Origin of the sequence: Vreelandella halophila, assembly GCF_019903425.1 — a bacterium.
Lineage (GTDB): Bacteria > Pseudomonadota > Gammaproteobacteria > Pseudomonadales > Oleiphilaceae > Halospina > Halospina halophila.
In genome coordinates this window covers 2,590,807-2,645,834 of record NZ_JACHUZ010000013.1, presented here as the reverse complement: position 1 = coordinate 2,645,834, position 55,028 = coordinate 2,590,807, and the positions used below count along the sequence as shown (strand labels likewise).

The following is a 55,028-nucleotide window of genomic DNA, read 5'->3' as shown; positions in this document are numbered from 1 at the left end:
AGCGGGTGGTTGTGCTTGACGCCGACCTGGGTCTTGCCAACATCGATGTGCTTCTGGGGATCACCGCCACCTACAACATCTCCGATGTGCTCGCCGGTGAGTGTACGCTCAGTGACATTCTCGTCGATGGTCCCGGGGGGATCCGCATTGTACCGGCCTCGTCCGGCACCCAGCGCATGACCAACCTCAGCCACATGGAGCACGCTGGGCTGATTTCCGCGTTCAGTGAACTCGGCGACGATATCGACGTACTCATTGTGGATACAGCGGCGGGCATCTCGGAATCCGTGGTCAGTTTTCTTCGGGCCTCCCAGGAGATGATTCTGGTGGTCAACGACGAGCCCACTTCCATCACCGACACCTACGCGCTGATCAAGCTGATGAACCGGGATTATGACACCCACCGGTTCCGGGTTCTGGCAAACATGGTGCGTACCGAGCAGGATGGTAAGGCGGTCTACGACAAGCTTTACCGGGTTACCGAGAGGTTCCTGGATGTGGCCCTGCAGTACGTGGGCACTATCCCCCTTGATGACTCGGTCAAGAAAGCGGTGCGGCGCCAGAAAGCCGTCATGGACGTATACCCGGGGGCGAAGGCCTCCCAGGCGTTCCGGGAGCTGGCCAGGAAGGTGGACCAGTGGCCGCTGCCATCATCGCCAAGGGGCCATCTTGAATTTTTTGTTGAACGGCTTGTGCAGGACTGACAGGGCGTTCCATCCTTGAGCAGGGGCTTACGGGAGTGGCCAAACCATGACGCAGTCCGGGCCGCTGGATCTCTACACGCAGACCCGCCGGGCGGATGTGGACGAGCTCGTGGAGACCCACATGCCGCTGGTCAAGAAAATCGCGTTGCATCTGATGGTGCGCCTGCCCGAGCATATCCAGCTCGAGGACCTGATGCAGGCCGGCATGATTGGGCTTCTGGAGGCGGCGCGCCGGTACGAGTCCGGCCAGGGGGCGACCTTTGAGACCTATGCGGGGATCCGTATCCGCGGCGCCATCGTGGACGAGATCCGCCGGGGCGATTGGGTGCCGCGCTCAGTGCACCGCAATGCACGCCGCATCTCGGAGGCGATCCAGACCATCGAGGCGCGTGAAGGCCGTGATGCCAAGGACGCGGAAATCGCAGGGGAACTCGGGGTATCGCTGGACGATTACCACAGCCGGGCCAGTGATGCGACCACCGGTCGGCTGTTCAGCCTGGATGAGCTGACCGAGAAGAACGAGCACATCAATGACCAAGCCCCACAGGACGGACCCGAGGGTGAACTTCAGGATGCGGATTTCCGAAGCGCCCTGACCGGAGAGATTGAGCGCCTGCCGGAAAGGGAGCGTCTGGTGCTGTCGCTGTACTATCAGGAGGAACTCAACCTCAAGGAAATCGGAGCGGTTCTTGAGGTCAGTGAATCCCGCGTGAGCCAGATCCACGGCCAGGCCGCGGCCCGGTTGAGGGCGCGCATGCTCGAGCGCACTGGAGGCTGACTGGTGAGATCGCAACAAACGTCTAGACTGTGAAAGTGAGTGTTGGTGCACGGGCCGCTCAGGCAGACGTGACAACAACCGGAGTGTTTGGAGGCTGTTTTGGACAAGAACATGAAGATTCTTGTTGTGGATGATTTCTCCACGATGAGACGGATCGTGAGGAACCTGCTGCGCGACCTCGGCTTCAACAACATCGAGGAGGCGGATGATGGTAATACCGCGCTGCCCATGCTGCGCAACGGCAAGTTCGACTTTCTGGTGACCGATTGGAACATGCCCGGCATGAGCGGCATGGAGCTGCTTCAGGCAGTCCGGGCGGACGAGAATCTCAAACATCTTCCCATTCTGATGGTGACCGCTGAGGCCAAGCGGGACCAGATCGTGGCCGCCGCCCAGGCGGGGGTGAACGGCTATGTGGTCAAGCCGTTCACGGCCGCGGTCCTCAAGGACAAGATCGAGAAGATCTTTGAACGTGTCGAGTGAACCAGGTGTAGACAGCATGAGTGAGCTCAACCGGGAAGACATTACCGAGGAAGTGGCGGATGAGCTCAAAGAGCACGCCACTGGCCTCAAGGAAGCCCTTGACCAGGGCAATATCAGCGAGGCCATGCAACGTATCGCTGAGCTGGGCGAGGTGCGCGATCGCAGCCTTTATCGCGAGGTTGGCCGCCTGACACGCAGCCTCCATGAAGCACTGCGCAATTTTGAGATCAAGGCGGAAAACCGTGAGCAGCAGGAAGAGCTGTCCAAAATGGCGGATGCTTCTGACCGCCTGGATTACGTTGTTCAGCTGACCAGCCGCTCGGCCAACAAGACCATGGACTTGGTCGAGGACACCATGCCGGTGGCCTCCAACCTGCGCGAGGAGGCCAATGCCATCCGGGAGGACTGGGGAAGGCTGCGCCGGCGCGAGATGAAGCCTTCCGAGTTCCGTGAACTGTACCGGCGGATCGATGCTTTTCTGGATCGTATCGTTTCGGACTCGGACCGGCTGCACGGCAATCTTTCCGAAATCCTGCTGGCGCAGGACTTCCAGGACCTTACCGGCCAGGTCATCCAGCGTGTGACCTCGCTGGTGAAGGAGGTGGAGGATCACCTGGTGAAGTTGATGGTCATGGCCAGTGATGTGGATAGGATTACTGGTTTGGTTCATGATCAGGAAGAAGGCAGTCAGGAAGACGCAGTGAGCAGCAGGGGCGAGGGTCCCCAGATCGACGACTCGCAGCAGGATGTGGTTTCCGGACAGGACGAGGTTGACGACCTGCTGTCCAGTCTCGGCTTTTAAGGAGACGTTGCATGGCGTTGGATGCGGACGAAGAGATCCTCCAGGACTTCCTGGTTGAGTCCGGTGAGATACTTGAGCAGCTTTCTGAGCAGCTGGTGGAACTTGAGAACAACCCGGATGATACGGATCTTCTGAATGCCATTTTCCGGGGGTTCCATACCGTCAAGGGCGGTGCTGGTTTCATGCAGCTTGACGCTCTGGTGGACTGCTGCCACAAGGCCGAGAATGTGTTCGATACGCTGCGCAACGGTGGGCGCACGGTCGATTCCAACCTGATGGATGTGGTGCTGAAGGCACTGGACGTAGTCAATACCCAGTTTGACGAGGTCCGCAGCCGCGAGGCGCCAACACCCGCCGACCCGCAGCTTCTGGAACAGCTGGCCCGGCTGGCGAAACCGGAAAGTGAGGACGGCGGAGGTACTGGAACCGCCCGGCCCGCAGGGGGCCAGCAGCAGTCAGCAGCACAGAGCGGGGATCAGGAAGGGGATATCACCGACGATGAATTCGAGCAGCTGCTTGATGCGATCGATCCTAAGGATCAGGGCGGCCAGGGTGAGTCACAGTCCGCTGAACCGGCCCAGTCGGAGAGCTCCTCCGGTGGTGACGATGAGATTAGCGAGGACGAATTCGAAGCGCTTCTGGATCAGCTCCATGGTGAGGGCCAGCACGCCGGTGCGCCCCCCGCGCCGCAAGCGGTGAGCTCTGGCAGTGGTGGCGATCAGGGCAGTGCGGGGAACGAGTCCTCCTCGGGTGATGATGACGAGATCAGTGAGGATGAATTCGAATCCCTGCTGGATGAACTGCATGGCCCTGGCCAGTTCAAGCCGGAGACCACCGGAAGTACCAGCCAGCCTGAGCCGTCACAGCCTGAAGTTTCTGAAGCCCCTGCAGCCGCCGGGGAAGCTCCTGGAACCCCGGCAGCACCTGACGCCTCGGCCCCTGCGGAAAAAACCGCATCCAAAGGACAGACTCCTGCGGCGGGAGGAGGCGCCGGTGGTGGCAGCAGGAGTGGTGGCGAACAGAAACCCGCCGCCGGAGGTGGCGGGGGTGGCGGCAAGGACCAGGCTGCCGCGGCCGCGGAGTCCACGGTCAGGGTCGACACCCGTCGTCTTGATGACATCATGAACATGGTGGGTGAGTTGGTGCTCATCCGTAACCGGCTCAAGCGCCTCAGTGATGAGCTGGAAGACGGGCGCGTGCAGAAGACGGTCTCGAACCTGGATGTGGTCACCGGGGATCTGCAGTCCTCCGTGATGCAGACCCGGATGCAGCCGATCAAGAAGGTGTTCGGGCGCTTCCCCCGGGTTGTCCGGGATCTGGCCCGCAGCCTGGAGAAGGAAGTGAACCTCAGCATGAGCGGTGAGGACACTGACCTCGACAAGAACCTCGTCGAGGCCCTGTCCGACCCGCTGGTGCATCTGGTGCGCAACGCCGTGGACCATGGCGTGGAGATGCCGGATGAGCGCGAGCGTAACGGCAAGCCGCGCGTCGGCCGCGTGGCACTGTCCGCGGAGCAGGAAGGCGACCACATCCAGTTGGTGATCGAGGATGATGGCGGCGGCATGGACCCTGAGGCCCTGCGGCGCAAGGCAGTTGAGAAGGGCGTGTACGAGCAGGAGGCGGCGGATCGCCTGACGGAGAACGAATGCTACCAGCTGATCTTCGCTCCGGGCTTCTCCACCAAGACCGAGATATCCGATGTCTCAGGCCGTGGTGTGGGCATGGATGTGGTCAAGACCAAGATCAACCAGCTCAACGGCTCCATCGATATCGACTCGGAGCTTGGGCGTGGGTCGCGCATCGTAATCAAGGTGCCGCTGACCCTGGCGATCATGCCAACCCTGATGGTGAAGCTCGAGAATCAGCCGTTTGCGCTGCCGCTGGTGAACGTGGTCGAGATCTTCCATCTCGATCTCAGCAAGAAGAACATCGTGGACGGGCGTGAGTGCATCGTGGTCCGGGATCACGTGTACCCGCTGTTCTACATCAAGAAATGGCTGGTTGAGGGTGCCTCCGTCGAGACCGACGATACCGACGCCCATGTAGTGGTGGTCGCGGTCGGTACCAAGCGCGTGGGCTTTGTGGTCGACCAGCTGATCGGTCAGGAAGAGGTGGTCATCAAGCCGCTGGGCAAGATGCTCCAGGGAACGGCGGGCATGGCCGGGGCCACCATCACCGGGGATGGCACCATCGCGCTGATTCTTGATGTGCCCAGCCTCCTCCAGCATTACGCCTGATAATTAGTCCGTCTCACCGGCGCAGCAGCACCGAGGGCCGGACCCAGTGATTGGAGTCTTGGATGACGGTTTCCGTCCTTGTTGTTGATGATTCCGGGTTTTTCCGAAAACGCCTGACAGAGATCCTCTCCGCCACCGGCGAACTGCAGGTCGTGGCCACTGCCACCAATGGGCAGGAGGCCCTGAGCCTGGTGGAGAAACACCGTCCGGATGTGGTCACCATGGACTACGAGATGCCGGTAATGGACGGCATCACGGCAGTCCGGAAGATCATGGAAACCCGCCCCACACCGGTTCTGATGTTCTCCTCGCTCACCTACGAGGGGGCACGCGTGACGCTGGACGCCCTCGAGGCGGGGGCGGTGGATTTCCTGCCCAAGAACTTCGAGGAGATTGCCCGCTCATCCAGCCGCCTTCAGGANAGATCATGGAAACCCGCCCCACACCGGTTCTGATGTTCTCCTCGCTCACCTACGAGGGGGCACGCGTGACGCTGGACGCCCTCGAGGCGGGGGCGGTGGATTTCCTGCCCAAGAACTTCGAGGAGATTGCCCGCTCATCCAGCCGCCTTCAGGAGATTCTGCGCAAGCGCCTGCTTGAGGTGGCGCGGAGCCATCCCGGCCGCGGCGGAGGCACTCGGCCTGGCGCCGGTTCAGCGCCAGCTGGCGCGAGCAGTGCCGCCGCTTCGCCCGCGGCCCGCGAACAGGCGCCCAGCCGGCCAGCAGTGCCGGAACGCCGGCAGCGGCCCGAGTCCCGCCAGGCGGGCACCACCGCTGCCGAGCCCGCCGAAAGCAGTGGTGGTGGCCAGCGCCGGACGCCAGCCCGTCATTACGACGTGGTGGCCATAGGCACCTCCACTGGTGGCCCTATTGCCCTCCAGAAAGTCCTGGCCGAGCTTCCCGCGAATTTTCCGGCTCCCATCATCCTGGTCCAGCACATGCCGGCCAGTTTCACGCTGGCCTTCGCGGACCGGCTGGACAAGCTCTGTCGTATCAAGGTGCGCCAGGCACAGGATGGCGATACGCTTGAACCCGGGGTAGCACTGCTCGCTCCGGGTGGACAGCAGATGCTGGTGGAAAAGAAGGGTGGCGTCGGCCGCATCCGGGTTATACCGGACGATGGCCGCCTCAACTACCGGCCGTGCGTGGACGTCACCTTCGGCTCGATCGCCCGCGGTTATCCCGGCAAGACCCTGGCCGTGATCCTCACGGGTATGGGGGCGGACGGCAAGGAAGGCTGCCGTCTGATGAAACAGTCCGGGTCCGTGGTCTGGTCCCAGGATGAAAAAACTTCGGTGATCTATGGTATGCCCATGGCCGTGGCCAAGGCGGGGCTGACCGATGAGGTACTGCCGCTGGACCGGGTCGCGGGCCGGCTGACCGAGGGCGTCACCTGATGGATCCGCTCAGCCTGCTTGGGGTCATACTGGCGTTTGCCGCACTGCTTGGGGGAACCGTCCTCGAGGGTGGCACCCTGGGCTCGCTGATCAATCTGCCCGCTGTGGTGATCGTCATAGGCGGCACCCTTGCGGCGATCACCCTTCAGACGCCCAGCGGGGTGCTGCGCCGGGCCACAGTTCTGCTGCGCTGGGTGTTCTCGCCCCCGGACGTCAGTATGGGCGACGGCGTTGAGAAAGTGGTCGGCTGGAGCATGAAATCCCGTAAGGATGGCATTCTGGGCCTTGAGTCGGTAGCCGAGCAGGAAACCGAACCCTTCGCCCGCAAGGGGCTTCAGCTGCTGGTGGACGGTCTGGAACCGGAAACCATCCGGTCCATGCTTGAAACCGATCTGGAATCCCGGGAACAGGGTGACCTGGAAGCCGCCCGAGTGTTCGAGTCCATGGGAGGCTATGCGCCCACCATCGGCATCATCGGTGCGGTTATGGGCCTGATCCAGGTCATGACACACCTCGAGGACCCAGCCCAGGTGGGAACGGGCATTGCCACCGCCTTCGTGGCCACCATCTACGGCATCGCGCTGGCGAACCTGCTGTGCTTCCCGGTGGCCAGTAAGCTCCGGAGTCTGGTCCATTACCGCAGCCGCTATCAGGAGATGATGATCGACGGCCTTCTCAGTGTGCTGGAGGGGGAGAACCCGAACACCATCGAACTGCGGCTGCAGGGTTTCATGCACCGCTGAGGAGCTCACCATGAGGCGCCGCCGCAGTGACAGCGAAGGACCAAGCAACGACCGCTGGCTGGTGTCCTATGCCGATTTCGTCACGGTGCTTTTCGGTTTCTTTGTCTTTCTCTATGCCATTTCCACCGCGGAGCAGGATGAGGTACGGAAGCTTTCCGACGCCGTCCAGGGTGTTTTCACGGGAACGCCACGCACCATAACACCCATCCCGGTCGGAGAACCCATTACCGCTCCGGCTGAATCAGGCAGCGTGGCCCAGGGGTTCTCCGATCCGGGGTTGCGTGAAGAGCTGGGTAGCGCGCTGGACGGGCTGGTGGGGGCTGACCAGATCCGGTTCCGCGAAGGCGCCCAGTGGATGGAAGTGACGTTGCCCGGGGACCTGGTTTTCCGTAGTGGCGGGGTGTTGCCGGGCCCCGAAGCGCAGACCGCAATTGTGCGTATCGCCGGGGTGCTGGCATCGCAGGATAATGCCATCGTCGTCGAGGGTCATACTGACAATCTGCCGATCAGAACGGGCCGGTTCCCCTCCAACTGGGAACTCTCCGCAGCGCGTGCGGGGGCCGTGGTGCGCCTGCTTGAAGACAGCGGGATCGACGGCGAACGGCTGGCCGCGCTCGGCTATGGTGACAATCACCCGGTGGCGCGCAATGATACAGAACGCGGGCGGGCGCGTAACCGCCGTGTAACCCTAGTCATTGGTGCGCAGGGGAGCATCCCGGCCGCACCGGGGCAGCGCTGAATCTGGCATGGAATCTGCTTTTTCGTCGTCAGCAGTCAAATGGACGGCGAGTCCCCTTCATAAAGGGGTAGCGTCGGCACAGGGCCGCCGGGCCTGGTTTCCGGCGGCAAGGGTTGGCCGCGGCGGGGACCGTGAACGTCAGGGGAGTAAAGGGTGCGAATCTGGACAGTGGCGAATCAGAAGGGTGGCGTGGGCAAGACCACCACCGTGGTTGCGCTGAGTGGATTGCTTGCGGATGCCGGGCACCGGGTGCTGATGGTGGATCTGGATCCCCATGGCTCTGTGACCTCCTATTTCGGTCATGACCCGGATGCCATTGAGCATTCGGTGTATGATCTGTTCCAGCATGAGGGCAAGGTGGCGCCCGGGTTGCCGGCGCAACTGATCACCGAGACCGCCCATTCCGGTCTGCACCTGCTGCCGGCCTCCAGCGCCCTGGCCACGCTTGAGCGCCGCAGTGTCGGTGTCGCTGGCATGGGGCTGGTGATTTCACGCTCACTGTCCACGCTCTGGGACGATTATGACTATGTTCTGCTCGACAACTCCCCCTCACTCGGGGTACTGATGATCAACGCGCTGGCAGCCGCCCAGCACCTTCTTATGCCGGTGCAGACCGAGTTTCTGGCGCTCAAGGGGCTGGACCGGATGCTGAATACGCTGCAGATGGTCATGAAAAGTCAGAAGAACGAACTGGGCTATACGATTATTCCAACCATGTACGACCGGCGGACCCAAGCCTCGGTTCAGAGCCTGAACCAGTTGCGACGGGATTACGGCGATGAGCTTTGGCGGTTCGCCATTCCGGTGGATACACGCCTGCGGGATGCCAGCCAGAAAGGCGTGGTTCCGACGGCTGTCTCCCGGGATTCCCAGGGGATACGCGCGTATCGCCGCCTGCTTTCCGATCTGCAGGAGAAGCTGGGTGATGACGGGCGCAGTCGCCAGACTGCGGAGGCGCGGTAGATCCGCGGAGGAGGCCGGACAGTGGCAGGGCGTGACCGTAACAGGCAGGATTCGATCATCGGGGATTACCTCGATGAACTCCTGTCGCCCGGTGATGACACCCCGTGGGCGGAGGAACGTGATGGTGGGGTACCGGAACGCCGCCGGGCGCGTGCCCGTCGGGCCCAGCTGGCCGAGGCGGAAAGACCTGTTCTGAATCAGGCACTGGTGAGTCCGGTCATCCGGAGTCTCGAGCAGACACCCGAGGCCGGCCTGGAACCGGACCCTGAAGAAGAAGCACACCCTGTCCCCGAAGCGCTTGAGACTGAGGTAAAAACGGATACGCTGCCTGAGCCTGAGCCTGAGCCTGAGCCTGAGCCTGAGCCTGAGCCTGAGCCTGAGCCTGAGCCTGAGCCTGAGCCTGAGCCTGAGCCTGAGCCTGAGCCGCAACAGGTTATTTCTGAGGCTGTGGCACCATCCCCTGAACCAGTGGCGGAGACGGGAACCTGGCGCAATGGCCGCCCGCCCTGGGCACAGGAAGGCTTTGAATGCCTTATTTTTCGGGTGGCCGGTCTTCAGCTGGCGGTGCCGTTGGTGCTGCTGGGGCAGGTCCACCGGCTTGAGCGGGAACTCACGCCGCTGTTCGGCCGGCCGGACTGGTTCATGGGATTGCTGCGTGTGGGCGGGCATACCATCAGGGTTGCCGATACGGCACGCTGGGTCATGCCGGATCGCTACCGGGATGAGTTCCGGGACGGCTACCGGTTTGTCATCCAGCTCGGAGATAGCGCCTGGGGGCTGGCCTGCGATGACGTGGCCCAGTCCTTCCATGTCCAGCCGGACGAGGTTAAATGGCGCAGTGAGGGTGGCCGTCGGCAGTGGCTGGCAGGCACAATCAAAAAGGAGATGTGCGCCCTGTTGGATGTGTCCCGGATGGCCACACTGCTGCAGAAAGCGGAAACCGAGCGCAATCCGGATCTTGATCGCTGATACGCCAGGGAGTGGCACAGTTTGTGCTCTGTTCTATAGTGCAGGGTGCGCAATGATGAAATATTGACAGTTGCCCGGACAGAGAGGCGGATATGGCGACCCAGAGCATTCAGAACGCGGCCCAGCAGAGCAGTGATGACCCGGTGCTGCAGTATGTGACCTTCCGGCTGGCGGATGAGACCTATGGCCTGAACGTGATGCAGATCCAGGAAGTGCTGCGGTATACGGAAATCGCCCCGGTGCCAGGAGCGCCGGATTACGTTCTCGGCATTATCAACCTGCGGGGCAATGTCGTGACGGTGATCGACACACGGCGCCGTTTCGGTCTGCCGGATGGCGAAGTCACGGACTCCACGCGCATTGTGGTGCTTGAGGCCGAGGAGCAGGTGATTGGCATCATGGTGGATGCAGTGGCCGAGGTCATCTACATCCGCCAGAGCGAAATCGAGAGCGCGCCCAATGTAGGTAACGAGGAAAGTGCCCGCTTCATTCACGGTGTCTGCAACCGTGAGGGTGAACTGGTGATTCTGGTGGCATTCGAGAAAATGCTGACCGACGAGGAGTGGGCCGAGATCGAGGCGCTCTAGACGGTCAGCGACAGGAGTCTGGCATGGACATGATCGACACACTTCTTCCCTGGGCCATTACGGCTCTGGCCATTGCACTGGTTGCGGCGCAGGGCGTCGCCAACCGGATCCGGATGAATCGCATGGAGGCGCATTGGCGCCAGCGTTGCGACGACCTGGGCCGGGAGCTGCACGCGGTCAGCAGCGGCAGCATGGGGGTGGGGCGTCGCCTTGTGGCCTGCGAGCAGTCCCTTCACCGCCTCAGTGGCGCCCTGGAGGAGATGCGCCTTAACGACCCTCTCCGGGTGCCCTATGATGAAGCTTCCAAGCTGGTGGAGCTGGGTGCCGGTACCGAGGACCTGATGAACTCCTGCGGCATTTCCCGGCCGGAAGCGGAGCTGGTATCCGCGTTGCGCAAGGGCCAGACACGGGGTCATGAGCATGCCGGAACGGACGAAGTCGTCTAGCTTTTCTCTCTCCCATCCCGGAAATCCTCCGGGGTGAATCCTTGTAGATAGAAGCTGTAGGCCAGGATCTCAGCAATGACCCGATAGAGTGTTTCGGGAATCGCCTCGCCGAGATCGAGCCGGCTGAGTAACGCTGCCAGATCCGGATCCTCGTAGAGCGGCACACCATTCTCCTGCGCGATACGGATCATCTCCCGGGCCAGATCGTCCTGCCCTGTGGCCGAGACAGTGGGCGCGTTCGTGCCGTCATAGGTCAGGGCAATGGCCGCCTCATGGTCATTATTCTCAGGCATGTTCATCCACCAGTTGCTGGGTGAGCCGGGTGATCCGGGCCGGAGGCTGTCCCTCCATGCACTCCACCGGTGACACATCCAGATCCAGCTTCGAAAGTGCTGTTTCCAGTCGCTCCCGGGTGCTCTCGATCAGCTCCACAGTGGCCGGTTTCTCGGCCCAGACCTGGGTCCTGAGCTGGCGCCCGCGAAGGTTGACCTCAAAGTACAGCGGACCCGTCGTGTCAAAGGACAGGGCCAGGGTCAGTCGCCATTCCCGCTCCAGGGAGCGGTTACCACCGTCATCGTCCGGGTCCGTGTCCCGTGGGCCGTACTCCTCAAGCCGCCCCTGCAGGATCCGCACTTCCTGATTGCCTGAAACCCAGGGCAATTCCAGGATCCAGGTCTGGTTGGGTGCATTCGCGTCGGTGCCGGCGCTGGCGGCCTGTGAATGGAGCTGGTTGACCGTCAGCCGGTTGATCATCCCCGCCAGGAGCCGAAGCATCTCCCCGGCCCCCATGGAACTGTTGCTGGCGCCGGTGCCCGTGCTGGTGGAGGAAGTGCTGGCCGGCGAGGTTGGAAAGCGCAGGGCGCCGGTATCATCCATTGAGGAGGTTGCCATGGGGCCCAGCTGGCCGATCAGGCGGTGAAGGCTGTCACCGCTCTGGTCTGACGAGGTGCCGGTTACCCGGGGCAGCAGCTGCGCGGCCAGCTGGATAAGCTGACTTTTGAGGTCGGCGCGGGGCTGGGCCGTGTTTTCCGCGCCGCCTGCCGGGGGTTGGCGGAGCATGCTGGCTTCCCGGAAGAGCCCGCTCTGGCTGATCCATTCACGGACCTGCGCTCCGCTCATGCTGTCCAGGGCCGGGAGCGCGTTCTGGCCCGTACCACTGCTGGTGGCGGCCGTCGCGGACCCGGTTGCCATCCCCACCCCGGGCATTGCTGGAGACGGAGTGGCCTGCGCGCCGGTTCCCTGTGCCGAGGGGGGCGCCGGGGGCATGAGCCGGGTCAGCTGGGCCAGGCCCTGACGGATCTGCTGGGGCAGGGCAGGGTCATTGGTCTGGGCGGCGAGCCGGCTGAGGCCCTGCCCAAGGTCGTGCTGGAAAGGAATCCGGTTGGCGAGTGACTGGCTCAGGGTGCTGCGTGAGGGCTGCTGGAGACTCTCGATAAGGCGCAGTTCATTCCCTGCACGCATGACCTTGACCATGGTGCCCGTATCCAGCGCCTGGTCGCTGCGCACGGGCAGCCGCTGGCCGCCCACCTCCAGCAGCAGCCGGGTGTTGGGGGCCGCCCGGCTGCCGTCACCGGCGGGGCGGCTGCCACCATCGGCACTGAGCAGCCGGGCCAGGCGCGGCTCGCCCTCACGCAGGCCGGCGCGCTCAAGCTGCGTCGCCAGACGGGCTGGGTCGGCCCCGGTGGGCTGGCTGCTGGCGGTTCGTGTCAGCAGCGAAAGAACAGGCACTTTCACGACGGTATTCCCCGTGGCCGTTGATGGCGGCAAAAGCCGACCGTTTTCTATATAATAGGCGCCCGCCGGGGGCAGACCCAACCCGCAGAACCCACCGGCCGGATGGACCATGACCAGCACCCTGCTCGAAGCCCGGAAGATCCACTGTGAGCGCGATGACCGTCCCCTGTTCAGCGGCCTTGATCTGAGGGTCAGCGGGGGCGAACTGTGGCGGATTGCGGGCCCCAATGGCGCTGGCAAGACGACTCTGCTGCGGATACTGGCAGGTCTGAATCCAGCTTTCGAGGGGGAACTGCTCTGGCAGGGGGAGCCGGTGCACCGGGTCAGGACCCAGTACCAGGCGAACCTGCTGTTTCTGGGGCACAATGCCGGTGTTTCACCCTCCCTGACTGCTTATGAGAATCTGGCCGGGTGGCAGGCCATGCGCACGCCCGCGGTGCCCGAACAGGTGATGGCGGCACTGTCGGACGCGGGGCTTGCCGGGTATGAGGATCTCCTGGCGGCGCAGCTTTCCGCGGGTCAGCAGCGGCGGGTGGCACTGGCCCGCCTGTATCTTTCCAGCGCCCCTCTCTGGATCCTGGACGAGGCCTTCACGGCGGTGGACCGGGAGGCAGTGAGCCAGCTTGAGGCCCTGCTGGCCAACCGGGTGCATGCCGGTGGCGCGGTCATCCTGACGACCCATCACCGTCTGGAGCTGGAGGGCGTACAGGCACTGACTCTGGGGGAGGGGCATGATGCGGTCTGAAGCCAGGGTTCCGGTAAGCCTCCGGGAACAGGAGGGTGGCTGGCTGAGGGCGGCTTTCGAGACCGTGCGCCGGGAATGGCTTATTGCGTTCCGTAACCGCCAGGACCTGATCAATCCCCTGGTGTTCTTCGTGCTCATCGTCTCCCTGTTTCCGCTGGGCGTGAGCCCGGAGCCGGAATTCCTGCGCCAGGCCGGGCCGGGCATCATCTGGGTGGCAGCGCTGCTGTCCATACTCCTGTCGCTGAACTTGTTGTTCCGCAATGACTATGCGGATGGGCATCTGGAACAATGGGTACTGTCACCCCAGCCGCTGGCGCTGCTGGCGCTGGCGCGGGTCGCCGCCGTCTGGGTCACGACGGTGCTGCCCCTAGTGCTGCTGGTGCCCGTGCTGGGTGTCATGCTGCACCTCACGCCCGCGATCGGGCTGGTTCTGGTTCTGACGCTGCTCGCGGGCACGCCCGTTCTGGTACTGGTCGGGGCGATCGGCGCCGCGCTGACGGTGAGCCTGCGCGGCAGTGGCGTGCTGCTTGTGCTGATCATGACCCCGTTCTATGTGCCGGTGCTGATCTTCGGCACCGGCGCGGTGACAGCCGCCGTGGAAGGCGCCTCCATCATCGGGCATCTGGCACTGCTCGGGGCCATGCTGTCGCTGGCGGTGGTGCTGGCACCGCTGGCCATCGCCGGAGCGCTGCGCATCAGCGTTTCCAATGGGTGAAATGAACTGAGGATCGCCGCATGTGGCAATGGTTTCACAAGCTGGGCTCCCCCAAGTGGTTCTTCGGCATCGCCGGTCGGTTGATGCCCTGGCTGGGGTGGTCCGCGCTGATCGTTCTGACGGTGGGTGTGGTCTGGGGGCTGCTGTTCGCGCCCGCCGACTACCAGCAGGGCGACAGCTACCGCATCATCTTTATCCACGTGCCCTCGGCCTATCTCGGGCAGTCACTCTATGTGGCCATGGCCGTCGCCGGTGTGGTGGGGCTTGTGTGGCGGATGAAAATGGCCGATACCTTCATCGCCTCCGCCACCGCCGTGGGGGCAGCCATGACGTTTCTGGCGCTGCTGACCGGCGCGGTCTGGGGCAAGCCCACCTGGGGTACCTGGTGGGTCTGGGATGCGCGCCTGACCTCCATGCTCCTGCTGCTGTTCCTGTACCTGGGCGTGATGGCGCTGCGTGGTGCCATGGAGGATCCGGACGTGCGCGCACGCGCCAGTGCCATACTGGTGATCGTGGGGGTAGTGAACATTCCCATCATCAAGTATTCGGTGGAGTGGTGGAACACGCTGCATCAGCCGGCAACCATCAAGGTGACGGAAGCCCCTTCCATGCCGGCCAGCATGTGGGTGCCGCTTCTGATCTGCCTGCTGGGCTTCCATCTGCTGGTGGCCTGGCTGATTCTCTGGCGCATGCGTAATGACATTCTGTTAAGAGAACGTCGCGCACGCTGGGTTCGGGCCTGGGTTCTGGCACAATAGGGCGCCGCGGAGGCGATATATGCAGTTCGATTCATTCCATGCGCTGATCACGATGGGCGGCCACGGGGCCTACGTCTGGTTCAGTTATGGTGCCTTCATACTGGTGGTCCTGGGGCTGATCCTCGCCACCGTGATCCAGCGTCGTCAGATCATCGCCCATCATCGCTGCCTCATGCGCAGTGAGGCACAACGCCATGGCAGTGGAGGAAAGACACATAATGCACCCGGTGCGTAAACGCCGTCTCACCATCGTTCTGGCATTGTTCGCGGGCTTTGCCGTGGCCGTCTCGCTGGCGGTGGTCGCCCTGCAGGAGAACATGAACCTTTTCTACAGCCCTGCTGAGATCGAAACCGGCAAGGCGCCGGTGCAGCAGCGGATCCGGGCCGGTGGCCTGGTGGCTGAGGGGAGTCTGGAGCGTGATCCGGACTCTCTGAAGGTCCGCTTTGTCATCACGGACAACCAGGGACGGGTGCCGGTTGAATACAAGGGCATCCTGCCGGACCTGTTCCGGGAGGGCCAGGGCGTGGTGGCCCTGGGGGAACTGAACGAGGATGGCATGCTCAGGGCGGACCAGGTGCTGGCAAAGCATGACGAGGACTACATGCCGCCAGAGGTTAAGAAAGCCCTGGAGGAATCCGGGCGCCTGAAGGAAGGCGGCGACTACCCGGCGGAAGGGATGAATCACGGTAACAGCGGTAGCAGCGGCACCTGAGGTGCCGGTGGCAGTGACTCTGACGCAGGAGAGATGATGGTTCCTGAACTCGGCAATTTCGCACTGATCCTGGCGCTGCTTCTGGCAGTGGCACTGGTGGTGGTGCCCATGGTGGGGGCGACGATCCGCCACCCGGGGCTGATGGCCTTCGACCGGCCGCTGGTGGCGGGCATGTTCGTGATGCTCGTGCTCAGCTATGCCTGCCTCACCTGGTCGTTCATGGTGGATGACTTCTCCGTGGGCTATGTGGCCAATAACAGCAACAGCATGCTGCCCTGGTACTACAAGTTCAGCGCCGTCTGGGGTGGACATGAGGGGTCAATGCTGCTTTGGGTACTGATCCTGGGAGCCTGGACGCTGGCGGTTGCCATGTTCAGCCGCAATCTCCCGGATGAGATGCGGGCCCGGGTGCTCTCGATAATGGGGCTTATCGGTGTCGGCTTCATGCTGTTCACGCTGCTTACCTCCAATCCCTTTGAACGCATGCTGCCGAATGTGCCCCAGGACGGGGCTGACCTTAATCCACTGCTGCAGGATTTCGGCCTTATTGTCCACCCACCGATGCTCTACATGGGCTACGTGGGTTTCTCGGTGGTGTTTGCCTTCGCCATCGCCTCGCTGCTCGGGGGGCGTCTGGACGCGGTCTGGGCGCGCTGGTCTCGGCCCTGGACGACCGTGGCATGGGCCTTCCTCACCCTCGGGATCGCCCTGGGCAGCTGGTGGGCCTACTACGAGCTGGGCTGGGGTGGCTGGTGGTTCTGGGATCCGGTCGAGAACGCCTCCTTCATGCCCTGGCTGGTAGGCACGGCCCTGATCCATTCACTGGCGGTGACCGAGAAACGCGGTGTCTTCAAAAGCTGGACGGTGCTGCTGGCCATCATGACCTTCGCCCTGAGCATACTGGGGACCTTCCTGGTGCGTTCCGGGGTGTTGACCTCGGTGCACGCGTTCGCCACCGATCCGGAGCGGGGCTTCTTCATACTGATGATGCTGGCGGTTACCGTGGTCGGCTCTCTGGCCCTCTACGCCATTCGCGCGCCGGCGGTTCAGGGCCGTACCGGCTTTACCCTGTTCTCCCGGGAAGCCCTGCTGCTGCTGAACAACGTGTTCCTGGTGGTGGCAACCTTTGTGGTGCTGCTGGGAACCATTTTCCCGCTGATCCTGGATTACATGGGCGGCGGCACCCTGTCCGTGGGTGAGCCCTACTTCAACCTCACCTTTGTACCCATCGCCCTGATGACCGGGGTCATCCTGGGCTTCGGGGTGGTAACGCGCTGGAAGCGCACACCCGTGGATCTGGTGCTGCGCAAGCTGCTGGTGCCGGCTGTGCTCAGTGTCGTCGTTGCCGTGGCCACGCCGCTGCTGATGGTAGGAGAACTCAGTGCCCTCAGCGTTATTGGCCTGATGGTTGCAGCTTGGGTTGCCTTCGCCACGCTCAGGGATGTGTGGGATAAGACGGCCAGCCGCCAGGGCCGCTGGCATGGGCTGCGCCGGCTTTCGCGCAGCTATAACGGCATGGTTCTGGGTCATGTGGGACTGGCCATGTCGATCGCCGGCGCCACCATGGTTTCCATACACGGGGTAGAGCAGGACCGGCGCATGGCGCCGGGAGATCGGCTCGAGGTGGCCGGCTATGAGTGGCATTTCGTGGATCTGGGGGAACGCCAGGGGCCGAACTTCACGGCTCAGCGGGCAACATTCGACATCTACCGGGAAGGTGAGAAGGTAACTACCGTCTACCCGGAAAAACGCCACTATCCGGTCCGTGGCAGCGTCATGACCAATGCCGGTATCAGTGCTGGAGTCCTCAAGGATCTGTTTGTGGCGCTGGGCGAGAATGTCGAAGGCCAGAGGGCCTGGAGCGTGCGCATCCAGTACAAGCCCATGGTGCGCTGGATCTGGGGGGGTGCCCTGTTCATGGCGCTTGGTGGTGCTTTCGCGGTCAGTGACCGGCGCTACCGGGTCCGCCAGAGGCAGACGGTCACCGCGGCCGAGAAACCCAGGGCCAGTCAGCCTGTGGCTGAAGGAGCCGCATCATGAACCGGATCTGGCTTTTCTTGCCGCTGGTTCTCGCGGTGACGCTGGGTGTGGTGCTCTACTGGGGCCTTGGCGAGGACCCCAGTGAACTGGATTCCGCGCTGGTGGGCCGGCAAGTGCCGTCTTTCGATCTGCCCATGCTGCATGATTCGAAAGTCTCCGCCGGACCGGCGATCTTCAAGGGCAAAGTCCAGCTCCTGAATGTCTGGGGCACCTGGTGTGCCGCCTGCCGGGTAGAGCACCCCCAGCTCAACCGGCTTTCTGAGCAGGGCGTCCCCATTGTTGGACTCAACTACAAGGACGAGCGTGGCGCGGCCCTGGACTGGCTGGAGGAACGCGGCGACCCCTATAGCCGGGTGATCTATGATCCGGAGGGCAGCCTGGGGTTTGACCTCGGCGTCTATGGGGCGCCGGAGACCTACCTGATCGATGCCGAGGGCATCGTCCGCCACCGCCACGTGGGCGTGGTGGATCAAGACGTCTGGGAGTCCGATTTTGAGCCGCTCTATGAACGCTATCGTAAAGACGGCTGAGGCCGTGCTGTTGCTGCTGGCTGTGGTGTTTCTGGCGATGCCGGCCATGGCCCAGGAGCGCTTCGAGGACCCCGAGCTGCGCGAGCGCTTCAGTGAGCTCACTCGCGAGCTCCGGTGCCCGAAGTGCCAGAATGAATCCATTGCCGAATCCGGAGCCCCCATTTCCGAGGACATGCGTGAGCGCGTCCGCCGGATGATGCGGGAAGGGGCCACGGATGAGGAGATCCGCCAGGCCATGGTGGAGCGCTTCGGCAGCTTTGTGAGCTACCGGCCGGCGTTTGCCCCGCGCACCTGGGCACTATGGATCGGTCCCTTTGTGGCGCTGGTGATTGGTGTCGGCGTGGTTCTGGTGCTGGTGGCGCGCAATCGCGCCCGCCGGCAGCTTGATTCGACTCCGCTTTCAGACGAAGAGCGTCGCCGCGCGGAGAAGTGGCTGCGCGATGAATGAATTCCAACCCGAGTGAGCTTTCATGCCCCTGAATTTCTGGCTTGCCGTCATACTTCTGATCATCCTCGCGCTGGTCTTCGTGATCTATCCAATGCTGTTCGCACGCCGCTCCAGGCCCGTGGTGCAGTACCGTGAGCAGAACCTTGCCACCTACCGCACCCGCCTTGCTGAGCTTGAACGCGAACGGGATGAAGGCGCCCTGGATGAGTCCGGCTTCGAGTCCCTCAAGGATGAGCTTGAGATGCGTCTTCTGCGTGATGTTGAGGCGGAGGACAAGGGCGGTGATGGTGGCCCCGGAGGGCGGGCCGGTGTCGTGGTCACGACGCTAGTACTAGCGCTGGCACTGCCGGTGGGCGCCTTCATGCTCTATGATTCGCTGGGGGCCAGTGATCAGGTGGTGCAGTTCCGCGAGCGTCAGCAGATGATGCAGGACGGTATGGATGCCTCGGATGTGGATGCCATGGTCCAGCGTCTGCAGACCCGTCTGGAAGCGGACCCGGATAATCCGGAGGGCTGGGCCATGCTGGGGCGCAGCTACATGCAGCTCGAGCGCTTCCGCGAGGCTGCCGAAGCCTATGGCGAATTGGCCCGCGCCATTGAGCGTGCTGGCAACGGGAATCCAGCGTCGGCCCTGGGGCTGCGGGCCCAGGCCTTGTTCATGGCCAACCGGGGGCAGGTGACCTCTGAGGTTGAGAACGCCATCAGTCGTGCCCGCGAGGGGAACCCGGACGAGGTCAACAGCCTCGGGCTTCTCGGTGTTGAGGCATTCCGCGGTGGTGACTACCGCGAGGCGCTGGATTACTGGGAACGTATTCTGGAGGTTGCACCGGATCACCCGCAGGCCGACAGCATCCGGCGGGGAGTGGCGGCGGCCTATTCCGAGCTCGGAGAGCCGGTGCCGGAAGACCTTCTTCAGGAAGAAGGCCGGAGCGGCGAATCCGGCAGCTAGCAGCCGTTGCGGGGGCGGCCGGCGAGCCGCCTCAGTACACCCACCAGTTCATCCCCTTCCCAGACCTCACGTTCATCCGGATTGGCAAACAGGTGGCGCTCCAGTGCCTGGAGTTCCCGTGTGAGCTGGGGGTCATTCAGGTAGGCGGTAACATCGCCGACGGTGCGCAGAGACGGGCGGTTGAAATGAACCGCCGCCCAGTGCGGCAGCAGGGTCAGGGTATCCGCCTCGCCCCTGCGGGCATGTTCACAGAGGGCGCGGAAGCGCTCCCGGTTGGCTTTCTCCTCGGCGCTCAATCCCGGCGAGTCGTCGCTGGTGTGGCGATTGCGCCACCAGGCAATGCCAGTGATCAGCCACCCGGATGCGAGCACTACCGCCAGCCAGAACCACAGTGGAGGCAGGGTGGCCCCACCGCGGCGGGACAGGTTGATCTTGGAAAGCGCCTCTCTGACGTCCTTCTCGCCGCTATCGCCACCCTCGGCCCCTGCTGCGGGTTCAACTTTCATCTCATGGGTATCCAGAACAGCCTCTCGCTGTTTATCCGCCTCTACGTCCCACCAAGGGATACGGACTTCCGGAAGCGTGATCCGACCGGGCTCAATGGGCACCAGGCTGGAGCGCTTGCGCAGCCGCCCTTCGATGCTGTCTCCGGTCAGCCGTGAATCCGACTTCCAGGGGCTGGGATACTCCCTCAGGCTGTCTGGATAACTGATGGTGAGCCGCGGCAGGGATTCGGGGGCTACGCCCACCGCGCGGATATGGATGTCGCGGCGTATACTGTCGCCGGCGCGCACGGAATCCGGGGAATCCGACCACTCCTGGGTCAGCTCCAGATTGCGCGCGGGCAGCCAGATGTCGCCGCTGAACGATTCCGGTGGCGGGTTCACCTTGATGCGCTGTGCCGGCGCGGTGGCGATCACGGGCACCAGGTCGCCGCCTTCGGTCTGTTTGCGTGCCTCGAAGCGCTGTTCCGGCAGGATCAGGGTACCCGCGGACTGGGGCACGATCACAAAACGCCGTTCCGCCACCTGCCATTCGCGGCCGTCTCTCTCGGCCCGGTATTCGCGCTGCTCGCCCAGTGGCTTGACCATGGCATCCGGAATCGTGGGCGAGGACAGGTTCGCCTGCGCCAGGGGGGGCTCATAGTAGACGCGCTGGGTCAGGATGATCTGCTGCTGTATATAGACCTCCTCCTCGCTCAGGCTGACGTCCAGCTGTGCCTCCGGTTCCGCGCGTTCCGCGGGCGCCACGCCGGGCATCACGGTCACGTCGATGGCGTTGCTCTGCATGTCCTGGAACTGCAGTGCGGGGATGGTCAGCTCGCCCGCTTCCCGGGGTGCCAGTAGAAAGGTCCATGTGACCTGGCCCTGGTTGACGCCGTTCTCGGACTGGATGGCCATGCGCTGGTGGCGGGCCAGTATCCGGAAATCGTCCTCCAGCGGAGCGGTATCCGGATGGGGAATGTCCATCTCCGTGGGATTGAGCAGCGACCCCAGGCTGAAGTCGAGCTCGGTCTCGGTATCGAGGGTGAGGGTGATCAGTTCGTTGGCATAGAGACGCTTGGGATTTGCTGAAGCGGTGAGTTCCGCGAGCGCGGTGCTGCTCCAGCCAGCCAGCATTGCCAGCAGGGCAAGGGTGCACAGGGTAGTCCGACAGATCCGCATGACAGCGCAGTTGCTCCTGATCCGGGTGGCAATCCGTGTGACATCCTCGCGCACCCGGAGCCGCGGCTCAAGCCACGGAACAGGACACAGTTCCGGATCGGCCGGGTTATGTCCAAATCGTAATTGAATGCGGTCAGCCATAAGGAGTTACCGCAAGTCCATGGGCCACAGGGCGTGGTTTTGACTATGCTGAGGGAACGCAGACCCACGGCCACAGGATGCCAGCATGAATGACGAAACCTTCTCCACCATGGCGGAGTTCCAGCAGAAGCTTGACGACACGCTGAGGGAGCGTCTTCCTGCCGACAAGGCGGACCGGATCAGCGATTTCGCCCAGCGCTATTTCGAACACATGCCTTTCGATGAGCTGGTCCAGCAGCGCTTCCTGGATGCCTATGGGGCCGTTCTTTCGGCCTGGGAGTTCATCCAGCAGGGCGCTGGCGAGGAGTCGCGGATATGGGTCTTCAATCCGGATCTTGAGAAGGATGGCTGGGAGTCGAGCCACACGGTGATGTTCGTACTGCACCCGAACATCCCTTTTTTGATCGACTCCATGCGTATGGAGGTCAATGCCCGGGAACTGAACATCCACACCATTCATTACACCATTCTCAATCCCGAGCGGGATGAGAAGGGCGATCTGGTGCGACTCAACGAAGCCGTCAAGAAGCCGCTCGAGCCGGGGGAAGAAGCCCTGATCGTCATGGAAGTGGATCGTCACTCGGACAGTGCGGCGCTTAGCGCTCTGCGGGCGGACGTGGAACAGGTGCTGGGAGAGGTCCGGATCGCGGTGTCGGACTTTCCCCACATGCGTGACAAGGCAAAGGCCATTCTGGAGGAGCTGGCGGATCCGCCGAAAACCCTGTCTGCGGATGAGATCAGTGAGGCCAGGGCCTTCCTGGAATGGCTGGTGGATGACCGTTTCACCTTTCTGGGCTATGACGAATATGACTTCGTGCGCGAGAACCGGCGCACCGAGATCCAGCAGGTGGCCGATTCCGAGCTGGGGATCCTGCGAACCTACAACGAGCGGCCCAGCAGCATCCGCATGAAGGATATGCCACGCCAGACGCGCCAGGCCATGACTGACAGCAGCAGCCTGTTCATCTTTGGCAAGTCCGCCCAGCGCTCGCGGATCCACAGGCCTGCGTATCCGGATTACATCGCCATCAAGAAACTGGATGAAAAGGGGCGTGTCGTGGGGGAGCGGCGCTTTCTCGGCCTCTACACCTCGAGGGTGTATCACGAGCGTCCGGATGAGATTCCGCTTCTACGGCGCAAGATCGAGTACGTACTCAGCCAGTCGGGTTTTCCGCGTGAGGACTACGCTGGCAAGGAGCTGGACCAGATTCTGACGGTCTACCCCAGAGACCAGTTGTTCCAGATCGAGAGCGACGAGCTGCTGAATGTTGCCAAGGCGATTCTCTACATCCAGGAACGGCGCAAGATCCGGCTGTTCATGCGTGAGGATGTGTATGGCCAGTTCGTGACCTGTCTGGTGTTCGTGCCGCGCGAACTGTATTCAACCCAGCTGCGTGTGAGCATGCAGAATGTCATCGTGCGGGCTCTGGATGCCGAGGGTATTGATTTCACCACCTATTTCTCGGAATCCGTACTGGCGCGCACCCAGTTCACGGTACGGGTGCAGCCCCAGGAGAACCGGGTGCTGCCGGTGGAGGAACTGCAGCAGAAACTGGTAGAGCTGGCACGCTCTTGGCAGGACACCCTGCAGGAGGCGTTGGTCGAGCACCACGGCGAAGAGATCGGGACAAGGCTATCCGCCTGTTACGAGAATGCCTTCCCGGCGGGCTACAGGGATATGTTCTCGGCTCGTCGAGCCGCGATCGACGTGGAATATCTGGACCGCATCCATGAAACCGGCCGGATGGCCATGAGCTTTTACCGGGATCCTGAAGAGACGGCCAATACGCTTCACTTCAAACTGTTCCACCCGCACGAGCAGCTGCCGCTGTCGGATGTGATACCGGTGTTCGAGAACATCGGCTTCCGGGTGATCGGCGAGCATCCGTTCGAAATCACGGACCGCCGTGGTAATACCCACTGGATCCACGATTTCGCGCTGCGGTCCCGTTCCGGCAAGTCCATTGACATCGAGCGCATAAGGCCCATCTTTGAATCGCTGTTCACCCGGGTCTGGAATGGCGAGGGGGAGAATGACCATTTCAACCGGCTGGTGCTGGCCAGCTACCTGGACTGGCGCTCCATCGCACTGCTGCGGGCCTATGCCCGTTACATGCAGCAGATCCGCATCAGCAACAGTCAGAACTTCATTGCCGGAACCCTGGCCCGGCACGGCAATCTGGTATCACTGCTGCTGCAGTTCTTCGATGTGCGTTTCAATCCCCAGCGTTACCAGAGCGAGCGCCAGTGCGAAGCGGCCCAGAAGAAGATCGCCATTGAGTTCGGCAGCGGTCTGGATGATGTGCCGAACCTGAGCGAGGATCGGGTTCTGCGGCTGTTCCTTGAGCTGATGCAGGCCACAACCCGGACCAACTTCTACCAGGAGGGCGGCAGCGGTGAAAGCAGCTGCATCAGCCTGAAGTTTGATCCCTCCCAGCTGGCCGACCTGCCACGCCCGCGGCCAGTCTACGAGATCTTTGTCTATTCGCCCCAGGTGGAAGGCGTTCACCTGCGTGGCGGCAAGGTCGCGCGCGGGGGGCTGCGCTGGTCGGACCGGTTCGAGGATTACCGCACCGAGATCCTGGGACTGGTGAAAGCCCAACAGGTCAAGAACGCGGTTATTGTGCCCGTTGGGGCCAAGGGCGGTTTCGTGGCCAAGCAGATTCGACGCGACGCCGACCGTCAGGAGGTGCAGGCCGCCGGGCGTGCCGCCTACAGCTGTTTCATCCGTGGTCTGCTGGATGTGACGGACAACTTCATTGACGGTGAGGTGGTCCCGCCCCCCAATGTGATCCGTCATGATGACGATGACTACTACCTGGTGGTAGCGCCGGACAAGGGCACGGCCACCTTCTCGGACCTGGCCAACGAGATCTCCAATGAATACGGCTTCTGGATGGAGGACGGCTTCGCTTCCGGTGGCAGCTACGGCTATGACCACAAGAAGATGGGAATCACCGCCAAGGGGGCCTGGGTTTCGGTGGAGCGACACTTCCGTGAGTTGGGCGTGAATACCGATACCGATGAGTTCAGCGTTGTCGGGATTGGTGACATGGCCGGCGATGTGTTCGGCAACGGCATGCTGCTGTCGCGGAAGATCCGCCTGGTGGCGGCCTTCAATCACCAGCACATCTTCCTGGACCCGAAGCCGGACACAGAGGCGAGCTTCGGTGAACGCGAGCGTCTGTTCGCGCTGCCGGGCTCCTCCTGGGAAGAGTACGATACGGCGCTGATCTCCGAAGGCGGTGGGGTTTTCAGCCGGGCCTCCAAGTCGATTCCGCTGAGCCAACCGGTCAAGGAGATGCTCGGGACCCGGTCCGATCACATGCCACCGAACATGCTGATTTCCCATCTGCTGCGAATGAAGCATGACCTGCTCTGGCTTGGTGGTATCGGCACCTTTGTGAAGAGCCGTCAGGAGTCCCATGGCGATGTGGGGGACAAGGCCAATGACGGCCTGCGCGTGGACGGCGCCGAACTGGGCTCGCGCGTTGTAGGTGAGGGGGGCAATCTGGGCATGTCCCAGGCCGGGCGCGTGGAGTTTGCGCTGCACGGCGGCCGCTGTAACACGGACTTCATTGACAATTCCGGTGGGGTGGACTGCTCCGACCGGGAGGTCAATATGAAGATCCTGCTCAACCGCCTGGTGGCCCAGGGAGACCTGACCTTTAAGCAGCGCAATGAATTCCTCACCAGCATGACCGATGATGTTTCGCGTCTGGTTCTGGAGAACAACTACCGCCAGACCCAGGCGATTTCCATTGCCAACTCGGAGGGTGCCGACAGGCTTGAGGAATATCGGCGTCTGATGGTGCGGTACGAGAACCGGGGGCTGCTTGACCGGGGGCTTGAGAATCTGCCCGATGAAGAGGCACTGAGCGAGCGCCAGGTGAACGGGCAGGGATTGACCCGTCCGGAACTGTCGGTGCTGATCGCGGTGGTCAAGGCGGACCTCAAGCAGGTGCTGGTGGCCAGCGATCTGCCGGAGGATCCCGGCGTCAAGCCGATGATCCGCGAGATGTTCCCTTCACAGCTTGTGGAACGCTTTGATGACGCACTTGAACGCCATCAGCTGCGGCGCGAGATCATTGCCACACGTGTGGCCAACGACCTGGTCAATCACATGGGCATGACCTTTGTGGAGCGGCTCCAGCAGTCCACTGGCGCGACGCTGCCGTCCATTGCCAGGGCCTATCTGATCGCCAAGAGGATTTACCGTCTGGATTACTGGTGGCAGCAGGTGGAGGCGCTGGATTACCGGATCCCGAGCAGTCTCCAGACCGAGCTCCAGAGCGAGCTGATGCGTCTCGTGCGGCGAGGCGCGCGCTGGCTGCTGCGCAACCGGCGGAGTGAGATCGACATGCAGACCCAGATCGAGCGTTTCCAGGCCCGGCTGGATGCCATGGCGGGTGACCTGCCGTCCTATATCGGCGAGCGGGCGTTGGACGTCTGGCGGAGAGAGCGGGACCGGCTTACGGGTGAGGGCGTACCCGAGCCGCTTGCCGGAGTTGTTGCCGGCTCCGGTCATCTGCTTTCCGGGCTGGGCATCATTGACGCCCGCGAGGAGACCGGTCTGGACCTCCAGGAGGTAGCGCATCTCTACTTCGCCGTGGGAGACGAGCTGGAGCTGGACTGGTTCGCCAGCGCCATATCCGCGCTGGTGCCACGCAGCCATTGGGAGGCATTGGCCCGGGAAAGCTTCCGCGAGGACCTGAACTGGCAGCAGCGGGCACTGACGACCGGGATACTGCGGTCAGGCACGTCGGGAGCGGATCTTGAAGCCACGCTCCAGGCCTGGGCCAGTGAACATGCCGGTCTGATTGAGCGCTGGCACGGTATCATGGGTGAACTGCGTAGCCACAGCACGCCGGAGTACGCCATGTTCTCTGTTGCGTTGCGGGAGCTTCTGGATCTAGCACAGAGCACCGTGCATGTAGGCGTCAGCGGCTGACCGGGCCCTGTGCCAGAGCGACTTGATTGCGGCCATTGTCTTTGGCCGCATAGAGCGCATTGTCGGCCAGTGACAGCCACTGGTGGTGGTCGGCCAGGGTTGCCGTTACCTGGGCAACCCCGATGCTGACTGTGCATTGAAGAATGCCAGCGTCGGTGGTCACTTCCATCGTACCGACCGAATGGCGCAGCCGTTCGCCCAGTATCTTACCGCCTCCGATATCCGTTTCCGGCAGTATCACGGCGAATTCCTCGCCCCCGTAACGACCCGCAATGTCCGTCTGCCTCAGGCGTTCCGAGATCATCCCCGAGACTGCGCGGATCACATCATCACCGGCTTGGTGTCCCCACGTATCATTGACGGGCTTGAAATGATCAATGTCGAGCATTAGCAGCGTTCCAGTGCTGCGGTAGCGGCGGAATCGTTCGAATTCACTGGCCAGGAGTGATTCCCATGCCCGGCGGTTAAGCAGGCCGGTGAGGCCATCGGTCTGACTCTGCTGTTCCAGGCGCGCGTTGGTGCGCTCCATCCGCAGTCGTGCAGTGGCGCTGTCCGTTACGTCATAAACCAGCAGGCAGACATGGTCCACGTCCCCCGAAGCGCTGGTGAGGGGACTGAAGGTGATATTCTGGTACATATAGGGCTCGGTGCCCGTGATCGGCCGTGCGCTGCGGAAAGGGAACGGATGGGGTCGCTGTTCCCAGGTCGTGAAGGTGCGCATGTTCAGGGTCAGAGTCGTTTCCACCTTGCGCCGGAGCCAACCTTGGGGGATATCTGGAAAAACCTCGAACAGTGAGCGGCTCTTGACACGGGTGGCACTGAGCCCGCTGTGGTTTTCCATAAAGCCGTTCCAGAGTTGAATCTCGAATTCGCGATCCAGAACAACCAGCCCGACCTCAATGGTCTGCAGCATGTCCATGATCCAATGGAATTCATGCAGTTCATTCTTTGGTTCTGTCATGCTGGAACCCCGGTTCTGGCGTCGGAAAGCCAGGTGAGAGCCTCGCGCAACGGAGCAACGGACTCCTCGCTGAAAAGCAGGAGCAGATCACATTCGATGTCGTGGGACTCAATGGTGTAGGTGAGTTCGATTGTCAGGATCTGCTGCCAGGCATACTGACTACCGTCGAGAAGGTCGCTGATGTCCAGGTGTGTGCCCAGAACAACCGGGTGGCTGAGTCCGAACCGCCTGTCCATCTGCTGCCCGAAGCCACGCAGGAACGAACCGACCATGATGCTGGAGAGGTCCATGAGGGGTTCGATGTCCTGGTTGGCGCTGTCTTCCTCCGGGGAGCCGAGCAGGTGAGACAGGGTCTCCATGCGGGCATTATTGAGAAGCAAAAGGGCCTCTCCCGCGATGCCGGCGCCATTGAATCCCTGGCACACACCTGACCAGCTGGAGGTGGAACCCGTGATGTTCAGGGCCATCCGCAGCTCGGATGCTGCCAGCATGTTGACGCGCGGTACGGGCAGTTTGATGAAGACATCCAAAAGTCGCGCCAGGAGGTCGCCCGCCTGGCCCATAGCGATATTGGCGGTCTCCTGAAGCGCGTCCTGCCAGGGGACGTCCTGCTCGGCGACGGCGGCTTCGGGCGTGGTGGCCGCTCCTGGGTCGCTCCCGGAGGGGCTGTAAAGCCCGTAATCTTTCAGGGTCCGCGCCAGAACCTGAGGGTCAATGGGTTTGCGAATGAAATTGAGGGCACCCAGTCGACGGACCCGTGCGTAAGCTTCTGGCTGGATGTCCCCGGAAACCACAAGGACAAGAGCGGGCAGCTCTTCCCGATGCACGCACTCAAGCACCACGTAGCCATCGGACCCAGGCATGTTGAGGTCCAGGAAGACCACGGACCCCTTGCCGTTGCGGATGGCCTCAAGGCAGGCATCACCGTCCTCGACAAAGGTCAGCGTGGTGTCCCAGTCCGTCGGCAGGGCCCGGGCCATCTGTTTGCGGGCCATGGAGGAGTCGTCGCAGATGATCACGCCTGTGGACATCGGGGCTCCGGAAAGTTGGGTGAGGATATGCTTTGCCCGTTTCAGGGCAGTATCCCCAAAAGGTAGCAGGCGCCACGGATTTTTCACGGGGTGCCGGCGGGGAAGTCAGCAGGCCCTGTCCATGATAGTATAGGTCTACGTGATTGCGCTGGAGAGCCTCAGATGGCGGATGCCGACAGGTGTTCACTGCTCCGGGAAAAACTGACCCTTGCGGGCCAGCTGGTACGGCTCTCGGAGGAGTCCAGCCACCCGAACACGGTGGTGACGGGAGAGGCGCTGGTTCAAGGAACCGTTGCTCTGCTTGCCGAGGCCAGGAGCATTCTCCTGAAGCTGGTTGCTGAAAGTGCCAGTGATTACACGGGTGAGATCGATTCCCTGGAGACGCTGCGTAGAAGCGTTGGCGAGCAGCCCGGCGAGGTGCAGGTGCTGTCAGCTGCTGCCGCGGACGGCAACAGCTGGTGGTCGAGACTGGAAGTGCTGCTGGCGCGTCAGCAGGAGCCCGGGAGGCGTTCATCGCGGCCGCGTGACGAAACGCTGATCGCTGTTGCAGCGGCAGGACCGGATTGTTCTCCCGACGCCCTTCGATCACTGATCAGTGATTTCAGGGATTATTTTGAGACGTTCGTGGAACGTCATGACCAATGGTAAAAGGCGTTGTCTATGCCCACATCCTTTCTGGAAATCATTCAGCTGCCCACTGGTGAGTACGCCCTGCGCCGGGCTGATGACGAAAGCACGCCCCTGGTGCGGATCCGCTTCTCAGACGAAGCCAAGGAAATGCTCCAGGACAACGACCTGAACGTGGCTAAAGCCATGATCACCGCCGGGCTTGAGGCAGCGGGTTCCACCACCGATGACATCGGTGACATGGACATGGAAGAGGAAGACACCATGCCGCCCGCCTACAACCAGACCGTTCACTGAGAACGGGTCTGCCTCTGCCGCAGTATGACCCCATGGCTATGACCGCGTACGGAGGCGTTTTCCAGGCGGCCATAGCTGTGGCGGCTCAGCCCCGAGGTCCAGAGCACCACAGCATGGCAGGTTCCCGCTGACAGCGCTTTCTCCGCCAGGGTTTCAGCGCTGTGCTGGGTCGAAGAGCGCAGGATCAGCAGCTGGTGCTGGATGATGCCGTGATGCTGCTGCCACTTGCCAACCAGCCCTGCCGGTGGATCGATCCAGGCCAGCCAGCGTTCTTCCTGGTTGAGCTGGGTCAGCATCGGCAACAGCAGCTGGAAGTTCTCGATCTGCTCCTCCGGCAGGATGATCTCCGTTACGTTCGCTTCCGGAGCTGGACTGTCGCCGCTATTCCCTGTATCCGCAGATGCTGCCGGGGTAGGGGTGTCCTGCTGTTCCTGTGGGGTTAGATCCAGTTGTTCCATGATGGGGCTCCTGTCATCTTCTGTGGGGTGGGTCAGTGCAGATCACCGCGGCGGATGACGCCCACGCCCAGCCCTTCGATATCCAGCGGTGTGTTAGTGAGGTCCACCTGGATGGGGTCGAACTCGTCATTCTCGGCAATCAGCCAGACGGTACTGCCCTCCCGGCGGAAGCGTTTGACAGTAACCTCGTCCTCCAGTCGTGCCACCACAATCTGACCGTTGTGGACATCCGTGGTCCGGTGGACCGCCAGCAGGTCGCCGTCGAGGATGCCCACGTTCTCCATGCTGGTCCCGCGAACCCGGAGGAAGTAATCCGCCGCCGGATTGAAAAAGCCCGGCTCCAGGGTGCAGTGATCTTCGATGTTTTCCTCGGCAAGGATGGGGTTGCCGGCGGCAACCTGGCCGATGATCGGGATGCCGGGGCTTTCCTCGACTTCCGGGAGCCGGATGCCGCGACTGGCGCCCTTGACCATTTCGATGGCGCCCTTGCGGGCAAGGGCCCGGAGGTGTTCCTCCGCCGCGTTGGCGGACTTGAACCCCAGCGTGCTGGCGATTTCAGCCCGCGTGGGCGGGTAGCCCGTGGAGTGCACGTGCTCACGGATGAGGTCGAGAATCTGTTGCTGTCTTGGCGTCAGGTTCATAGTCAGGGCCACTGTTTGTCCGTACAGGTACTGTTAATGTATACAGTTTGGGTGGCCCTGTCAAAGGGGGTCAGCCGATGGTGAAAGCGGTTGGGGGAGTGGCGTCACTGGACTGGGTTTCAACGCGGCTCACGGATGCGGCGGGCGGCCCCTGGTGGAGCCAGTCCACGAGCTGGTTGACGGCGTTCTCCTCGCCACAGGCGAGCACTTCCACGCTGCCGTCGGGCTGGTTGCGGGCGTAACCGGTGACGCCCAGCCTCTGTGCCTGGATGCGGGTGTTGTCACGGAAGCTTACGCCCTGAACGCGGCCCTCGACCCGGGCCAGGATGCAGGTCTCTGTCATAGTGTTGTCCTCCTACCAGCGGGCCTTGTCCCACATTTCCGGGTTGGCCCAGTTCTGTGGATTGTTCCATTCCCGCACGTAATTGTAGGTATCCAGGTCATAGGCGAACAGTGTGGCGTTCACGGGATCGGTGTAGTGGTAGAGACGGGTGAATCCCATGCCGATGAAATCCTGGAAGCGCCAGGGGCTGCCGTCGCGCACGTACACGGCGATCCGGGTGGCGCCCATGTTCCGGAGCTGACCAAGCAGCTTCTGGCCCTGCTGTTGTGGCAGCTCCTCCAGTGTGTCGGTGACCAGGGCCAGGTCGAACAGCCCCGGCAGGGGAAAGGCGCTGTTGGGATCGTCAGGGGGTAGACGCAGGCACTGGGCCTCCGCCGGTCGCTCCGGCCATTCCCTCAGGCACTGCTCGGCAAGACCGGGACTGTGTACGACCGAATTGGGCTGGTAGTGCGCCAGGATCATGGTCAGGTCCTGTTCAGGATTGTAACCGTTGGCATCGGTAGCCATGGGTGCCTCGTGGAAGCCGGGAATTACTGGAAGTCTCGGCTTCTGACGCTGAGCCTGTCAATGAGATGGCTGAGGTCATCAAGGCGCCCGGCGAGCACGTGGATGACCCCTTCATGACGCTCGAGCGTGCCGCGTACCTGCAGCAGGCGGGCGTTGAGCAAGGGGCGGCGCTGACAGCGGGCGGTGTCCCGCCAGACGATCACATTGATGTTGCCGGTTTCGTCCTCAAGGGTCACGAAGGTGACGCCGGCGGCGGAACCGGGCCGCTGGCGGCCGGTGACCAGTCCTGAAACGGCCACGGGCCGGCTGCTTTCGGCGCTCTCCAGGTCCACGGCCCGCAGGCAGTGGCGGAGCTGGCCCCTGTCCCGCAGCTGGGCCAGGGGATGGCGTTCCAGTGTGAGCCCTAGGCTGGTGTAGTCCTCGAGCGTCCGCTGGGTTTCATCGGGGGCGGGCATGCGGGAGCGGGAATCCCGCGGCGGTTGTGCGCCTTCACCGGCCAGCGGCAGGGGATGATCCGGCTCCAGCAGGTCCCAGCGGGCCTGGTGGCGGTTGTCGCTGAGCGGTTGCAGCGCGCCGCTGGCGGCCAGGGCCTCCAGGTCGGTACTGCCAAGCCCCGTGCGCCGCCGCAGGTCCTGAAGGCTGGCGTAACCACCCTTGGGGCGGCATTCAACCACGCGCAGTGCGGCTTCCCGGGTGAGGTTGTCGATCAGTCGCAGGCCCAGGCGGACGGCGGGGGCCTTGCTTCCGTCTTCCAGCTGATGTGACTCGAGACTGCGATTAATGTCCACGGGCCGGACCTCGACCCCCTCGCGCCGCGCGTTCTGCACCAGCTGGTAGGGGGAATAGAACCCCATGGGCTGGCTGTTGAGCAGGCCACAGAGAAACGCCGCCGGATGATGGCACTTGAGCCAGGCGCTGACATAGACCAGCAGGGCGAAGCTGGCCGCATGGGATTCCGGGAAGCCATAGCCCCCGAAGCCCTTCATCTGCTGGTAGAGGTTTTCGGCGAATTCAGTGCTGTAGCCGTTACTTTTCATCCCGTCTATAAGCTTGTCCCGAAAGCGGGACAGGTCCCCGTGGTGCTTCCAGGCCGCCATGGCGCGGCGCAGCTGGTCGGCCTCGCCGGCGCTGAAGTTGGCCGCCACCATGGCAACCCGGATGGCCTGTTCCTGGAAAATAGGGACGCCGAACGTGGCTTTGAGGACCTCCTCGATACGTTCGTCCGCGTACTCGAAGCTCTCCGGCGCCTTCCGGCGCTTGAGATAGGGATGCACCATGTTGCCCTGTATGGGGCCAGGGCGCACGATGGCGACCTGCACCACCAGGTCGTAATAGTTGTCTGGCTTAAGGCGCGGCAGCATGCTCATCTGGGCCCGGGACTCCACCTGGAAAACGCCCATGCTGTGGCCTTTCTGGAGCATGCGGTAGACCTCCGGGCACTCCGGCGGTACGTCGGCCAGGCTGGCCGGGCCGCTCCGTTCGCCCACCAGTGCCAGGGTCTTGCGGATGGCGGTGAGCATGCCCAGGGAGAGGACATCCACCTTGAGCAGGCCCAGGGCTTCCAGGTCGTCCTTGTCCCACTGGATGACGGTGCGCCCGGCCATGGCGGCATTTTCCACCGGGACCAGGTCGGCAACCCGTTCCGAGGCAATGACGAAACCACCCACGTGCTGGGACAGATGCCTCGGGAAGCCAATGAGCTCGCGCGCCAGCGGCAGCAGGTGGCGGGCCGGGCCCTGTTCGTCCAGTAGTTCCTTGCGGCGCAATTGCTGTTCCCAGTCATCCCCACTGTCGCGCCAGTCGATACCCTGGATCAGCTGTTCGATGTGCATGGGATCCAGCCCCAGGGCCTTGCCGGCGTCGCGCAGGGCACTGCGCGGGCGGTAGCAGATGACGGTGGCGGCGAGGGCGGCGCGTTCCCGACCGTACTTGCCATAGATGTACTGGATGACCTCCTCGCGGCGCTCATGCTCGAAGTCCACGTCAATATCCGGGGGCTCATCCCGTTCCTTCGAGATGAAGCGTTCCAGCAGCAGGTTAATCCGTCGGGGATCCACCTCGGTGATGCCCAGGCAGTAGCAGACCACGGAGTTGGCGGCGGAGCCCCGTCCCTGGCATAGAATGCCCTGCTCACGGGCAAACCGGACCACGTCATGGATGGTCAGGAAGAAGGGCTCGTAGGCGAGGGTCTCGATCAGCTCGAGTTCATGGTCCAGCTGGCGGTCGATGGTTTCCGGGACACCCTCCGGAAAGCGCCAGTGGCGCCCTTTTTCCACCAGTTCCCGCAGCCAGGAGGTGGGCGTATGGCCTTCGGGGACCAGCTCGCCGGGATATTCGTAGCGCAACTCATCCATGCTGAAATCGCATTGCCGGGCCAGGTTCAGGCTTTCCTTGATCCAGGCTTCCGGGAACAGGCGCTCCAGGCGCTCGCGCGGGCGCAGGTAGGCCTCGGCGTTGCTCTGGAGGTGGTCGGCGGCCTCCGGCAGGGAGCGGCCCAGGCGGATGGCGGTGACCAAATCCTGCAGGGGCTTGCGGCGTCGCCGGTGCATCAGGACATTGCCCGTGGCCACCACCGGACAGCCGAGGCGGGCCGAGAGCTGTTCCAGCCAGTGCCGGCGTTGGTGGTCGCCCTGGGCCAGGGGGCGTTCGGCCATCAGCCGCAGTGCCGGAAACAATGCCATGAGCCGGCGACCGTGCTCGTTGTCCGCCCGGTTGAAGCCAGGGCGCCACAGGGCCAGGCACTGGTCGCGACACAGGCCGAGGTCATCGAACCACAGCTGGTAATGGCCCTTGTCGCTGCGTCGGCGGCCTCGGGTGATGAGCTGGCTGAGCGCGGCGTACCCCTGGCGGTCCGGGGCGATCAGTATCAGGGTGCCGGGCAGGTCCTGCAGCCTGAACTCACTGCCAACCAGCAGGGTCAGTGCCAGTGAACGGGCCCTGGCATGGGCCCGGACGACGCCGGCCAGGGAGCATTCGTCGGTCAGCGCCAGGGCGTGGTAGCCCAGCCGATCGGCTTCCTCGACCAGCTCCTCCGGATGCGAGGCGCCACGCAGGAAGCTGAAGTTGCTGATGCAGTGGAGCTCGGCGTAATCCATCGTCATCCGAACCATCCGTGAATGAACCACTGATCCTGCCGGTTGCGGAACAGCCAGGCACGCTGGCCGTTGTCCAGCAGGGCGATGTAGTAGTCGCGGCGCACGTAGTCGCCATCCCACCAGCCGCCCTGGATGCGCTCGGGGCCGTTGAGCCAGCGGACAGGGGGCCGCTTCAGTGGCTGTGGGGGCTGCTGGAGCCAGAAGGGGCGTGCCGGCCCTGAACGCGGGGGTGTGCTGGTGCCCCGTTGCCGGGCGGGCTGCCAGTGGGCACAGCGCTCCGGACGCGGGTCCGGGGTCCGGCCAGGGGACTGGATGCTGTCCCGCCCCAGCCGGGCCCGCAGCCGGTACAGCAGGGTTTCACGGGCTTGCTGCCGGCTTTCACCGCTGTCGAACAGGTCGTGGCTTTCGGTGGCATCAAGGGCAACCGTGCGTTCTGTTGCCAGTGACAGGGCGTTTACGTCGTCGGGCAGATTGATCGCGGCCAGTCGCAGCAGGGCCAGCTCCAGGAAGGTCTTCGCCCTGGTTTCGCCCCGGCTGGTTTCCAGTTCCAGGGAAGTGGGCGCCCGGTCGGGATGGTGAAGGGTGAGGCTGAGCCGGTCACAGCGGCACTGGCGTTGGCGCAGAAAGGTTTCAAGGTTTCCCAGGAGATGCCCCAGAGGGCTCTGCAGCTGGTCGGTGTTCCGGGTCTCCCGGGTCAGCGTCAGGCTCTGATGGAAGGCCGCCCGGGGATGGAACTCCTGAACGGGGTCACCGGAGCGCCCGAGTATCCGCTGCAGGTCGTCGTACAGTTCCGGTCCCAGGCGGCTGGTCAGCTCCGCCGGGCAGCACGCGAGCAGATCCTCGAGGTGCTGCAGGCCCATGCGGGTCAGCCGCTGACGGACCCTGGCCGGCCAGTCCGTAACCGTGACCGGCAGGCGGTGCAGGGCCTGGAGCATGGTTTCCGGATCCCGTGTGCAGATACAGGCCCCGTGGCGCGCCAGCAGCCGGGCCATGCGCGGGCTGGTGCCGGTGGCCATATGGCCGTTCAGTTCATTCTGTGACAGGTGCTTTGCAAGTACAGCCGCCAGATCTTCCGGCTGCGGGTAGAGGTGGCGCAGCCGGTCGGCGCGGATCAGGATGCCATCCGGTGGCCACAGGGCCAGCGGGGAAGCCAGCTGATAGAGATCCGCTGCCAGCTGTTCCAGCAGCTCCGTCTGGCGGTCTTCGCTGAAGGGGATCAGGGTGAGTTGTGGGCACAGGGCACGGGCTGTGGCCATGGACTGGCCTGCCTGGACCCCCGCCTGCCGGGCCTGTTCGTCCGGCTGCTGGATCACCGGGGGCGTGCCTGTGGTCAGTGCTACCGGTACATCGCTGGTCTGGTGGTGATCCAGCAGCAGCGAGGGGAGATGGAGATACAGCCACAGCATTGGGTCACACCGTCTGGTGGGGGATAACGGGAGGCAGTGTCAGGGTCCGGCTTCCCGCCTGACCGCCGCGCTGGCGCAGCAGCGTCACCCGCAGCTGGTTGGCTCCGGGCACCGCATCAAGGGCCAGTCGCATGGGGGCGGGCGACGCCTGGCTGGTGCCTTCCTGCGGGGTGATGAGAACACCCAGGGTTTGGCTCTCTTCCAGCGCCAGCTGCAGTCGCCGGAGCGCAGCCGGATCACGCCGCCGGCTCCACCCCATCACCATGCCCACGGCGCTGCTGCCCAGAAGCTGCTCCAGGGTCCAGATGTGGTCCGCGCGGCTGCCGGTGCGCACCATGAAGCAGTGCTTGGGGGGTAGTCCCATGCCCTCCAGGGCCGGCGGGTAGGGCGCGTGGGGTGGGTCGACCCAGAACAGGGCTGCTTCGCTGTGGACGCACTGGTGCATGGCATGGGCAAACAGCTGCAGTTCGCCAATGCCGTTGAGGGGGCTGTGGCATTCGATCAGTGCCCCCTGTGGCCAGCCGCTGGTTGCCAGCAGCTGGTCGAGGGCCTCAAAACCGCTGGCAACACCCTGGCAGTGGCCGGCCTTCTGCTGACTCGCCCGCCACAGGCGGGGGTCCTGTTCAAGCTGTGTGCGGGGATGAACGGACATTGCCACCTCGATACTGTTTATATATACAGTATAAAGGCTGTGGCGATGCCCGGCAATGCGTCGAGCGGATCAGCCCGGGACGGGTATCGATGGTTCTCCCGAGGGCTGGACGTAATCCGGGCTTCCCAGGATTCCGGTACCGCGCAGCAGGCTCCAGGCCACCTTGAGGGTGCTGGTATCGCGGCTGGCCAGGTACCACCGGGTCTCCTCACCCCGGTACCGGGTCTTGTGGTAGGCCAGCGACCGGAAGGCATAAAGGCGGTTGCCGTGACGGTACAGGAGCTGGGCCACACGCCGTATCAGCGGATTGTCGCCGGGATGGCCTCAATGTTGTGCAGTGGTGATATCCCCAGGGACAGGTACTCGATGCCTTCCCGGTGGAAGCATTCCATGGCCTCAAGGATGATGAAATCGAGAAGGCCGCTGGGGCTCTGTTCCATGTCCTGACGCAGGATGTTGGCGGTGTATCCCACGACTTCACCGTTCTCGAAGAAGGGGTCGAAGAAAACGTAGCCCAGCAGCCGGTCGCTCCGGTCGTAGGCGTAGAAGCGGCGTACACCCCATTCGTCGCTGAACACCGGCGGCCGCGTGAGCAGCCGGAGCTCGTGGTTGCGTACCCGTTTGTGCTGGCGCCAGCGCCGGGATATATGTTCCATCTGCTCTGTGTCCACCTCGCGGGCCTGCTGTTCCAGCACACGCAGCTGACAGCGTCTGCCCAGGTTGCCGGCGTGACGGAGCTGCTTTTTGTCGCGCCCCACAGTGTCAAATTCCGGAATGCGCACCCGGAATTCCGTGCCCATGGCATTGATGGTAAAGCCCAGCGACCGGAGATCGCCGGTCACATTGTCGTCGATGCCACTGAACAGGAACTGGCCCGGCACCTGCTCCAGGCACTGCCCCAGCAGCAGTGGCTGTATGGAGGGGGCGCAGACGGGGTTGGCAAAGACGATGTTGACGCGCCCGAACAGGGTGCTGACGGGGGCGTAGGCCACAAAGCCGAGTCGCGGGTCTCCGAAACGGCGTACGTCGGACTGGAGGTTGAAGTAGGCACTGGACTGCCGCCCGTAGTGCTGGATCAGCGGGCGACACTGCGCGGCGCTCAGACCTTCACGCCAGTCGCCCAGGTATTGCTGTTTCATGAGAATTGTCATCGCCACTGATCCCTGGTTGCGGTATAAAGAACAGTCTGTCCATACTCATCATGAGCGGCTTTCATGAGGGTTAAGAAGGGGCTGATGATCAAATTGTGATCCAGGCCTTAAGCTGGAATCGGGATCCATGACCGGGCTCACAAAATGCCTATAAATTGCTGAAATTGAAGGACATTTGATTGTTCTACACTGTTCAGGAGAGGCCTCTTTTTTGATTTTTCCGGTCCTCCGGTGAGGATCCCGGATCCGCATCCATTCAGGCGGTATTCGTGGAGCAGTCTATGAAGGAGTGGGTCGCCAACCTGGTTTTCCGGATGATGGCCCTTGTCGGTCTGAGAACCTTTAATGCCCAGTTTCTTGTTTCCTTTATCCTGATTTTTGTACTGCTGGCAGGGCTGGCGGCGAGTCTCTGGCGCAATCTTGTTCCTGAGCCCGGCGCCATTGACACTGCGGTGACTGCCCAGAAGCAGCTCACGGCGGTCAATGAACGGGTTTCCAGTGGTGATGGTGGGGAGGATCAGCTGGCGGAACTGGGGCGCACCCTGGGGCCATTGATCGACGAGCGGGCGGCCTTCAGCGCCCTTGACGACCCCTGGCGGGAATACCAGCGCCTGGTCGGTCAGTCCGGTGGCGGTTCCTCTCCAGAAGTGGCGGCTCTCATGCAGGCCTCGGACAGGATGCGGAATGCACTCGTAGAGGGCGTGGCGGCGGTCAGGCAGGCTGATCAGAGCGCCCGTCGTCAGGCGGCCATGGCGGGCATGGTCCTGCTGCTGATGATGGTTGGCATGCTGGCGATTGGCCGCATCTACGGCAATTTCCATTTCATGGAGCAGGTGGAAAGGCTGCGGCAGAAACTGCGTCAGGTGGCTGACGGGGATTTCTCGGAAACGCTCAGCATCGAGATCCGCGAGAATGAAGTGGGTGAGATGCTGGAGGCCTACAACCTGATGGTCGCCCATGTGGGCGATTTGTTGCGCCAGATCGATGCGGCCACCGCCACGGCGGAAAACAGCGTGCAGCAGGTACTGGATGTCACGGCCAAGACCCATGCGGGTGCGGACCGCCAGAGCCGCGATGTCAGCGAGGCGGCGACCGCGGTCAACCAGATGGCTTCATCCATTCAGGATGTGTCCGGTAATGCCCAGAGCGCAGCCAGCCACGCTCATGAAGCGGCGGACTCAGCCCAGGAAGGAGACAGCGTGGCGCGTGAGGCGCGTCAGCGCATCGATCATCTGGATACCCGGTTCGCGGAGACGGCGCGCACCATGGAGAGCCTGGAGCAGGATGCCCAGGACGTGAGCAAGGTTCTTGGCATGATCCGGGAGATTGCCGACCAGACCAACCTGTTGGCGCTTAATGCGGCCATCGAGGCTGCCCGTGCCGGCGAGTCCGGGCGTGGTTTCGCCGTGGTGGCGGATGAGGTCCGCAATCTGGCCCAGCGGACCCAGGACTCCACCAACCAGGTCCAGGAAACCATCGAGCGGCTTCAGCAGCAGGTCCAGACCCTGGTCAGCGAGAGCGAGGCCAGTGCCAGCGCCAGTCGCGAGAGCGTTGCCTCCGTCAATCAGACGTCCGAGGCCATCCACCGGGTCATGGAAGCCATCGGGCAGATCCAGGGCATGAACGATCAGATCGCGGCAGCCGTGGAACAGCAGAGCCAGGTTTCAGACGACATCAGCCGGCGGATGGAGGCGGTTTCAGAGGTGGCCGAACAGACCGACACCGATGCCGGCCAGACCGTTGAGGCGGCCCGCGCCATACAGGCGCAGATGAATCAGCTGCGTACGACCATGGGGCGTTTCCGCACTCAGTGACCCAGAATCCGCTTGCGCAGGCGCCGCCAGCGGGTGATCAGCCAGTCCATGACCGTGGGCCGGTCATCGATCATTTCCGCTTCTTCCTGATGGGGCCGGGTCGGGTCGCTTTCATCCTCGTCGGATTCCACTTCCACGCCATAGCGCTCGCTGGCGTGTTCCCACTCTTCCCAGTCGTGTGGCGTACCGGCATTCGGCTGATGGAGACGCACCGCCCGCTCCCAGGAATTCTCGCGGAGTGAGTGCTCCCTTTCCTGGTCTGAGGAGTCGATGCCGTATTTTCTGCGGAACTCATCGGGTTTCATGGGCGCCTCCTGCTGCCGCTCACCGTCAGTACCAGTGTAACGACAACCATCGGCGCTGCCATCCTTACCGTCTCACTGTTCCACGAAAGCGCGTTCAATCACGAAGTGGCCCTGATGGCCCTGCTTGGCCTCCTGGAAGCCGCGCTCTGTGAGGATGCTCACCATGTCCTTGAGCAGACCCGGGCTGCCGCAGACCATGAAGCGGTCCTCCTCCAGGCTCAGGTCGGGCATCCCCAGGTTCTTCGTCAGCTCGCCGCTTTCGATCAGGTCCGTGACACGGCCCTGGTTATGGAAGTCCTCGCGGGTGACCGTGGGGTAGTAGGTCAACTGGTCCCGGATCATGTCGCCGAGGTATTCGTGCTGCGGCAGTTCGCTGGTGATGGCTTCGCGGTAGGCCAGCTCATCCACGTAACGCACCCCGTGGACCAGGATGACGTTCTGGAACTGCTCGTAGATCTCCGGGTCCTTGATGATGCTGAGGAAGGGCGCCAGGCCAGTACCGGTGCCGATCAGGAAGAGGTTGCGCCCGGGCAGAAGGTTGCCGCCGATGAGGGTGCCCGTTGGCTTCTGGCCAACCAGAATCTCGTCACCCACTTCCAGGTGCTGCAGGCGTGAGGTCAGGGGGCCGTCCTGGACCTTGATGCTGAAGAACTCAAGGGTGTCTTCATGGTTGGCGCTGGCCATGCTGTAGGCCCGCATCAGTGGTTTGCCGTCCCCCAGCTGCAGGCCGATCATGGTGAACTGGCCGTTCTTGAACCGGAACGCCGGATCACGGGTTGTGCGGAAGCTGAAGAGTTCGTCCGTCCAGTGGTGAACGTCCAGTACTTTCTCCACATTGTATTTGCCCATGAATGCTACCTCGCTGATGGCTCACCGGGTGAGTGGGCGCAGGCAGTTGCCTGGACGATACCCAGTGTTTAACGTATGTATTGGTTGAATGGATTATCAGGCTATGTTCTATCGGAACAATCGATTATGAAGTACACGCTGCGCCAGCTTGAGGTGTTCCTGGCCACGGCCCGAAATGAAAACATAACCCGCGCGGCCGATGAGCTGGCCATGTCCCAGTCGGCTGCAAGCGGTGCGCTGCGTGATCTCGAGAACCAGTTCAGCGTTCAGCTTTTCGACCGCATGGGCAAGCGCCTGCAGCTCAATGAGCTGGGCCGGCTGGTACGCCCGAGAGTCGCCGCGCTGCTCGATGAAGCCCAGGAGCTGGAACATGCGCTGGCGCGTCATGCCGAGGTGGGGCACGTCAAGGTGGGTGCCACGCTGACCATCGGCAACTATATGGCGGTGCCGATTATGGCACGATTCATGAGTGAAAACGAGGGCGCGAATGTCTCGCTGGAGATCGCCAACACCCGCACCATCGGGCGCAAGGTGGCCGATTTTGAACTGGATGTGGGCCTTATTGAGGGAGAAATCCATTCCCCGGAGCTGGAGGTAATCCCCTGGCGTGGCGATCGGCTGACGGTGTTCTGCGCCCCGGACCACCCGATGGCCGGGCGTGAGGCGCTGACCGACGAAGACCTTTTGGCAGCCACCTGGATCCTGCGCGAGGGCGGCTCCGGAACGCGCCAGACCTTTGATCGGGCCATGCACGGGCTGCTGCCGGATCTCAACGTGCTGCTGGAACTGCAGCACACCGAGGCCATCAAGCGCGCCGTGGGTACCGGTATGGGCGTGGGCTGCCTGTCCGAGGTGGCCCTGAGGGATGCCTTCGAGCGTGGAGACCTGATCCCGCTTCCCGTGCCTCACCGGGATCTGGCCCGCTCGTTCTATTTCATCCTGCATCGCCAGAAGTACCGCAGCGCCGGCGTGGATCAGTGGCTGAAACTGTGCCGTGAGACCACCGGCCTCACTGGAACCATGGAGGCGCCCGATGACGCATGAACTGCAGAGTCGGGAGATTCGGCTTGCCTGGCTGGGATTCATCACCGCACTGCTGCCGATACTGACGTTCCACACCACCTACCTGCTTTCCGCATGGCATGGCCATGTGCCCTGGTGCATTCCGTACTGGGATGCCTGTACCTCCATCAGCGCCACCGGGCGCAACGGCCTCGCCTATTTCATCTTCAAGGGGGCAATGATCCCGGCGATCACGCTCCAGGTTCTGTTCTGGGCCATCAATCACCACTGGCTGAAGGCGCTGGGCTACCCGCGTGGCAAGGCCGTGGGCTGGCTCGGGGCGCTGGCGGCCGCCTTCCTGCTGCCCTATGTGCTGAGCCTGGGTCATTCCGGGGGCGCTTTTGAGCTGGCTCGGCGCATCGGCACGGCCGGCTACGTGGGGGTAACAGGCATTGTCCAGATCCTTCTGGGCAGTGTCCTGTGGCGTTCGCGCTATCCGCTGCTGCAGCGGGGTGGGGCGCGGTTGCTGACGCTGAGCGCCGTCACGCTTGGGATCGCGATCCTGTCGCTGGTGCTTCAGTCCATTCCAGGATTCAACTATGACCCCATTAAGTATGCCTTCGACTGGATCCTGATCGTGCTGCTCAACGTACACGGGATTGGAGTGGCCATACTCTGGTGGCGGGCCGGACTGGCGGTTACACTGCCGCGCACCCTCAATCTGGAGTAGCGGCGGATGCATGTGGCGGTCCTGGGCGCCGGCGTGATCGGCACCACCACGGCCTGGTACCTGCGCGAGGCTGGGCATGATGTGACCGTGGTCGAGCGCCGGGGCGGCCCGGCCGAGGAGACAAGCTTTGCCAATGGGGGCCAGATCTCGGTTTCCCACGCCGAGCCCTGGGCCAGCCCCGGCGCCCCCGCCCAGCTCCTGCGCTGGCTCTTCCGCCCGGATGCGCCCCTGCGCTTCCGGCCGCGCCTGGACCCTCACCAGTGGGCCTGGGGGCTGCGTTTCCTCAATGAATGCCGCAGCCGCCGTTACGTGCGCAACCTTGAGACGGTAGTGCGTCTTGGCCTGCACAGCCGGGCCTGTCTGGCGGATCTGCGTGAGCGTACCGGTATCGCATACCACCAGCGGCGGGAAGGCATTCTCCATTTCTATACCAATCAGAACGTCTACGCCGGCGCCCATGAACCCGCGGCCCGCATGCGTGCCCTGGGTTGCGAGCGCGAGGTCATCGACGTTGCGGAGGCGGTGGCCAGGGAGCGCGCGCTTGCACAGGTGCGGCCGGAGCTGGAGGGGGCCACCTGGACGCCCGGGGATGAGTCCGGCGATGCCCATGTTTTCACCACCGAACTGGCGGCGATGGCAGAGGCGCAAGGCGTGCGTTTTCTGTTCGATACCCATGTGATGGGCCTGGAGACCAGGGGCAGGACGGTAACGGGGGTGCGGCTCAACCAGGCCGGGGCCTTCACCAGCCTGGCCGCGGATGCGGTGGTGGTGGCGCTGGGCAGCTTCTCCGCACCGCTGCTGCGGCCCCTGGGCCTTAACCTGCCGGTGTACCCGGCGCGCGGCTATTCCGTGACGGTGCCGGTGCGGGATCCGGAGCGTGCCTATACCGTCAGCCTCATCGACGATGAGTACAAGCTGGTCTATTCCCGCCTGGGGGATGAGCTGCGTGTGGCCGGGATGGCGGAGATCGACGGCTGGCGCCAGGACATTGACCCGGCACGCTGCCGCCAGATCCTGGACCGGGTGGCCCACTGCTTCCCGGATGCCGGGCACTGGAACCAGGCCCGCTTCTGGGCGGGGCTGCGGCCCACCACGCCCTCAAGCGTGCCCTTTGTCGGCACCACGCCCTGGCAGGGGCTCTACCTGAATACCGGCCACGGGACCCTTGGCTGGACCAATGCCTGTGGCTCGGCGGCCCTTCTGAGGGACCGGGTCGCAGGGGAAGCAGGGCGCTCGGGGCTGGATTACCATGGACGCTGAACGGCCACGACTGCTGTGCCTCTCCGCCTATGAGGCGGCCAGCCATCGCCAGTGGCGTGAGCGGTTGGCGCACGGCCTGCCGGAGTTCGACTGGCAGGCCCTGACGCTGCCGGCTCGCCATTTCCGATGGCGCATCCGTGGCAACCCCTTGAGCTGGTATGACGCCCCGGAACTGCAGCAGGCGCCGGATCTGGTACTGGCCACCAGCATGGTGGACCTGGCGGTGGTGCGTGGCCTGAATCGCGGGATCGCAGCTGCGCCCACCGTGGCCTATTTCCACGAGAACCAGTTTGCCTATCCGGAACAGCGACAACGGGTGGCCAGTAACGAGCCTAAGGTGGTGAACCTGTACACGGCGCTGGCCGCCGATCGCGTGCTGTTCAACAGCGAATGGAACCGGCAGAGCTTTCTGGAAGGCGCTGGCGAGCTGCTCAGGCGCATGCCGGACCGCAAACCGCAAACCGCCGTGACCACCATCGAGGCGCGTTCTCAGGTGGTGCCGGTGCCTGTGCCGGATGAGCGGTTCACGGCGTTGCGGCGGGACTGGCCGGCGGTTCCCCATATGGTCTGGAATCACCGCTGGGAGTACGACAAGGGCCCGGACCGGCTGCTCGCGCTGCTCCGGGCCCTGCGTCGGCGTGGGCAGGCCTTCCGTCTGAGCCTGGTGGGCGAGGGCTTCCGCCAGGCGCCGGAAGCCTTTGCCGGGATCCAGGAGGAGTTCGCCGGGGAGCTGGTCAACCTGGGCTATATGGAGAGCAGGGACGCCTATGACCGGCTTCTGGGCGAGGCGGACATGGTGCTGTCCACCGCGCTGCATGACTTCCAGGGGCTGGCGGTGCAGGAGGCCATGGCGGCCGGCTGTGTCCCCATTGTGCCGGACCGCCTCGCCTATCCCGAGTATGTGCCGGCGGAGCTCCGTTACCCCTCCTACGAGACGGAGCCCGAGCGTGAAGGGGAGGCGGCGGCGCAGTGGCTCATCGCCGTTCTGGCGGGTCCGCGCCTTGGGCTGGAAACCCTGGTGCCGGAGCGCTACCGCCTGAGCCGTGTGATTACGGAATACCGGCAGGTCTTCGGGTCACTGCTCGGGAGCTGAGGCAGCTGCCCCGGCCCAATCCCCCAGGTTCAGGCCCACGGCCTCGGCCACGCTGTTGAAATCCCCGTCTGGCGTGGTCCGGATCTGAAGCGGCTCGCCGGTTACTGGATGCTCGAACGACAGACTTACCGCGCACAGCATCAGCCGGTTCAGGCCGTAATTCTCCCGGAAAAAGCGGTTATGGATGCCCTTGCCGTAGTTCACATCCCCGATCAGCGGGTGGTTGCGGCTCTTGAGGTGGCGTCGCAGCTGGTGGCGGCGGCCCGTGATCGGGCGCAGACGGACCAGGCTGTAGCGGGTATGGGTGTAACGCCCGTCCACGGAGATCGGAATGGAGGTGCAGTCCAGGCGGTGATAGAGGGTCATGGCCGACTGGGGGGCCTTGCGGCGTTTGCGCTTGCGGCTGTCCGGGTCGCGCGGGGCCAGTGGCTGGTCGATGATGCCGCCCAGTGGCGGCCAGCCGCGCACCACTGCCAGGTAGTCCTTACGCACCTGGTGGGCCTGGAAGGCATTGGCCAGTTCACGTGCGGTGTCCGGGTCCAGCGCGAACACCAGAACGCCGGAGGTGGGCTTGTCCAGCCGGTGCACCGGGTACAGGTGCTGCCCGATCTGGTCGCGCAGCAGGGGCAGGGCGATGCGCTGTTCGTGGCGATCCACCTTTGTGGGGTGCACCAGCATGCCCGAGGGTTTGTGCATCGCCACCAGGTGATCGTCCTGGTAGAGGATCCTGAGTGGTTCGCTCTCCTGATGCTCACCGGTTATCATCGTTGCCATGGATCAGGGCTCCCGGACAATCACTGAAATCAATCGGCCCGTGCCGCAGTGTGCAGGCCCCGCCACGGGTGGTGGCGGGTATTGCGCTGTGCACCCGGCGCGGCGTCTGAAGGGCGGAGAGGATATCACAGGCGGGAGCGTCGGTCGGAAGCCGCACCGCTCCGGCTTGGGATCCGCCGCCATGCCCGTCTGCTGACCGAGGGGTGCCATGGGAAACAGGACGTCCATGCCCCGCCGGCTCTGGTGGCTTGTTCTCGGGCTCAGCCTGGCGCTGCACCTGCTGGTTGTCAGCCTTCTCCCTCCCATTCTGCCCCGCGTGCCGGAGGTGGACCCCCTGCAGCGGGATATACGCGTTGCCTTTCCACAACCGGAGCCCGAGCCAGAGCAGGAGCCGGAGGAATCCGAGCCCCCGGAACCGCCTGAGCCGGAACCGGAGCCTGAAAAAGAGCTGGAACCGGACGAACAGCATATGCCCCGGGATACGGATGAGGTGACGGATCTGGATGGCACCAGCATGGATGCGCCCGAGGCTGAGGAGGAGCCCGCCGCGGCGCCGGAAGACCCCCAGGCCCCCGGGGATGCACCCAGCCCCGAAACCTCCGAGACGCCCAGCCGTCCGGAATCCACGGAAGACAGCCAGGAGGGGGCGGGTGAGCAGCGGGAGCCGGAGAGTGGGGCGCCCAGCCCGGATGCGGCCATCCAGGGGGAAGCCCGGAGCGAGCCGGATCCGGACAGTGCCAGTATGTCCCTTGGGCGGGAAGAGCAGGAGCCGGAAACGGCGCCGGAGTCCGGAAAGGGACCTGAAATCGGTGCCGATACGGGCATGGAAGCGCTGGATGAGGGAGAGATGGACGCCATCCGCGGCGAGTCCATGGTCAGCGAGATCGAGGAGCGCCGCATCCGCATGGCCAACGAGTATCTGGCCCGGATGAAGCGCCAGATCATGGCCCGGTGGGAGCAGCCCGAGGGCGCGGAGCCGCGTCATCGTGGCGAAATCCGTTTCTCCGTGGACGCCCAGGGCTATCTTGAGACCTCCCGCGTGCATCTGCCCAGCGGCCACAGCGGTCTGGATGCCAGCGCGCTGCGTGCGGTGCGGTCCGTGGGGCGGTATCGTGTGCCGGATTCGCCCGCCATTGTGCGCCGCTATTACCAGAATCTCCGATTCACCTATTCGGGAGAACCCTTGAACAATGACGACTGAAGCCAGCCCGGCGCTCAGCCTTCTGGAGCGTTCCCTGGATCGGCTTGGGGAGCGGGTCTGCCTTGTTGGCCATGATGGTCCCATGCCCCACTGGCCGCAGTGCCGGGTGCACGCGCTGACCACTCACTACGGTGTGTACCGGCAGGGTGGCGGAGCTGACGGAGGCCGGCTTTTCGGCTATGACGACCCGGAAACGCCAGAGGCTTTCGACACCGTCGTGATCCTTATGCCCAAGGCGCGTTCCGAGTTGACGATGCGCATGGCCTGGGCAGCTGCCCGGCTGGCCAGAGGCGGCGAACTCTGGCTGGTGGGGGCGAAGCGCGAGGGCATTGCACGTGGCAGCCGTCAGTTCCGGGAACGCTTCCCGGCTGCCTTCAGGATTGACAGCGCCCGCCACTGCCAGCTCTGGTGTGCGACGCCGGAGGTTCCGGCAGCACCATTCCGTGTCGGGGACTGGCTCGACTCGGTCCACCTGGAAGCACCGGACGCCGATCTCGAACTCTACAGCCTCCCGGGCCTGTTCAGTGAGGGACGGCTGGATGAGGGAACCCGCCAGTTGCTGGCAACGGTAACGGCAGAGCCGCCCGGGCCGGTCCTGGATCTGGCCTGCGGCAACGGCGTGATCGCCGCCTGGCTGCGCCATTACTGGCCGGGGCTGGCGGTGACACTGGCCGACGTGCACTGGCAGGCCCTGCGTTGTGCCCGGGCTTCCTTTGAGGGCCTGGAAGGAGTGACTGTTGTCGCTTCTGACGGTCTTGCCAGTATCCCGGCGCGTTACGCCAGTATCTTCTGTAACCCGCCCTTCCATCAGGGCCAGAAGAAGGACCTGGATCCGGTCAACCAGTGGTTCCGTGAGTTGCCGCGTTTTCTGGAACCGGGTGCTGAGCTCAGGCTGGTCGCCAATGCCTTCCTGCCGTACCAGGATCCCATGGCCCGGTTTATCGGCCCGGTCCGCACACTGTCGGATGACGGTCGGTTCCGGGTCTATTCAGTGACTCGCAGCATTCATGGGAAAAATGGTGGGAATTGATTGCATTGATTTTAATTATGATGTGAATCCGGATAGAATACTCCGGCGCTCGAGGTACGACTCCTCGAAACAGGGGAGCCGCCGACCAATCGTGTTGTTCCACTCCCGTAATCATAGGTGAATCATGTCGAACTACATGAAGGACATTGAAGAAGCAGCTGCACTGCGCAAGTCGCAGGGCGGCAAATGGGACCACATCACCCCTGAGTATGTGGCCCGCATGCGCGCCCAGAACCGGTTCCAGACCGGCCTGGATATCGCGCGTTACACCGCGAAGATCATGCGCGAGGACATGGCCGAGTACGACAAGGACCACAGCAAGTACACCCAGTCGCTGGGTTGCTGGCACGGGTTCATCGGCCAGCAGAAGATGATGGCCGTCAAGCGCCATCACGGCACCACCAAGCGCAGCTACCTGTATCTGTCCGGGTGGATGGTTGCGGCCATGCGTTCCGAGTTCGGTCCGCTGCCCGACCAGTCCATGCACGAGAAGACGGCGGTTCCGTCCCTGATCGAGGAGCTCTACACCTTCCTCAAGCAGGCGGACGCACGTGAACTCAACCACCTGTTCCACGACCTGGACGCGGCGCGTGAAGCCGGCGACGACAAGAAGGTCCAGGAGCTGATCGACAAGATCGACAACTTTGAGACCCACGTTGTTCCGATCATCGCCGACATCGACGCCGGTTTCGGTAACGAGGAAGCGACCTACCTGCTGTCCAAGAAGATGATCGAGGCGGGCGCCTGCGCCATCCAGATCGAGAACCAGGTCTCCGACGCCAAGCAGTGCGGTCACCAGGCTGGCAAGGTAACCTGCCCCCACGAAGACTTCATCGCCAAGATTAACGCGGTTCGCTATGCGTTCCTCGAGCTGGGTGTTGAAGACGGTGTCATCGTTGCGCGTACCGACTCCCTGGGCGCGGGCCTGACCCACAAGATCCCGGTTTCCCAGGAGCCTGGCGATCTGGCGGCTACCTACACCGGTTTCCTGAAGACCGAGCCGGTCAAGTCTGCGGAAGACGTTCAGGAAGGTGACATGGTCATCAAGAAGAAGGGCGAGCTGCACAAGCCGATGCGCCTGCCCAATGGCCTGTACGAGTTCCAGGAAGGCACCGGCGAAGACCGCGTGGTTCTGGACTGCATCACCAGCCTGAAGAACGGCGCCGACCTGCTGTGGATCGAGACCGAAAAGCCCCACGTCGGCCAGATCGCGGGCATGGTCAACCGCATCAAGGAAGAAGTGCCGGACGCCAAGCTGGTCTACAACAACAGCCCGTCCTTCAACTGGACCCTGAACTTCCGCCAGCAGGTGTTCGATGCCTGGAAGGAAGAAGGCAAGGACGTTTCCCAGTACGACCGCGCCGATCTGATGAACAGCAAGTACGACGACTCCGAACTTGCTGCGGAAGCCGACCGCTGGACCCAGAACTTCCAGAAGGATGGTTCCAAGCACGCGGGCATCTTCCATCACCTCATCACGCTGCCGACCTATCACACCGCGGCCCTGTCCACGGACAACCTGGCCAAGGGCTACTTCGGTGAGGAAGGCATGCTGGCCTACGTGCGTGACGTCCAGCGCCAGGAGATCCGCAAGGGTCTGGCGTGCGTCAAGCACCAGGACATGGCTGGCTCCAACATCGGTGACGACCACAAGGAATACTTCGCGGGCGAAGCTGCCCTGAAGGCCGGTGGTAAAGACAACACCATGAACCAGTTTTAAAACCGGTTCCGGTGCTTGCGGCCCCACGGGGCCGCGCCGATACAGAACCCCCTGTCGGATTCCGGCAGGGGGTTTTTTGTGGGCAGCTGTCCGTTATTCTTGGGGTATTACTGAATCCTGGGAGGTCCGGAGATGTGGCACCTGTTCAGCAGGGAAAAGATGCGGATGGTAACGCCGGAAGAGGCGTTGCCGGGGCGTTCCTCGGAAATGCCGGTCAGCAACCGCCACGCGGTGCTGGGAACCTCCCTGATCCCGCCATTCCCGGATCACTGCCGGGAACTGGTTGTGGGCATGGGCTGTTTCTGGGGCGCGGAGCAGTGCTTCTGGCAGCTGGAGGGCGTGTATACAACGGCGGTGGGCTATGCCGGTGGTTACACCCCCAATCCCACCTATGAGGAGGTGTGTACGGCGCGCACAGGCCATACGGAAGCGGTCAGGGTCATTTATGACCCGGCGGTGATGTCGCTGGAAACGCTCCTTCAGGTCTTCTGGGAGTCCCATGATCCCACCCAGGGGATGCGTCAGGGTAATGATGTGGGAACCCAGTACCGCTCCGCGCTCTATCTTCCGGATGAAGACAGCCTTGGGATTGCGCAGGCCTCAATGGAGGCCTATCAGAAGGCCCTGGATGCGGCCGGCCAGGGGCCTATCACCACCGAGCTGGCGCAGGGCGTGACCTTCTATTATGCGGAGGACTGGCACCAGCAGTACCTGCACAAGAATCCGGGCGGTTACTGCGGGTTGGCGGGTACGGGTGTGCGTTACGCATAAAAAACCCCGTGCGCCAGGGCACGGGGAGGAGGGGTATACCTGTGTGCTTCAGGCAGGGGGTTACTCCTGCGTGTCGGCGCTGTCGGAAGCGGCAGACTGGAAGCGCTGGCGCATGCTGCGAAGCTGCTGCTTCAGGGCGGTCAGCCGTTCGCCGGCCTGCTGGCGGTAGTTGGCCACCAGCGGCTTGAGATCGTTGGTGTAGGAGGCTTCCACCCGGTTCATGAGATAGGCGGACGTCATGTGCGCGTTCCATGACAGGCGCTTGCGCGTGTCGTAGGTGGCCGCGTCCAGGCTGAACATGAACTCCCGGAAGGAGGGGTTCTTCTCACGGATGTCCCGGACCATTTCCTGGAAGGACTCATTTCCCGCATCCCGCGCGCCGAGATCCCTGAGCACACGCTGCAGTTCCTGGTTGGCCTTCTGCCATTGCTGGCTGGTCTGTTCCTGAATCCTGCGTGTCAGATCGCTCATGGTTGTACTCCGACTGTCTGGGGACTTCTCAGCCATGGATCACCTCCATTGCTGCCCTTGAGTTCTATCGTCAGATTAGGGTGAAAAATTAGAATAATCACCCTAATCCGAGTAAAGACTCTAGTCCCGGTAGGCTTCCGGGCTCGGACAGCTGCAGATCAGGTTCCGATCCCCGTAGACGTTGTCCACACGGTTGACGGTGGGCCAGAACTTGCCGTCGCGCACGGACTGGGAGGGGAAGACCCCGAGCTCACGGCTGTAGGGGCGATCCCATTCGTCCACCAGATCGCTCTGGGTATGGGGAGCCTTCACCAGCGGGTTGTTGTCCGCCGGCCATTCGCCGCTGACGACCCGGTCCATTTCCTTGCGGATGCCCTGCATGGCCTCGATGAAGCGGTCGAGCTCCTCGCGGGATTCCGACTCGGTGGGCTCGATCATCAGGGTGCCCGGAACCGGGAAGGACATGGTGGGCGCATGGAAGCCATAGTCCATCAGGCGCTTGGCCACGTCCTCCTCGGTGATACCGGACCATTCCTTGAGCGGGCGAAGGTCGAGGATGCACTCGTGGGCCACCCGGTCATGACGCCCCTTGTAGAGCACGTCGTAGTCGTTCTTCAGGCTGTTGGCGATGTAGTTGGCGCCCAGGATGGCCACTTCCGTGCTGTGACGCAGGCCGTCGCGGCCAAGCAGGCGGTTGTACATCCAGGTGATCGGCAGGATGCCCGCCGAGCCGAAGGGCGTGGACGCCACCGCGCCTTCAGCGGCGCCGCTTTCATTGTGGCCGGGTAGATAGGGGGCCAGGTGTTCGCGGACACCAATGGGGCCCATGCCCGGGCCACCACCGCCGTGCGGGATGGCGAAGGTCTTGTGCAGGTTGAGGTGGGACACGTCGGAGCCCACCAGCGTCGGCTGCACCAGGCCCACCTGGGCGTTGAGGTTGGCGCCGTCCATGTATACCTGGCCACCATGCTCATGCACGATGCGGCAGATCTCGGGACCGCCTTCCTCGTAGACCCCGTGGGTGGAGGGGTAGGTGATCATGCAGGCGGAGAGCTGGTCACCGGCCTTCTCCGCCTTGGCGCGCAGGTCCTCAAGATCCACGTTGCCTTCGTCGTCACAGTCCACGATGACCACTTTCATGCCCATCATGGCCGCAGAGGCAGGGTTGGTGCCGTGCGCCGAGGCCGGGATCAGGCAGACGTCACGATGGCTCTCGCCCTGGGCCTCCTGATAGCGGCGGATGGCCAGCAGGCCGGCGTATTCGCCCTGGGCGCCGGAGTTCGGCTGCAGGGAAAAGGCTTCGTAGCCCGTGATCTCGCGCAGCTGTTCGTCCAGCTGCTCAAGCATCTGCTGGTAGCCCTGGGTCTGTTCCCGGGGTGCAAACGGGTGAATCTCCGCGAACTCCGGCCAGGTGACCGGTTCCATCTGCGCAGCCGCGTTGAGCTTCATGGTGCAGGAACCCAGCGGAATCATGCCGTGGACCAGCGAGAAGTCCCGGTTCTCGAGGCGCCGGATGTAGCGCAGCAGCTCGGTTTCACTGTGGTACCGGTTGAACACCGGGTGGGTGAGAACCGCGTCGCGACGGCGCATGGCATCGGTAATGCCGGTTTCAGCGCCGTTGGTGATGTTCCCGTCCAGGGTTGCCACGGACTGGCCATGGTTGTCGCCCAGGACGATGCGCAGCAGGCGTTCAACGTCTTCTTCCGTGGTGGTTTCATCCAGGCTGATGCCGGTACGGCCGTCACCCAGGGCGCGCAGGTTGCAGCCCTCGGCGTGGGCACGTTCGTGGACGCTGTCGTCCGCCTGGAAGCTCAGGGTGTCGAAGTAGCGCTCCTGCGGGGTCACGCCACCGGCACGCAGGCCCTTCGCGAGAATGGCCGTCAGGCGGTGCACGCGCTCGGCCTGGTTCCGCAGCCCTTCCGGCCCGTGGTAGACGGCATAGAAGGCCGCCAGGTTCGCCAGCAGGGCCTGGGCGGTACAGATGTTGGAGGTGGCCTTCTCGCGGCGGATGTGCTGCTCGCGGGTCTGCATCGCCATGCGGAAGGCGGGTTGGTCGCGGTTGTCCTTCGAGACGCCGATGATCCGGCCGGGAACCTGGCGCTTGAGGTTGTCCCGGGTGGCGAAGAAGGCGGCGTGCGGGCCGCCATAGCCCATGGGCACACCGAAGCGCTGGGCGGAGCCGAAGACCATGTCGGCCCCCAGCTCGCCCGGCGAGCGGAGCATCATCAGCGCGAGAAGATCGGAGGCCACGGCAGTCATGGCGCCCTGATCATTGGCTGTTTTCACCAGCTTATCGAGGTCCGGGATACTGCCGTCGGTGGCCGGGTACTGGAAGGCGGCACCAAAGGGCTGGTGTTCCCCGATCGAGTCAGCGGGGGCGATGACCAGCTCAATGCCCATGTAGTCGGCACGCGTGCGCAGCACATCCAGGGTCTGCGGGTGCAGGTCTTCGGAGGCGAAGAAGACGTTGCTCTTGTTCTTGCGGTTGGCGCGCCGGCACAGGGCCATGGCTTCCGCCGCCGCCGTGGCTTCGTCGAGCAGCGAGGCGTTGGCCAGGTCCAGGCCGGTGAGATCCATCACCATCTGCTGGAAGTTGACCAGTGATTCCATCCGGCCCTGGGAGATCTCCGGCTGGTAGGGCGTATAGGCCGTATACCAGGCCGGGTTCTCGAGGACGTTGCGCTTGATGACCGCGGGAATGCGAGTCGGGTAGTAACCCTGACCGATGTAGGAGCGGAACACCTGGTTGCGCCGGGCCATGTCACGCAGCTCGGCCAGCGCCTCGTGTTCGGCGCGACCGGGCTCCATGGCCAGTTCCGCGGGCATGCGAATGGACCCCGGAATGATCTGGTCAACCAGTTCATTCACGGAGGACAGCCCCAGGGTGGCCAGCATGGCCGACTGATCATCGGCGTCGGGGCCAATGTGCCGGTCGCTGAAGGGCCGGTCGTTCAGCTGGGCCAGTGTTGCTTCGGCCAGGGAAGACTTCGCATTCATGGGGATACCTCCTGGGTCAGGCTTCGTCGGCGACGAGCTCCTGATAGCGCTCGGCCGTGAGGAGTTCGGAGAGTTCGTCCGGGTTGTCCAGCTTGATGCGGACCATCCAGCCGTCCCCGTAGCAGTGTTCGTTCACTGTCTCGGGGGCATCTTCGAGGGCTTCGTTGACGCTCTCGACGGTGCCGCTGATGGGGGAGTAGATGTCGGAGGCCGACTTGACGGATTCCACAACCGCGAGTTCATCGCCCTTGGCAAAGCTCTGGTCGGCTTCGGGCAGTTCCACGAAGACAACATCGCCGAGCTGATCCTGGGCGTGGTCGGTGATGCCCATGGTCACGGTGCCGTCGCCGTTGTCACGGATCCATTCGTGGCTTGGGGTGTAGAGAAGTTCCTCAGGCGTCGCTGTCATCGCTCCATCCTCCTGCGGGGGTCATGGGGTTGTGGTTTTGTGTGTGTTAGATTAACAACGGATTTTCCCACAAACAACGTAAATTTCCTATAGGAAACACGCGAATCATGCCCCAGGACAGCGACAACATGCGTGAACCGCTCCATGAAACCCTCCAGGTCCAGCACGGCGAGACCGAAGCCACGCTGCAGCCGTTGCGCCTGGGCGAGCGGGTCCGCTCCCTGCGCCTGGGCCAGAACCTGACCCTGGAGGAGGCCAGCAAGCTGACGGGGCTGGCGCGTTCCACACTGTCCAAGATCGAGAACGAGCAGATCTCCCCCACCTTCTCGGTCGTGAACAAGCTTGTGACGGGGCTGGGGATCGACCTGCCCCAGCTGTTCACCGAGCCCAGCAACAGCGCCCAGCCCTCCGGCCGGCGGGACATCACGCGCCGGGGCGAGGGCCGGCCGCATCCGACGGCCACCTACGAGCACGAGCTGCTGGCCACGGACCTGAGCCACAAGAAAATGGTGCCCTTTACAACAAGGGTACGTGCGCGGGCGTTTGAGGATTTCCCGGAGTGGATCCGTCACGACGGCGAAGAGTTCCTGTACGTGCTCAGCGGCGCCATCCTGTTCTACACCGAGTTCTACGAGCCGGTCCGCCTGGAGGCCGGGGACAGCGCCTACTACGACTGCACCATGGGCCACATGCTGGTTTCCACGAGCGAAGAGGACGCGGAAGTGCTCTGGGTTACCGCCTGACGGGAAACTTTGTTTCCGATCGGAAATGCGGCACCATGGGTATCATCCGTTCAAGCCGGAACAGGCAAAACAGAAAATCAGGAAACAGGAACAGGAGAGACAGGCTCATGGCGAATGATCAGGCAATGCTCACAACCCCGCTGACGGCCCTTCACGAGGAACTGGGCGCGCGAATGGTGCCCTTCGCCGGGTACAGCATGCCGGTACAGTACCCGACCGGGATCAAGCAGGAGCACCTGCACACCCGGGAAGCGGCGGGGCTTTTTGATGTCTCGCACATGGGGCAGGTCTGGCTCAGCGGCGAGGGCATTGCCGAGGCGCTGGAAGCCATGGTGCCGGCCGACCTGGTCGGGCTGGGCGTGAACCGGCAGCGTTACGGCCTGTTCACCAACGAGAACGGGGGCGTCCTGGACGACCTGATGATCAGCCGCCATGAGGAAGGCTTCTACCTGGTG

At 63.3% G+C, this 55,028-nt stretch carries 56 protein-coding genes (2 of these 56 only partly in view); 36 read left to right on the top strand and 20 right to left on the bottom strand.

All coding sequences use genetic code 11. The features are described from left to right. From H4I92_RS16620 to H4I92_RS16560, 13 genes are all read left to right on the top strand, one after another. Positions 1-704, top strand: the 3' portion of a protein-coding gene (locus H4I92_RS16620; RefSeq protein WP_077531626.1) for a MinD/ParA family protein. Its footprint begins 103 nt before the window's first position; only the last 704 of its 807 coding nucleotides appear in the window; the start codon falls outside the window, past its left edge; it ends in the stop codon at positions 702-704. 46 nt (positions 705-750) lie between these two features. After that, positions 751-1,482: an RNA polymerase sigma factor FliA gene (locus H4I92_RS16615; RefSeq protein WP_077531625.1), complete on the top strand. Its 732-nt coding sequence runs from the start codon at positions 751-753 to the stop codon at positions 1,480-1,482. Between the two features lie 111 nt (positions 1,483-1,593). Next, on the top strand, positions 1,594-1,965 hold the full coding sequence (cheY, locus tag H4I92_RS16610) for a chemotaxis response regulator CheY (protein WP_425356591.1): 372 nt from the start codon (positions 1,594-1,596) through the stop codon (positions 1,963-1,965). Positions 1,966-1,981: 16 nt separating this feature from the next. Beyond that, positions 1,982-2,767, top strand: coding sequence for a protein phosphatase CheZ (locus H4I92_RS16605; protein ID WP_077531623.1), 786 nt, complete (start codon positions 1,982-1,984; stop codon positions 2,765-2,767). 11 nt (positions 2,768-2,778) lie between these two features. Continuing rightward, complete coding sequence (locus tag H4I92_RS16600; RefSeq protein ID WP_077531622.1) at positions 2,779-5,004, top strand: chemotaxis protein CheA; 2,226 nt, start codon at positions 2,779-2,781, stop codon at positions 5,002-5,004. Between the two features lie 62 nt (positions 5,005-5,066). Then, positions 5,067-5,459 (top strand): response regulator, encoded by a 393-nt coding sequence (locus H4I92_RS16595; RefSeq protein WP_077531621.1) that lies wholly within the window; start codon positions 5,067-5,069, stop codon positions 5,457-5,459. Continuing rightward, positions 5,432-6,400: a protein-glutamate methylesterase/protein-glutamine glutaminase gene (locus H4I92_RS16590; RefSeq protein WP_077531620.1), complete on the top strand. Its 969-nt coding sequence runs from the start codon at positions 5,432-5,434 to the stop codon at positions 6,398-6,400. Before H4I92_RS16595 ends, H4I92_RS16590 begins: the two co-directional genes overlap by 28 nt. Continuing rightward, positions 6,400-7,143 carry a flagellar motor protein gene (locus tag H4I92_RS16585; RefSeq protein ID WP_077531619.1) on the top strand — a complete coding sequence of 248 codons (744 nt, stop codon included), beginning with the start codon at positions 6,400-6,402 and terminating at the stop codon, positions 7,141-7,143. Before H4I92_RS16590 ends, H4I92_RS16585 begins: the two co-directional genes overlap by 1 nt. 10 nt (positions 7,144-7,153) lie before the next feature. Then, entirely contained in the window at positions 7,154-7,882 is a 729-nt protein-coding gene (locus H4I92_RS16580) for an OmpA family protein (RefSeq protein WP_077531618.1), read from the top strand. A 153-nt stretch (positions 7,883-8,035) separates the two neighbouring features. After that, the gene (locus H4I92_RS16575; RefSeq protein ID WP_077531617.1) at positions 8,036-8,845 is read left to right on the top strand and encodes a ParA family protein; all 810 of its coding nucleotides are present in this window, start codon (positions 8,036-8,038) and stop codon (positions 8,843-8,845) included. A 21-nt stretch (positions 8,846-8,866) separates the two neighbouring features. Further along, positions 8,867-9,814, top strand: coding sequence for a chemotaxis protein CheW (locus H4I92_RS16570; RefSeq protein WP_218668243.1), 948 nt, complete (start codon positions 8,867-8,869; stop codon positions 9,812-9,814). A gap of 92 nt (positions 9,815-9,906) precedes the next feature. Further along, positions 9,907-10,401 (top strand): chemotaxis protein CheW, encoded by a 495-nt coding sequence (locus H4I92_RS16565; protein WP_077531615.1) that lies wholly within the window; start codon positions 9,907-9,909, stop codon positions 10,399-10,401. Between the two features lie 23 nt (positions 10,402-10,424). Next, positions 10,425-10,847 (top strand): DUF2802 domain-containing protein, encoded by a 423-nt coding sequence (locus H4I92_RS16560; RefSeq protein WP_077531614.1) that lies wholly within the window; start codon positions 10,425-10,427, stop codon positions 10,845-10,847. Here the strand turns inward: H4I92_RS16560 and H4I92_RS16555 are convergent. After that, positions 10,844-11,140 carry an EscU/YscU/HrcU family type III secretion system export apparatus switch protein gene (locus H4I92_RS16555; RefSeq protein WP_143512748.1) on the bottom strand — a complete coding sequence of 99 codons (297 nt, stop codon included), beginning with the start codon at positions 11,138-11,140 and terminating at the stop codon, positions 10,844-10,846. The two genes, H4I92_RS16560 and H4I92_RS16555, sit on opposite strands and share 4 nt — an antisense overlap. Then, positions 11,133-12,581, bottom strand: a complete 1,449-nt coding sequence (fliK, locus tag H4I92_RS17105; RefSeq protein ID WP_179105749.1) for a flagellar hook-length control protein FliK — start codon at positions 12,579-12,581, stop codon at positions 11,133-11,135. Before fliK ends, H4I92_RS16555 begins: the two co-directional genes overlap by 8 nt. A gap of 109 nt (positions 12,582-12,690) precedes the next feature. Between fliK and ccmA the strand changes: the two genes are divergently transcribed. From ccmA to ccmI, 9 genes are read left to right on the top strand one after another with little or no spacing between them, the layout of a single operon-like run. Continuing rightward, the gene (ccmA, locus tag H4I92_RS16545) at positions 12,691-13,326 is read left to right on the top strand and encodes a cytochrome c biogenesis heme-transporting ATPase CcmA (RefSeq protein WP_077531611.1); all 636 of its coding nucleotides are present in this window, start codon (positions 12,691-12,693) and stop codon (positions 13,324-13,326) included. After that, the gene (gene ccmB / locus H4I92_RS16540) at positions 13,313-14,041 is read left to right on the top strand and encodes a heme exporter protein CcmB (RefSeq protein ID WP_218668242.1); all 729 of its coding nucleotides are present in this window, start codon (positions 13,313-13,315) and stop codon (positions 14,039-14,041) included. The genes ccmA and ccmB overlap by 14 nt, the downstream gene beginning before the upstream one ends. 20 nt (positions 14,042-14,061) lie before the next feature. Continuing rightward, positions 14,062-14,799, top strand: a complete 738-nt coding sequence (locus H4I92_RS16535) for a heme ABC transporter permease (RefSeq protein WP_077531610.1) — start codon at positions 14,062-14,064, stop codon at positions 14,797-14,799. 19 nt (positions 14,800-14,818) lie between these two features. Then, positions 14,819-15,034, top strand: a complete 216-nt coding sequence (gene ccmD / locus H4I92_RS16530; protein WP_077531609.1) for a heme exporter protein CcmD — start codon at positions 14,819-14,821, stop codon at positions 15,032-15,034. After that, complete coding sequence (gene ccmE / locus H4I92_RS16525) at positions 15,018-15,512, top strand: cytochrome c maturation protein CcmE (RefSeq protein ID WP_077531608.1); 495 nt, start codon at positions 15,018-15,020, stop codon at positions 15,510-15,512. Before ccmD ends, ccmE begins: the two co-directional genes overlap by 17 nt. A 36-nt stretch (positions 15,513-15,548) precedes the next feature. Further along, positions 15,549-17,552: a heme lyase CcmF/NrfE family subunit gene (locus H4I92_RS16520; protein ID WP_077531607.1), complete on the top strand. Its 2,004-nt coding sequence runs from the start codon at positions 15,549-15,551 to the stop codon at positions 17,550-17,552. Then, a complete protein-coding gene (locus H4I92_RS16515; protein ID WP_077531606.1) occupies positions 17,549-18,082 on the top strand; it encodes a DsbE family thiol:disulfide interchange protein in 534 nt (177 codons plus the stop codon). Before H4I92_RS16520 ends, H4I92_RS16515 begins: the two co-directional genes overlap by 4 nt. Beyond that, positions 18,057-18,530, top strand: coding sequence for a cytochrome c-type biogenesis protein (locus tag H4I92_RS16510; protein ID WP_179105748.1), 474 nt, complete (start codon positions 18,057-18,059; stop codon positions 18,528-18,530). Before H4I92_RS16515 ends, H4I92_RS16510 begins: the two co-directional genes overlap by 26 nt. Positions 18,531-18,552: 22 nt before the next feature. Further along, positions 18,553-19,479, top strand: a complete 927-nt coding sequence (gene ccmI / locus H4I92_RS16505) for a c-type cytochrome biogenesis protein CcmI (protein ID WP_077531604.1) — start codon at positions 18,553-18,555, stop codon at positions 19,477-19,479. On the opposite strand, the gene H4I92_RS16500 is transcribed toward ccmI, so the two are convergent. After that, on the bottom strand, positions 19,476-21,143 hold the full coding sequence (locus tag H4I92_RS16500) for a BatD family protein (protein ID WP_179105747.1): 1,668 nt from the start codon (positions 21,141-21,143) through the stop codon (positions 19,476-19,478). The genes ccmI and H4I92_RS16500 overlap by 4 nt on opposite strands. A 226-nt stretch (positions 21,144-21,369) precedes the next feature. On the opposite strand from H4I92_RS16500, the gene H4I92_RS16495 reads away from it, so the two are divergent. Then, entirely contained in the window at positions 21,370-26,235 is a 4,866-nt protein-coding gene (locus H4I92_RS16495; RefSeq protein ID WP_077531602.1) for an NAD-glutamate dehydrogenase, read from the top strand. Here the strand turns inward: H4I92_RS16495 and H4I92_RS16490 are convergent. Both H4I92_RS16490 and H4I92_RS16485 read right to left on the bottom strand, forming a co-directional pair. Beyond that, positions 26,225-27,196 (bottom strand): sensor domain-containing diguanylate cyclase, encoded by a 972-nt coding sequence (locus tag H4I92_RS16490; protein WP_077531601.1) that lies wholly within the window; start codon positions 27,194-27,196, stop codon positions 26,225-26,227. The genes H4I92_RS16495 and H4I92_RS16490 overlap by 11 nt on opposite strands. Further along, the gene (locus tag H4I92_RS16485; protein ID WP_077531600.1) at positions 27,193-28,227 is read right to left on the bottom strand and encodes a response regulator; all 1,035 of its coding nucleotides are present in this window, start codon (positions 28,225-28,227) and stop codon (positions 27,193-27,195) included. Before H4I92_RS16485 ends, H4I92_RS16490 begins: the two co-directional genes overlap by 4 nt. Positions 28,228-28,389: 162 nt before the next feature. On the opposite strand from H4I92_RS16485, the gene H4I92_RS16480 reads away from it, so the two are divergent. Together H4I92_RS16480 and H4I92_RS16475 are read left to right on the top strand one after the other, a co-directional pair. After that, positions 28,390-28,875: a DUF6586 family protein gene (locus tag H4I92_RS16480; RefSeq protein WP_077531599.1), complete on the top strand. Its 486-nt coding sequence runs from the start codon at positions 28,390-28,392 to the stop codon at positions 28,873-28,875. Between the two features lie 12 nt (positions 28,876-28,887). Beyond that, positions 28,888-29,151: a hypothetical protein gene (locus H4I92_RS16475; protein ID WP_077531598.1), complete on the top strand. Its 264-nt coding sequence runs from the start codon at positions 28,888-28,890 to the stop codon at positions 29,149-29,151. Here H4I92_RS16475 and H4I92_RS16470 read toward each other — a convergent pair. The 9 genes from H4I92_RS16470 to H4I92_RS16430 form a co-directional block, all read right to left on the bottom strand. Then, positions 29,145-29,609 carry a cell division inhibitor SulA gene (locus H4I92_RS16470; protein ID WP_077531597.1) on the bottom strand — a complete coding sequence of 155 codons (465 nt, stop codon included), beginning with the start codon at positions 29,607-29,609 and terminating at the stop codon, positions 29,145-29,147. The genes H4I92_RS16475 and H4I92_RS16470 overlap by 7 nt on opposite strands. 32 nt (positions 29,610-29,641) lie before the next feature. Continuing rightward, on the bottom strand, positions 29,642-30,256 hold the full coding sequence (gene lexA / locus H4I92_RS16465) for a transcriptional repressor LexA (RefSeq protein ID WP_479694242.1): 615 nt from the start codon (positions 30,254-30,256) through the stop codon (positions 29,642-29,644). A 64-nt stretch (positions 30,257-30,320) separates the two neighbouring features. Next, entirely contained in the window at positions 30,321-30,593 is a 273-nt protein-coding gene (yccX, locus tag H4I92_RS16460; protein ID WP_077531595.1) for an acylphosphatase, read from the bottom strand. Between the two features lie 12 nt (positions 30,594-30,605). Next, a complete protein-coding gene (locus tag H4I92_RS16455) occupies positions 30,606-31,100 on the bottom strand; it encodes a DUF6231 family protein (RefSeq protein ID WP_077531594.1) in 495 nt (164 codons plus the stop codon). A 23-nt stretch (positions 31,101-31,123) separates the two neighbouring features. Beyond that, positions 31,124-34,201: an error-prone DNA polymerase gene (locus tag H4I92_RS16450; RefSeq protein ID WP_245800954.1), complete on the bottom strand. Its 3,078-nt coding sequence runs from the start codon at positions 34,199-34,201 to the stop codon at positions 31,124-31,126. After that, positions 34,198-35,601 carry a Y-family DNA polymerase gene (locus H4I92_RS16445; protein ID WP_077531593.1) on the bottom strand — a complete coding sequence of 468 codons (1,404 nt, stop codon included), beginning with the start codon at positions 35,599-35,601 and terminating at the stop codon, positions 34,198-34,200. Before H4I92_RS16445 ends, H4I92_RS16450 begins: the two co-directional genes overlap by 4 nt. A gap of 4 nt (positions 35,602-35,605) precedes the next feature. Next, positions 35,606-36,253 carry a translesion DNA synthesis-associated protein ImuA gene (imuA, locus tag H4I92_RS16440; RefSeq protein WP_077531592.1) on the bottom strand — a complete coding sequence of 216 codons (648 nt, stop codon included), beginning with the start codon at positions 36,251-36,253 and terminating at the stop codon, positions 35,606-35,608. A gap of 69 nt (positions 36,254-36,322) precedes the next feature. After that, positions 36,323-36,544, bottom strand: a complete 222-nt coding sequence (locus tag H4I92_RS16435) for a hypothetical protein (RefSeq protein ID WP_080506806.1) — start codon at positions 36,542-36,544, stop codon at positions 36,323-36,325. 8 nt (positions 36,545-36,552) lie between these two features. Beyond that, positions 36,553-37,392 carry a DUF2156 domain-containing protein gene (locus tag H4I92_RS16430; RefSeq protein ID WP_179105746.1) on the bottom strand — a complete coding sequence of 280 codons (840 nt, stop codon included), beginning with the start codon at positions 37,390-37,392 and terminating at the stop codon, positions 36,553-36,555. A 293-nt stretch (positions 37,393-37,685) separates the two neighbouring features. Here H4I92_RS16430 and H4I92_RS16425 point away from each other — a divergent pair, with 293 nt between their 5' ends. Beyond that, positions 37,686-39,218, top strand: coding sequence for a methyl-accepting chemotaxis protein (locus H4I92_RS16425; RefSeq protein WP_077531589.1), 1,533 nt, complete (start codon positions 37,686-37,688; stop codon positions 39,216-39,218). Here the strand turns inward: H4I92_RS16425 and H4I92_RS16420 are convergent. Beyond that, the gene (locus tag H4I92_RS16420) at positions 39,212-39,523 is read right to left on the bottom strand and encodes a hypothetical protein (RefSeq protein WP_179105622.1); all 312 of its coding nucleotides are present in this window, start codon (positions 39,521-39,523) and stop codon (positions 39,212-39,214) included. The two genes, H4I92_RS16425 and H4I92_RS16420, sit on opposite strands and share 7 nt — an antisense overlap. A 72-nt stretch (positions 39,524-39,595) precedes the next feature. Next, positions 39,596-40,372 (bottom strand): ferredoxin--NADP reductase, encoded by a 777-nt coding sequence (locus H4I92_RS16415; protein ID WP_077531588.1) that lies wholly within the window; start codon positions 40,370-40,372, stop codon positions 39,596-39,598. A 126-nt stretch (positions 40,373-40,498) separates the two neighbouring features. Here H4I92_RS16415 and H4I92_RS16410 point away from each other — a divergent pair, with 126 nt between their 5' ends. Genes H4I92_RS16410 through H4I92_RS16395 form a run of 4 tightly spaced genes read left to right on the top strand, consistent with a single transcriptional unit; the run spans position 40,499 to position 44,457 of the window. After that, entirely contained in the window at positions 40,499-41,416 is a 918-nt protein-coding gene (locus H4I92_RS16410) for a LysR family transcriptional regulator (RefSeq protein WP_077531587.1), read from the top strand. Beyond that, positions 41,406-42,104, top strand: coding sequence for a hypothetical protein (locus H4I92_RS16405; RefSeq protein ID WP_077531586.1), 699 nt, complete (start codon positions 41,406-41,408; stop codon positions 42,102-42,104). The genes H4I92_RS16410 and H4I92_RS16405 overlap by 11 nt, the downstream gene beginning before the upstream one ends. Before the next feature lie 6 nt (positions 42,105-42,110). Then, complete coding sequence (locus H4I92_RS16400) at positions 42,111-43,364, top strand: D-amino acid dehydrogenase (RefSeq protein WP_077531585.1); 1,254 nt, start codon at positions 42,111-42,113, stop codon at positions 43,362-43,364. Next, complete coding sequence (locus H4I92_RS16395; RefSeq protein ID WP_077531584.1) at positions 43,354-44,457, top strand: tRNA-queuosine alpha-mannosyltransferase domain-containing protein; 1,104 nt, start codon at positions 43,354-43,356, stop codon at positions 44,455-44,457. The genes H4I92_RS16400 and H4I92_RS16395 overlap by 11 nt, the downstream gene beginning before the upstream one ends. On the opposite strand, the gene H4I92_RS16390 is transcribed toward H4I92_RS16395, so the two are convergent. After that, positions 44,440-45,231 (bottom strand): pseudouridine synthase, encoded by a 792-nt coding sequence (locus tag H4I92_RS16390; RefSeq protein ID WP_218668241.1) that lies wholly within the window; start codon positions 45,229-45,231, stop codon positions 44,440-44,442. The two genes, H4I92_RS16395 and H4I92_RS16390, sit on opposite strands and share 18 nt — an antisense overlap. Positions 45,232-45,439: 208 nt before the next feature. On the opposite strand from H4I92_RS16390, the gene H4I92_RS16385 reads away from it, so the two are divergent. From H4I92_RS16385 to msrA, 4 genes are all read left to right on the top strand, one after another. Further along, a complete protein-coding gene (locus H4I92_RS16385) occupies positions 45,440-46,432 on the top strand; it encodes an energy transducer TonB (RefSeq protein ID WP_223073632.1) in 993 nt (330 codons plus the stop codon). Then, entirely contained in the window at positions 46,422-47,462 is a 1,041-nt protein-coding gene (locus tag H4I92_RS16380; protein WP_077531581.1) for a class I SAM-dependent methyltransferase, read from the top strand. Before H4I92_RS16385 ends, H4I92_RS16380 begins: the two co-directional genes overlap by 11 nt. Positions 47,463-47,586: 124 nt before the next feature. Beyond that, a complete protein-coding gene (locus H4I92_RS16375) occupies positions 47,587-49,182 on the top strand; it encodes an isocitrate lyase (protein ID WP_077531580.1) in 1,596 nt (531 codons plus the stop codon). Between the two features lie 132 nt (positions 49,183-49,314). Next, complete coding sequence (msrA, locus tag H4I92_RS16370) at positions 49,315-49,953, top strand: peptide-methionine (S)-S-oxide reductase MsrA (protein ID WP_077531579.1); 639 nt, start codon at positions 49,315-49,317, stop codon at positions 49,951-49,953. Positions 49,954-50,013: 60 nt separating this feature from the next. On the opposite strand, the gene H4I92_RS16365 is transcribed toward msrA, so the two are convergent. The 3 genes from H4I92_RS16365 to gcvH all read right to left on the bottom strand — a co-directional run bounded on the left by H4I92_RS16365 (position 50,014) and on the right by gcvH (position 53,830). Next, positions 50,014-50,424 carry a hypothetical protein gene (locus H4I92_RS16365; protein WP_077531578.1) on the bottom strand — a complete coding sequence of 137 codons (411 nt, stop codon included), beginning with the start codon at positions 50,422-50,424 and terminating at the stop codon, positions 50,014-50,016. Between the two features lie 120 nt (positions 50,425-50,544). Next, positions 50,545-53,421 carry an aminomethyl-transferring glycine dehydrogenase gene (gene gcvP, locus H4I92_RS16360; protein WP_077531577.1) on the bottom strand — a complete coding sequence of 959 codons (2,877 nt, stop codon included), beginning with the start codon at positions 53,419-53,421 and terminating at the stop codon, positions 50,545-50,547. A gap of 16 nt (positions 53,422-53,437) precedes the next feature. After that, positions 53,438-53,830, bottom strand: coding sequence for a glycine cleavage system protein GcvH (gene gcvH, locus H4I92_RS16355; protein ID WP_077531576.1), 393 nt, complete (start codon positions 53,828-53,830; stop codon positions 53,438-53,440). 107 nt (positions 53,831-53,937) lie between these two features. Here gcvH and H4I92_RS16350 point away from each other — a divergent pair, with 107 nt between their 5' ends. Next, positions 53,938-54,573, top strand: coding sequence for a helix-turn-helix domain-containing protein (locus H4I92_RS16350; RefSeq protein WP_077531575.1), 636 nt, complete (start codon positions 53,938-53,940; stop codon positions 54,571-54,573). 107 nt (positions 54,574-54,680) lie between these two features. Then, a protein-coding gene (gene gcvT, locus H4I92_RS16345; protein ID WP_077531574.1) for a glycine cleavage system aminomethyltransferase GcvT crosses the window boundary here: on the top strand, positions 54,681-55,028 show its beginning. The gene runs 777 nt beyond the window's last position; only the first 348 of its 1,125 coding nucleotides appear in the window; the start codon lies at positions 54,681-54,683; its stop codon lies beyond the right edge, outside the window.

What these genes read in the sequence shown, in the direction of transcription:
- H4I92_RS16560 (WP_077531614.1), top strand. Translation starts at nt 10,425, where the DNA reads ATGGACATGATCGACACACTTCTTCCCTGGGCCATTACGGCTCTGGCC.
- H4I92_RS16425 (WP_077531589.1), top strand. Translation starts at nt 37,686, where the DNA reads ATGAAGGAGTGGGTCGCCAACCTGGTTTTCCGGATGATGGCCCTTGTC.
- H4I92_RS16420 (WP_179105622.1), bottom strand. Translation starts at nt 39,523, where the DNA reads ATGAAACCCGATGAGTTCCGCAGAAAATACGGCATCGACTCCTCAGAC.
- H4I92_RS16535 (WP_077531610.1), top strand. Translation starts at nt 14,062, where the DNA reads ATGTGGCAATGGTTTCACAAGCTGGGCTCCCCCAAGTGGTTCTTCGGC.
- ccmD (WP_077531609.1), top strand. Translation starts at nt 14,819, where the DNA reads ATGCAGTTCGATTCATTCCATGCGCTGATCACGATGGGCGGCCACGGG.
- H4I92_RS16405 (WP_077531586.1), top strand. Translation starts at nt 41,406, where the DNA reads ATGACGCATGAACTGCAGAGTCGGGAGATTCGGCTTGCCTGGCTGGGA.
- H4I92_RS16350 (WP_077531575.1), top strand. Translation starts at nt 53,938, where the DNA reads ATGCCCCAGGACAGCGACAACATGCGTGAACCGCTCCATGAAACCCTC.
- H4I92_RS16495 (WP_077531602.1), top strand. Translation starts at nt 21,370, where the DNA reads ATGAATGACGAAACCTTCTCCACCATGGCGGAGTTCCAGCAGAAGCTT.
- gcvH (WP_077531576.1), bottom strand. Translation starts at nt 53,830, where the DNA reads ATGACAGCGACGCCTGAGGAACTTCTCTACACCCCAAGCCACGAATGG.
- H4I92_RS16410 (WP_077531587.1), top strand. Translation starts at nt 40,499, where the DNA reads ATGAAGTACACGCTGCGCCAGCTTGAGGTGTTCCTGGCCACGGCCCGA.
- ccmB (WP_218668242.1), top strand. Translation starts at nt 13,313, where the DNA reads ATGATGCGGTCTGAAGCCAGGGTTCCGGTAAGCCTCCGGGAACAGGAG.
- H4I92_RS16455 (WP_077531594.1), bottom strand. Translation starts at nt 31,100, where the DNA reads ATGGCTACCGATGCCAACGGTTACAATCCTGAACAGGACCTGACCATG.
- H4I92_RS16600 (WP_077531622.1), top strand. Translation starts at nt 2,779, where the DNA reads ATGGCGTTGGATGCGGACGAAGAGATCCTCCAGGACTTCCTGGTTGAG.
- H4I92_RS16380 (WP_077531581.1), top strand. Translation starts at nt 46,422, where the DNA reads ATGACGACTGAAGCCAGCCCGGCGCTCAGCCTTCTGGAGCGTTCCCTG.
- H4I92_RS16555 (WP_143512748.1), bottom strand. Translation starts at nt 11,140, where the DNA reads ATGCCTGAGAATAATGACCATGAGGCGGCCATTGCCCTGACCTATGAC.
- H4I92_RS16445 (WP_077531593.1), bottom strand. Translation starts at nt 35,601, where the DNA reads ATGCTGTGGCTGTATCTCCATCTCCCCTCGCTGCTGCTGGATCACCAC.
- H4I92_RS16515 (WP_077531606.1), top strand. Translation starts at nt 17,549, where the DNA reads ATGAACCGGATCTGGCTTTTCTTGCCGCTGGTTCTCGCGGTGACGCTG.
- H4I92_RS16580 (WP_077531618.1), top strand. Translation starts at nt 7,154, where the DNA reads ATGAGGCGCCGCCGCAGTGACAGCGAAGGACCAAGCAACGACCGCTGG.
- H4I92_RS16490 (WP_077531601.1), bottom strand. Translation starts at nt 27,196, where the DNA reads ATGACAGAACCAAAGAATGAACTGCATGAATTCCATTGGATCATGGAC.
- H4I92_RS16450 (WP_245800954.1), bottom strand. Translation starts at nt 34,201, where the DNA reads ATGACGATGGATTACGCCGAGCTCCACTGCATCAGCAACTTCAGCTTC.
- H4I92_RS16520 (WP_077531607.1), top strand. Translation starts at nt 15,549, where the DNA reads ATGGTTCCTGAACTCGGCAATTTCGCACTGATCCTGGCGCTGCTTCTG.
- ccmA (WP_077531611.1), top strand. Translation starts at nt 12,691, where the DNA reads ATGACCAGCACCCTGCTCGAAGCCCGGAAGATCCACTGTGAGCGCGAT.
- imuA (WP_077531592.1), bottom strand. Translation starts at nt 36,253, where the DNA reads ATGTCCGTTCATCCCCGCACACAGCTTGAACAGGACCCCCGCCTGTGG.
- H4I92_RS16400 (WP_077531585.1), top strand. Translation starts at nt 42,111, where the DNA reads ATGCATGTGGCGGTCCTGGGCGCCGGCGTGATCGGCACCACCACGGCC.
- H4I92_RS16430 (WP_179105746.1), bottom strand. Translation starts at nt 37,392, where the DNA reads ATGAAACAGCAATACCTGGGCGACTGGCGTGAAGGTCTGAGCGCCGCG.
- H4I92_RS16385 (WP_223073632.1), top strand. Translation starts at nt 45,440, where the DNA reads ATGGGAAACAGGACGTCCATGCCCCGCCGGCTCTGGTGGCTTGTTCTC.
- H4I92_RS16585 (WP_077531619.1), top strand. Translation starts at nt 6,400, where the DNA reads ATGGATCCGCTCAGCCTGCTTGGGGTCATACTGGCGTTTGCCGCACTG.
- H4I92_RS16590 (WP_077531620.1), top strand. Translation starts at nt 5,432, where the DNA reads ATGGAAACCCGCCCCACACCGGTTCTGATGTTCTCCTCGCTCACCTAC.
- msrA (WP_077531579.1), top strand. Translation starts at nt 49,315, where the DNA reads ATGTGGCACCTGTTCAGCAGGGAAAAGATGCGGATGGTAACGCCGGAA.
- cheY (WP_425356591.1), top strand. Translation starts at nt 1,594, where the DNA reads ATGAAGATTCTTGTTGTGGATGATTTCTCCACGATGAGACGGATCGTG.
- H4I92_RS16485 (WP_077531600.1), bottom strand. Translation starts at nt 28,227, where the DNA reads ATGTCCACAGGCGTGATCATCTGCGACGACTCCTCCATGGCCCGCAAA.
- H4I92_RS16500 (WP_179105747.1), bottom strand. Translation starts at nt 21,143, where the DNA reads ATGCGGATCTGTCGGACTACCCTGTGCACCCTTGCCCTGCTGGCAATG.
- ccmE (WP_077531608.1), top strand. Translation starts at nt 15,018, where the DNA reads ATGCACCCGGTGCGTAAACGCCGTCTCACCATCGTTCTGGCATTGTTC.
- H4I92_RS16480 (WP_077531599.1), top strand. Translation starts at nt 28,390, where the DNA reads ATGGCGGATGCCGACAGGTGTTCACTGCTCCGGGAAAAACTGACCCTT.
- H4I92_RS16390 (WP_218668241.1), bottom strand. Translation starts at nt 45,231, where the DNA reads ATGGCAACGATGATAACCGGTGAGCATCAGGAGAGCGAACCACTCAGG.
- ccmI (WP_077531604.1), top strand. Translation starts at nt 18,553, where the DNA reads ATGCCCCTGAATTTCTGGCTTGCCGTCATACTTCTGATCATCCTCGCG.
- H4I92_RS16415 (WP_077531588.1), bottom strand. Translation starts at nt 40,372, where the DNA reads ATGGGCAAATACAATGTGGAGAAAGTACTGGACGTTCACCACTGGACG.
- H4I92_RS16470 (WP_077531597.1), bottom strand. Translation starts at nt 29,609, where the DNA reads ATGGAACAACTGGATCTAACCCCACAGGAACAGCAGGACACCCCTACC.
- H4I92_RS16395 (WP_077531584.1), top strand. Translation starts at nt 43,354, where the DNA reads ATGGACGCTGAACGGCCACGACTGCTGTGCCTCTCCGCCTATGAGGCG.
- H4I92_RS16375 (WP_077531580.1), top strand. Translation starts at nt 47,587, where the DNA reads ATGTCGAACTACATGAAGGACATTGAAGAAGCAGCTGCACTGCGCAAG.
- H4I92_RS16475 (WP_077531598.1), top strand. Translation starts at nt 28,888, where the DNA reads ATGCCCACATCCTTTCTGGAAATCATTCAGCTGCCCACTGGTGAGTAC.
- gcvP (WP_077531577.1), bottom strand. Translation starts at nt 53,421, where the DNA reads ATGAATGCGAAGTCTTCCCTGGCCGAAGCAACACTGGCCCAGCTGAAC.
- H4I92_RS16510 (WP_179105748.1), top strand. Translation starts at nt 18,057, where the DNA reads ATGAACGCTATCGTAAAGACGGCTGAGGCCGTGCTGTTGCTGCTGGCT.
- H4I92_RS16565 (WP_077531615.1), top strand. Translation starts at nt 9,907, where the DNA reads ATGGCGACCCAGAGCATTCAGAACGCGGCCCAGCAGAGCAGTGATGAC.
- H4I92_RS16615 (WP_077531625.1), top strand. Translation starts at nt 751, where the DNA reads ATGACGCAGTCCGGGCCGCTGGATCTCTACACGCAGACCCGCCGGGCG.
- yccX (WP_077531595.1), bottom strand. Translation starts at nt 30,593, where the DNA reads ATGACAGAGACCTGCATCCTGGCCCGGGTCGAGGGCCGCGTTCAGGGC.
- H4I92_RS16605 (WP_077531623.1), top strand. Translation starts at nt 1,982, where the DNA reads ATGAGTGAGCTCAACCGGGAAGACATTACCGAGGAAGTGGCGGATGAG.
- H4I92_RS16365 (WP_077531578.1), bottom strand. Translation starts at nt 50,424, where the DNA reads ATGAGCGATCTGACACGCAGGATTCAGGAACAGACCAGCCAGCAATGG.